Raw genomic sequence first — 57,538 nt, 5'->3', positions numbered from 1 at the left:
GGTGTCGAAAGCCACCGCGGTGTTCGATGCATAGTGCATCGCCATCACGATACCGGTGACGATCTGCAGCACGAGGCAGAGCCCCGCGAGGAAACCGAAGTTCCAGAAATAGTTGAGGTTGCGCGGAACCTCGTAGCCGCTGCCGACAGCGTTATAGACGAGGCGCGGCAGGGGAAGCCGGTCGTCCATCCACTTCATGAAGGGATGGGAAGGCTTGTATTCCTTGGCCCAGGGAAAGCTCATGATCGTGATCCTCTCTCTTGGCCTTAACCGATCTTGACGACGGTATCGGAGGTGAATTCGTACTCCGGAACCTCGAGGTTCTTGGGCGCGGGGCCCTTACGGATGCGGGCGGCAGTGTCGTAGGACGAACCGTGGCAGGGGCAGAAATAACCGCCGAACTCGCCGCGGTTCTCACCCTCGCCGGCACCCAGCGGCACGCAGCCCAGGTGGGTGCAAACGCCCATGGTGATGAGCCAGTTTTCCTTGCCCTCCTTGGTACGCTCTTCAAGCGTCTGCGGATCGCGCAGGGTCGAGACGTCGACCGCGTTCGCTTCCTTGATCTCCTTGGGAGTCAGGTTGCGCACGAAGACCGGCTGCTTGCGGAAAATCGCCTTGATCGCCTGCCCCGGCTGGATCGAGGAGATATCGACTTCGGTCGACGAAGCCGCAAGAACGTCGGCCGATGCCGACATCTGGCTGACCAGGGGAATCACTACCCCAACGCCAGCGACACCCGCCGCGCTTACCGCGGCGATATTGATGAAGTCGCGCCGCCGCACGCCATCTACTTCTGCCATGTTTGCCCTTGCCTTGCTTTCGACAACCCACTGCCGGGGGACCGACAACGAGCCATCAGCTTACCAATGGTACGCTTGGTATCCCCCTTCGACGGCACGCGGTCCGGACGTGCTCCGGGCCGATACCGACTTGGCGGGCCTGATATACACGAAAGTCGACCGTGCCAACCGCCTTTTTGGTCTGGCACAAGGCGCAGGAAAGCTTGGCGCTTTCGACAGGGACCGCCCCGGTCGTCGGGGGTTTGCTGCAGTCAGGCGGGCCGGTTCAGCCCAGGCCGATCAGCGAAAGCTCGCGCCCGTAGGCGGGTTCGCTGCGATGCGTGGCCCGGCGAAACGAAAAGAATCGGTCCGGTTCGGCATAAGTATCGAGACGCAGGCGCTCCACCGCGGCAAGTCCCCCAGCCTCGAGACGGGCCGCGACATAACCTTCAAGATCGAAATGGTGGTGGCTCTTCCGACCCGGCTTGAAGAAGCGGGCGTTGCCGGCATCGTCCTTGCAGAAGCGTTCGAAGAACGCCTCGTCCACTTCGTAGGACGCCTGAGCGATGCAGGGACCGACGGCAGCAACGATCCGGTCGGCCCGCGCGCCCAAGGCTTCCATCGCTTCGATGGTGCGGTCGGTAACGCCACCGATGGCGCCCTTCCAGCCGGCATGGGCAGCGCCGACGACGCCCGCCTCGCGATCGGCAAGCAGCACCGGCGCGCAATCGGCCGTCACGATCCCGAGCAGCAGCCCGGGTCGATCGGTGACTAGGGCATCTGCATGGGGACGTCCTTCGTCCGTCCACACGTCCCCGCCGACTGTGACGCAATCGGGCGAGTGGACCTGGTAGACCGAGACAAGCTGCGCGCCCGGCTGGACGGCGGCGACGGCGCGCGCGCGATTCTCGGCCACATGATCCGCATTGTCGCCCGATCCGAGCCCAACGTTCAGTCCCGCGACCTCGCCCCGACTCACGCCGCCGCGGCGGCCGAGGAAGCCATGCGGCAGTCCTTCGAGCAGCGCGGCCCGGTTGACTTCGACCGCTTCGCCACAGGTCATGTCAGGCGCCATTTCAGCCCTCATCCTCACCCAAGGCTCTTGGTCACCTGTTCGCGCACGTCGCGCGAAAGGTCCGGCGCCGCGGCGATCTTTTCGAGCTCTGCCTTCATCAGGTGGGCACGCTCCGATTCGATTCGCCGCCAGCGGCCCAGCGCGGGAACGAAGCGCGCGGCAGTCTGCGGATTGATCGGGTCGAGCCGGCGAATCAGCTCGCCGATGGTACGGTATCCCTCACCCCCGACATCGTGGAACGCCTTGGGATTGAGCGCGGCGGTCATGTAGAGCGCCCGCACGCGGTTGGGGTTGGACATCGTGAAGTCCGGATGCAGCGCCAGGTCGCGGATGTGGTCGAGCACCAGCGGGTGGGTGGAACCGGCCTGCAGCGCAAACCACTTGTCGATGACCAGCGCGTTGCCCGCATAGCGCTTGTGGAAGTCATCCAGCGCCTGCTGCCGCTCGGCAACGTCCAGCCCGCACAGCACGGACAGCGCGCTCTGGCGATCGGTCATGTTGTCCGCGGCCCAGTACTGGGTATCGGCCCGACGCGCCCCTTCGGCCGGATCGGCTGCAGCAATGTAGATCAGCGCCTGCGCCTTGCACTTGCGCGCACCGCGGGCCCCGGCATCGCGGCTGTAGGGCACCGCGGAAACGCGATCGTGCAGCGTCCGCAGCGAAGCGGACAATTCGCGCCCCAACCAGGCCTTCAGATCCTCGCGCGCCTCGTAAAGGGCGCTCGGGTCGGCGACCAGCAGCTGCTCGGCAAGGTAGGACACCGGCGGCAACATCAGCAGCTCGCCGCGCATCAGGTCGTCGAGCGCCACATCGTCGAGGACCGCGGCGAAGGCGCGCTTCACGGCATTGCGTTCGGCTGCGAGGGATGCCGCGCCCATGTTGCCGGAGACGGCCGCGATCAGGTGGCGCACGACAAGGCTCTGCATCGCCTCGTAACGGGCGAAGGGGTCGTCGTCGTTGGCGGCAAGGAACACGAGGTCATCGACCGGCCGCTCGACATCGAGAGCGATCGGCGCGGAAAAGCCTCGATTGACCGAGAGTACCGGAGCCTTGGCATATCCTTCGAAGCGGAAGCTGTCGCTGGCCTTGTCGAGAACGATGAGCCGCTCGCCGTCGTGGCTGGACGTTTCGCGGTCGAACAGGGCAATCCGCAAGGGAATGGGCATGGGCTGCTTCATCGCCTGCCCCGGGGTGGAAGGAACCGCCTGGCTGGCGGTGAGGGTAACGCCATTGTCTTCATGGACCATGCGCACCTGCACCTGCGGCGTTCCGGCCTGCGAGTACCACAGGCGGAACTGCGCGAGATCCAGCCCGGCGCCTTCCTCGATCGCCTTGATGAAATCCTCGCAGGTCGCCGCTTCGCCGTCGTGCCGCTCGAAATAAAGGTCGGTGCCTTTGCGGAAGCGCTCCGGCCCCGCCATCGTCCGCATCATGCGGATCACTTCGGCACCCTTGTTATAGACCGTCGCGGTGTAGAAGTTCGAGATCTCCTGATAGGAATCGGGCCGGATCGGATGCGCCAGCGGGCCGGAATCCTCGGGGAACTGCGCCGAGCGCAGGACGCGCACGTCCTCGATCCGCTTGACCGGCTCCGACCCCATGTCGGCGCTGAACAGCTGGTCGCGCAGCACCGTGAAGCCTTCCTTGAGCGAGAGCTGGAACCAGTCACGGCAGGTGATCCGGTTGCCGGACCAGTTGTGGAAGTACTCGTGCCCGATCACGCCCTCGATCGCGTCGTAATCGGCATCGGTCGCCGTGTCCGGCTCGGCCAGGACGTAGCGGGTGTTGAAGATGTTGAGGCCCTTGTTCTCCATCGCCCCCATGTTGAAGTCGGAGACGGCAACAACATTGAACAGGTCGAGGTCGTATTCGCGCCCGAAGGCTTCCTCGTCCCACTTCATCGAGGCGATCAGCGAATCGAGCGCGTGCTGGGTACGGCTTTCGTCTCCGGGACGAACCCAGATGTTCAGTGCGACCTTGCGGCCGCTCCGGGTCGTGAAGGCGGCGCTGTTGGCAACAAGGTCGCCGGCGACGAGCGCGAAGAGATAGCTCGGCTTGGGCCAGGGATCCTGCCACTCGGCCCAGTGGGTGCCGTTCTCCCCATCGCCCTGCGCGGTACAGTTGCCGTTCGAGAGCAGGATCGGGAAGGCCGCCTTGTCGCCGGCCATGCGCACCGAATAGACCGAGAGCACGTCCGGCCGGTCGGGGAAGAAGGTAATCCGGCGGAAACCTTCCGCCTCGCACTGCGTGCACAGCATCCCGTTCGATGCGTAGAGGCCCATGAGCTGGCTGTTGGCGATCGGCTTGATCAGCGTCTCGATCTCGATGGCGTGGGCATCGCCGTGCAGTTCGATCAACAGGTCCGGACCGTCGAGCCGCCAGTCATTGATCGCCTCGCCATCGACCCTGACCGCAAGCGGCGCGATCTGGTCGCCATTCAGGCGCAGCACGTCCGAGCCGTTCCCGTCCGGATTGCGCTGCACCGACAGCTTCGAAGTGACGTGCGTCTCATCGACGCCAAGCGCGAAGTCCAGGGCGATCTGCGGCACCAGCCAGGCGGGCGGCAGGTAATCTTCGCGGTGGATGACCGGCGGCGCCTGCGGGGGCGGCGCGGCATCGGCAATCTGCATGTTGGCTTCGGAGTCGGCGGGCGTGCTGGCAATGTCCATGCCCTAGATTTAGAGGCTTACCTTGCGATTGCCAGCCGGTACGGTACGAATTCACCGGCACTCTGGGGGAATGGCGCCGAATGATGCATGGCAAGCGCGCAGCGATGCTGCTGATCGCGGGGACAGCGATCCTCTCGGGCTCCGCACTGGCGGCAAGCGCGCCGCAGGCCGGGTTCGACGTCGACCAGGCGACCCGGCTCTGGCTCGACACCCTGCAGGGCCCGGCCCGCGCCAGGTCCGACGCCTATTTCGAAGGCGGCTACTGGCTACCCCTGTGGGGCACGCTGATCGCGGTACTGATCGACTGCGCCCTGCTGCATTTTCGCCTGTCAGCCCGGTTCCGGGACTGGGGCAGCCGAATCTCGCGGCGCCCCTCGGCCATCGTGGCCGTCACCGCGCTGCTATACCTGTTCGTCGGTTCCCTGCTGACACTGCCCTGGACGATCTACAGCCAGTTCTTCCGCGAGCGCGCCTACGGACTGATGAACCTGTCGTTCGGCGGCTGGCTGGGAGAACAGACCATCGGCCTTGCCTTCAGCCTTGTCGTGGGAACCGTGCTGCTGGTCGCGCTCTATGCCGCGATACGCCGCTTTCCGCGCCGCTGGTGGGTGCTCGGCACCGGTATCGTCGCCGTCTTCGCGCTCGTCGCGCTGCTGCTGGCGCCGGTCTATCTCTCGCCGCTGTTCAACACCTACAGGGAAATGCCGCAGGGCCCGGTCCGCGACCGCATCGTCGCCATGGCAAACAGGTTCGCTGTCCCGGCAGAGCACATCTACGTTTTCGACGCGAGCAAGCAGTCCGACCGGATTTCCGCCAATGTCTCCGGAATCGGCCCGACGATCCGCATCAGCCTCAACGACAATCTGCTCAACCGTTCGACGCCCGAGGAGATCGAGGCCGTGATGGGCCATGAACTGGGGCACTACGTCCTCGGTCATGCCTGGCGCAACATCGCCTTTTTCGTCGTGCTGGCTGCCCTGTGCCTGTTCCTGGTGGCGCGGATCGCCCCGGCACTTATCGCCCGGTATGGCCAGCGCTGGGGTGTTCGGGATCTTTCCGATCCGGCATCGGTTCCGGCGATGATGATCTGCATCTCCGTCCTCTCCCTGCTGGCGACGCCGCTGACCAACAGCCTGATCCGGATCGACGAAAGCGAGGCTGACGTCTTCGGCCTCGATGCCTCGCGCGAGCCGGACGCCTTTGCCGCGATCGCGATGAAGCTGGCCGACTATCGCAAGATCGAGCCTGGCCCGCGCGAGGAAATCCTGTTCTTCGACCATCCATCCGGCGCGACCAGGGTGCGCATGGCGATGCAATGGAAGAAGGACCATGTGCCCGATGCCCGGATGGTTCACCCCGCCCCCCTGCCCCAGCACTTCGGAGAACACCACAAGTGAAGCGCCGCCTGTTCATCTTCGGCCTCGGCTACACAGCCGGTTACATCGCGAACCGGCTCGAACCCGCAGGGTGGGAGGTCGTCTCCACCGGCCGCGACGGTACCCTGTCTTTCGACGACGAGGGCAATGTGCGCATGGCGCTGGCCGACGCCGATCACGTGCTGTCATCGGTTCCACCGGGCAGCGAGGGGCTCGATCCGGTACTGGAACGCTATGGCGACGCGCTTGCCGCCAAGGCGTTGTCGTACCTGTCCTCAACCGGCGTCTATGGCGATGCCGAGGGCGCATGGGTCGATGAGAGCGCGCCGACGGGAACGGGGCGCCGCGTCGCCCGCGCCGACGCCGACGCCGCATGGCTGGGGCGCGGCGCACGCGTCTATCGCCTGCCCGGGATCTACGGTCCGGGCCGCTCGATCTTCGAACGCCTCGCCGAAGGGCGTGCCCATCGCATCGACCTGCCCGGACAGGTGTTCAGCCGCGTCCATGTCGAGGATATCGCGGCAGGCGTCATCGCCGGTCTCGACGCGGCCCCGGGGGCCTACAATCTTGCCGACGACGAGCCCTGCAGCCAGAACCGGCTTGTCGAGGAAGCCTGCGCCCTTCTCGGCATCGCACCGCCGCCGATGCAATCGCTCGAGGCAGCGAACCTGTCGCCGATGGCGCGCTCGTTCTATGCCGAGAACCGCCGCGTCGCCAACGGCAAGGCCAGGCGCGCGCTCGGCTGGCAGCCCCGCTATCCCAGCTTCCGCGAAGGCCTACGCGCGCTTCGCCCGCGCTGACAACGCGACCAGCAGACCGACAAGCGCCAAGAGGGCGCCGCCGCCGGCAAGGCCGGTCCAGCGATAGTTCTCGAAAAAGGTCGAAAGCACCATCGCAACGACGGGAACCGCCACGCCGTTGTAGGCCGCCTTGCCCGCGCCGAGTGTCCGGATCAGCAAAAAGTAGAGCGGGAACGTCACGACCGACCCGAAAATCGCGAGATAACCGATCCCGGCGAGATAGCTCCAGCGCATGTCGATCACCGGAGGGCCAGCGGTAACGATGCTGAACAACGCGTCCGCCAGCGTGCCCCACACCATCGCCCAGGCAAGCAGCGGCACGATGAGCTGACGCCGCCCGGCAGGCGTCGCCTGCAGGACGTTGGCAGAGGACGCACTGAACAGTCCGGCGCAAGTCAGTACGATGCCCAGCGCAATGCGGCTGTCAGGCGGCGCATCGCGGAACTCGTGGATCAGCAGCAGGGCGATCCCGGCAATGGCGATCAGCGAGCCCAAGACGAAGCGCGGCTTCACGGTCTCCTTCAGGAACAGCCGCCCCAACAGCGTGTTGGGGACCATCAGCAGCGCATAGAACACTGCCACCAGCCCGGAAGTCAGGTGCATTTCGGCACGGTAGACGAACTGGAAGTTCAGAAAGAACTGCGAGAGCCCGACGAAGACCGCGAGGATCATCCCTTCGCGCGAAAGCCGCAGCGGATCGCCCCGCAGCTTCGCGAAGATGAACATGCCGACACAGGCGATGGCGAAGCGATAGGTGATCGACCAGCTGGCCGGGACCAATCCGACCTGGTCCTTGATCACCAGCCACGTCGAACCCCATATCGCGGTCACGATCAGGAAGGCGGCGGCGACCTTGGCCTGCGAAGCGACCGGTTCGGCGGCGCCGTCGCTCATAAACCGGCAATCGCCCGGGCCAGCGCCGCGGCCGCCTCGGGCCGGGTATCCCACGCGGTTACCAGCCGCGCCGCATCCGGGCCCCAATCGTAGAATTCGAAGCCCTGCGCGCGCAGTGCCTCCCGCTCGGCGGCGGTGGTGGTGAGAAACACTTCGTTGGCCTCCACCGGGTGGAGCAGGCGCGACCCGGCCGCCGCGGCGATCTCGGCAGCGGCCGCATTGGCCGCGCGCGCATTGTCGAGCCACACATCGTTGTCGAGCATCGCAAGGATCTGCGCCGCAAGATAGCGGCCCTTGGACTGCAGATGCCCTGCCCGCTTGCGCCGGTAGCGGGTCTGGCGCGCGAGTTCGGGATCGAAGAAGACGATCGCCTCGGCGCCCATGCCGCCGTTCTTGACGAACCCGAAGCTGAGCGCGTCGGCGCCCAGCGCCGCCTCTGCCGGGCTGCAGCCCAGAAACGCCACGGCATTGGCGAAGCGCGCACCGTCAATATGCAGCGCCAGCCCGCGTCCCCTGGCATACCCTGCAATCGCCGCGAGTTCTTCGGGACGATAGGCGCAGCCGTATTCGCTGACCTGCGTGACCGAAACCGCGTGGGGCTGGACCTGGTGGACATCGTCGCGGATGGGATCAACGACCGAAGCAATCGCTTCGGGGGTCAGCTTCGCGCTTTCGCCATCTGCCAGCATGAGCTTTGCACCGTGCATGTAGAAGCCCGGCGCGCCGCACTCGTCGACCTCGATATGCGCCTCGCGGTGACAGACCGCACCGCCGTGCGGGGGCACCATGGCCGAGAGGGCAAGGCAGTTCGCCGCCGTGCCCGTGGCCACCCAGAGCGCCGCGCAGTCACGTCCGAACAGCGCCGAAAAGCGCGCGTCCATCTCACGGCTCAACGCGTCGTTGTCATAGGGTGAATCGGCCACGTCCGCAGCCATCATCGCCTTCCAGACCGCGGGATGAACGCTGGCGGCATTGTCGGAGAGGAACTTCATGGCCATATGCCCTGCTTGGGCTTGCGCCCTGCGTCAAGCGCTTGCATGCGCTGCCATTCACGCACCGGAGAATGCCGCATGGTCGGAGTGACCATAACCAAGCACGAGAAGGAAACGCGCGGCGAATATATCGCCCATGTCGCGGACAGCGATGCCGTCGGCCGCCTGACCTGGGTCGAGCGCGACGGGGTCCATTTCGCCGATCACACCCTGGTACCGCCCGAGATCGGCAATCGCGGAGTCGCGATGCGGCTGGTCGAGGCGATGGTGGCCGACGCGCGCGAAAACCAGTTCAAGGTCGCACCGGTCTGCAGCTATGTGGTGGCTGCGTTCAACCGCCACCCGGACTGGAACGACGTGCGGGCCTGAAGACCGCGCCTGCCGGTCCACGGGGCCGCCACTGCAGACACGACAGCGATTGCCGCAAGGTCAATCCGGCTCGCCGTAACCGCCGCCGCCGGGCGTCTCGATCACGATGACGTCTCCGGCCTCGAGGCGCGCCGAGCCGGTTGAACCCAGATCCTCTATGGTACCGTCAGTACGCTCCAGCCGGGTACGACCGGGGGCTGCGTCCTCACCGCCGGCAAGGCCGAAGGGCGCGACCTTGCGTCGCTGGGCGAGGATGCCCGCCTGCATGGGCTCGAGGAAGCGCAACCGGCGGGTGGCCCCGTCGCCGCCCTTGTGCCGTCCCTTCCCGCCCGAACCACGCCGGATCGAGAACTCTTCCAGCAACACCGGGAAGTTCGTCTCGAGCACTTCGGGATCGGTCAGGCGGCTGTTCGTCATGTGGGTCTGGACGACGCTGGTGCCGTCGAAATCCGGGCCCGCCCCCGAACCGCCGGCAATCGTTTCGTAGTACTGGCGCCGCGCGTCGCCGAAGGTGAAATTGTTCATCGTCCCCTGAGACGCCGCCATCGCGCCCAGCGCGGCGAACAGGGCATCGGTGATCGCCTGGCTCGTCTCGACATTGCCGGCGACGACCGCAGCCGGTGCGCGCGGGTGCAGCATCGATCCTTCGGGCACGATAAGCGTGATCGGGCGCAGGCAGCCCTCGTTCATCGGCACCGCATCGTCGATCAGCGTGCGCACGACATAGAGCACTGCCGCGCGCACGACCGGGAGCGGTGCGTTGAAGTTGTCCGCAAGCTGGTCGCTGGTGCCGGTGAAGTCGATCGTCGCGCCGCGCGTCTGGCGATCGATGCTCACCGCCACGCAAATCTGCGCCCCGTTGTCCATCGGCACGCGGAAGGTGCCGTCCGACAGTCTGTCGATCAGCGAACGGACCGCATCTTCGGCATGGGCCTGCGCATGGGCCATGTAGGCATCGACGATCTCGCGTCCCTGCTCGCGGGCGATGCGGCGCAGTTCCGAAGCGCCGCGCGTGCAGGCGGCGACCTGCGCGCGCAGGTCGGCGATGTTCTGGTCTATGGCCCGCGACGGGTACGGCCCCGAAGCCAGCAGTGCGCGCATCGCTCCTTCCTGAATTTCCCCGCGATCGACCAACAGCACGTTGTCGATCAGCACGCCTTCATCGTCCAGCGAACGGCTGCGCGGCGGCATCGATCCCGGGCTGATCCCGCCGACGTCGGCATGGTGCCCGCGCGCCGCGACGAACCACGCCGGTGCGCTATCGTCACCCTCCGCGAAGACCGGCATGACGACGGTGATGTCGGGCAAATGGGTGCCGCCATCGTAAGGCGCATTGAGGACATAGGCATCGCCCGGCAGCAGTCCGCGCCCGTCCTTCGCATCGCCCCGCCGCGCCAGGATCGTGCGCACGCTTTCGCCCATCGAGCCAAGGTGCACCGGCATGTGCGGCGCATTGGCGACGAGACTGCCGTAGCGGTCGAACACGGCGCAGGAGAAATCGAGCCGCTCGCGGATATTGACCGAGCTGGCGCTGAACTGCAGCGCCGCGCCCATCTCCTCGGCGATCGCCATGAACAGCGCGCCCATGATCTCCAGACGCACCGGATCGCACGCCGTGGACTGCGCCTGCGCGACCTGCAGCGCCCGGACCCGGGTGAGCAACAGGTTGCCGAACGGGTCGACGCGCACCCGCCAGCCGGGTTCAACCACCGTCGTGGAGACATCGTCGACCACCAGCAGCGGACCGTCCGCCTCGAAACCTTCGGCCAGATCGGCGCGCAAGTAGAGCGGCACGCGGTGCTCCGCCCCCTCGGTGAAGATGTCGACCTGTTCGGCGGGAGGGCCGGAGCTGTCCGGCAAGGCGAGCGTCGCGCCGCCTGCATCCTGCGCGGCCGATACCGCCTCGACGCGCAGTGTCTCGGCAATCAGATCGCTGCCCGCCCCGAAGCCGAAGCGATGCAGCCAGCCTTCGCGGAAGGCATCGCGCATGGCATCGAGCGTGCCGAAGCCCACCTCGATGGCATTATCGCTGCCCTTGGGCCGTACTGCGAGAGTAGCCTCCATGGCGATGGTATCGACCGCGACACCCTGCGCCGCCAGATCGTCGCGCGCCTGCCCACCCAGCGCCGCAACGGCTTGTCCGATTTCGTCCATGCTGCGCGCCTCGAGCGGCAGTGCGAGCGTCCGCTCGTGCAGCATGCGCCGATCGGCAAGGCCCATGCCATAGGCGGACAGCACGCTTGCCAGCGGATGGCACAGCACCGTCCCGACGCCGAGTGCATCGGCAACCTTGCAGGCATGTTGCCCTCCGGCCCCGCCAAAGGTCACGAGCGCCGCACGCGTCATGTCGTGACCGCGGCGCAGGGACACGGTCTTGATCGCATTTGCCATATTGGCGACCGCGATCTCGAGGAACCCTTCGGCTGCCTCTTCGCGCGACAGGGCCCTGCCGGTTGCGGCACGCACATGCTGCAGCACTTCGTCCATCTTTTGCTGCGCAGCATGGAGTGACAGCCGCTCGTCGCCTCGGGGGCCGAAGACGTGGGGGAAATGCTGCGGGCGAAGCTTGCCGAGCAGGAGGTTGCAGTCGGTCACCGCCAGCGGGCCACTGCGCCGGTAACAGGCCGGGCCCGGTACGGCGCCCGCGCTTTCGGGCCCGACAAGGAAACGCGCCCCGTCGAAATGGCAGATCGACCCGCCGCCCGCGGCAACGGTCTCGATCCGCATCATCGGCGTTCGCACGCGCACCCCGGCGACGCGCGTCTCGCTGTCGCGCTCATACTGCCCGGCAAAATGCGAAACGTCGGTGGAGGTCCCGCCCATGTCGAAGCCGATGACATGATCGAAACCGGCCTCGCGCGCGATCGCCGCCATGCCGACGATGCCGCCTGCCGGGCCGGAGAGGATAGCGTCCTTGCCGCGAAATGCGGCGCCGGTCGCCAGCCCTCCGCTCGACTGCATGTAGAGCGCGGCAACCCGCGAGCCGAGCCCCGCTTCGAGCCCCGCGACATAGCGGTCGAGCACCGGCGAAAGGTAGGCATCGACGACCGAGGTATCGCCGCGCGCGATGAGCTTGATCAGCGGGGCGACCTCGTGACTGACCGATACTTGCGTGAAACCGACCTCGCGCGCGATCCGCGCCAGCGCTGCCTCGTGAGCGACATGGCGATAACCGTGCATGAGCACGATGGCGATGGCACGCAGCCCCCGGTCGAAGAAATGCTGCAATCCATCGCGTGCAGCATCTTCATCGAGCGGGCGGTGGATCGTCCCGTCCGCACCGACACGTTCGTCGATCTCCAGCACCGCGCCGTGAAGCGGTTCAGGCCGTTCGATGTGCCTTGCGAAGATGTCCGGGCGCTCCTGCGTACCGATGCGCAGGGCATCGCCGAAGCCGCGCGTGATGGCGAGCAGCACCGGCTCTCCCTTGCGTTCAAGCAGGGCGTTCGTCGCCACCGTGGTGCCGAGCCGCAGTTGCGCCGGTGGCAGTTCACCCGCGCGCACGCCGGTCAGACGGCGCATCGCCTCGACCGCGGCATCGTCGTAGGAACCGGGACTTTCGGAAAGCAGCTTCAGGCGTTCGAAGCGGCCGTCGGGCGCCTTTGCCACGACATCGGTAAAGGTACCGCCCCGGTCGACCCAGAACAGCCACTGGCCGGTTTCCTCACTGCGATTGGTCATGTGCCTGGTTCCGGTACGGCTCGCCTCAGGCGAACCCGCGATCGAGGTAGTCCCGGGCGAGCCCGGCAAGGTAGGCTGCGCCTTGTGGCATGACGGATTCGTCGACGATCATTCTGGTCGAGTGGATGCCGCAGCAATGCTGCCAGTCCGCCCCTTCATGCGCAACGCCCAGAAAGAACATCGCACCGGGCACTTTCTCCAGCACATAGGCGAAGTCCTCTGCCCCCATGATCGGATCGGGCAGACGCAGGAACGCCTGATCGCCGAACATCCGGCGCGCGACACTTTCGCCAAAGCCGACCGCCCCGTCATGGCAGACGGTGACGGGGAAGCCTTCCACCGTATTCACCTTTGCCGACAAGCCGTGCGCTCTGGCGATGCCGGATGCCAGCACGGCGAGGTCTTGCTTGAGGCGCGCCCGGTTTTCAGCCGAGAGTGTGCGCATCGTGCCGACCATGCGGGCTTGGTCGGCGATGACGTTGTGCGCGGTTCCCGCATCGATCCTGGCGATCGTCACCACCACCGGATCGAACACGTTGAACTTTCGCGCGACCATGGCCTGGATGGCGGTGACGATCTCGCAGGCGACCGGGACCGGGTCGAGCGTCTGATGCGGCATCGAGGCATGGCCGCCGCGCCCGGTCACCACGATCTCGATCTGGTCAGCCGCTGCCAGCAGGGGCCCGGTGCGACCGCCGATCAGGCCATGGGGCGCATTGGGCATGACGTGCAGGGCAAAGGCCGCGTCGGGCAGTGGCCGGTCGAAGCCCTCGCCCCCCAACAGTCCGTCCTCCAGCATGAAGCGCGCGCCGTGATAGCCTTCCTCGCCGGGCTGGAACATGAAACGGACCTCTCCCGCAAGACTGTCGGCCCGGGCGCAGAGGATCTCGACCGCACCGGCCAGCATCGCGACATGGGCATCGTGGCCGCAGGCGTGCATCGTGCCCGGCACTTTGGAGGCAAAGTCCAGGCCGGTTTCCTCCGGCATCGGCAGAGCGTCCATATCGCCGCGCAGCAGGACCGAACGGCCCGGCCCTGCCCCGCCCTTCAGTGTGGCGACGAGGCCCGTCGTCGAAGCGCCTTGCTTCCAGTCGAGCGGCAGGTGCGCCAGCGCCTCGCGGATCTTGTCGCGCGTCCTGGGCGTGTGCAGCCCGATCTCGGGTTCGGCATGAATCGCGCGGCGCAGCGACACAATGCCTTCGGAAATGCGGGCAGCTTCTTCGATCAGGGCACAGGGAGGCATCGCCCCATGATAGACCTGGTCACCCGCCTGTCGACCCGGCTTCCTTGTCGACCAGTTCGATTTCGTGCCGCCGCAACTTCTGAAGGGTGCGCCACGCCATAAGGCCCATGGCAAGGTAGGACATCGCCCCGCCGACCGCCACGGCCCATGCCGCGCCCGCCGGCCCGATGGGGAGCAACAGGTAAAGCCCGATGCCAAGCCCCGCCACGGCGAAAAGCCTTGCCACCAGCGCAAGCCGCGCACGTCCGGTCGAATGCAGGACCGGTTCGAAGGCGACACTGGCAAGATCGAAGCTGGCCGCGATGGCCAGAGGCACGAGAATAGCCGCGCCCTGCTCGAAATCGGGTCCGGCGATCAGCTCCAGCAATTGCCGCCCGATCAACAGCGCGATCGCGACCACCACGAGGCCGGCACCTCCCGCAATGAGGCTGGTCTGCAATGCGAGCTTGCGAAACTCGGCAAATTCGGTCGAGACGCGCACACGGGCCACTTCGGCATAGACCGAGCGTGTCAGCAGCGTCGAAAGCTTGCTCAGGGCCTGCGCCAACTGGGAAGCGAGGCGATAGAGACCGGCCGCGCGCGTACCGACGAAGGCACCCACCGCCAGCAGTGGACCGTTCTTCATGGTCGCCTCGATCGACGACCCGGCATAGGTCACCAGGAAAAAATGGCCCACGCCCTCGTTTTCGGCGAAGGCCTGACGCCACTTGGCAAGGTTTGAAAGGCGCACGGCCTGCGGGCACAGGCGTCGGGCCATGGCCCAGTAAAGGATTGCCTCGACGATATCGATGGCGGCCCAGGCAAAAAGGAACCGTCCCACGCTTGGACCGGTCGCCCAGATCACCAGCGCAGCGATGAGGCGTCCTGTCGGCACGACCGCTTCGACATAGACCGCCATGTCAAAGCGGTGCAGCGCACGCACGATCCCGGTCGGGGCCGAAACCAGCGCCCAAAGCGATCCGCAGGCGAAGTAGAAGGCGATGTCGATATAGGCCGGGTTGAGTTCGAGTACCCCGGAAAAGCCGTAGATCAGGATGGCAGCGAGTCCGCAACCGATGACCGCCCCCACCGCGTCCAGCATCCCGCACAACATGCCCAGACGGCCGAATTTGCCCCAGTCCTCGGCATGGATGTGTTCGCTGCCGTAGCGCACGACGACGCGCCAGGTCTGGAAGCCCGCAATCGCTATCAGCGCCTGCGCCGTTCCGAAGATCAGCGAAAAGTGGCCGAAGTCCTTCAACCCGAGCGTACGCGTCAGGATCGCAAGGTAAGCGAGGCCGCAGACGGCACCGAATCCCTTGCCGCCGAGCAGCCAGGCCGTGTTCTGAAGTATCCGCCGGAGGGGAGAAGCGTTCTCGAGGCGGTCGCGTTTGGCGGACATCACGGGTGCATTTGGACGAGCACCGTTTCACTTGCAAGGTTTCGCGCGATGCAAATCAGGCAGGCCGTGGTGCAGCCGACCCGCATCTTTCTATTTTCGCCCTTTGGGGCTAGAGGGCGCTGCTTGCGCCAGCAAGCCAGGTTGTAACCATGATCGAACACGCCATCCTCCTCAGCGCCGGCCAGGGCTCGCGCCTGCTGCCGCTCACTGCCGAGCGTCCGAAGTGCCTGATCGACTTCTCCGGCAAGTCGCTGATCGAATGGCAGATCGAAATGCTTGCCCGCGGCGGCGTGAAGCGGATCGACGTCGTGACCGGCTTCATGACCGACATGCTCGAAGAGCACCTCATGGCGATCGAAGACCCGCGCGTCGAAATCTCCATCCGGTTCAACCCCTTCTACAAGGTCGCGGACAACCTCGGGTCCTGCTGGATCGCGCGCGAAGCGATGCGCGGCGACTTCCTGATTCTCAACGGCGACACGCTGATCTGCGAAGAGATCGTCCAGCGCGTGCAGCAGGGCGCGACGGACAAGGACGGCAAGACCTGGCCCGTCGCCGTGACCGTCGACGTCAAACCCGATGGCTACGACAGCGACGACATGAAGGTGGAACGCGAAGCCGATGGCCGTCTCATCCATATCGGCAAGACGCTGACCGCCAAGCAGTCCAATTCCGAATCCATCGGCTTCCTCGCCTTCCGCGGCGAAGGCGCCGAGCTGTTCCGCGAGACCGTCCGCCAGGCGATGCGCACCCCAGAGGGCGTGCAGCACTGGTACCTCAAGGTCATCGATTCGATCGCACCGACCGGGAAGGTCGGCACGGTTTCGATCGAAGGCCTGGACTGGGCAGAAGTGGACTTTCTCAACGACATCGAGATCGCGACAAAGCTGACCGACACCTGGGCCTGATCGTTCTGCCCCCCACAGGGCTTAGAAGAAGCCCTTGAGCCAGGTCACCAGCGCGGCGAGATCGTCGCCTTCGAGCGCTACGGCGTGGCCGAGGTCCGGCACTTTCGGCCAGCCGCAGTCGACGAATTCGCGGCCCTGCCATTCACGCGCTCCCTCGTAACGGGGGATCACGTGGAAATGGACATTGGGGTCGACCATCATCAGCATCAGGTAATTGAGCTTGGCATAACCCACCGCCTTGCCCAGCGCCGCCTCGATGGCACCGGTCGCCAGCTTTAGCTCGGCATGCGCCTCGGTCGGCAGGTCGCCGAAGGCGGTGACTTCGGACTTGGCGGCCAGCACCAGCGAACCGAGCGTCGGCTGCGCCGCGCGGGCAAGGACGACCCAGTGGTCGAACTCGGCGACCAGCGTTGCCGGGCAGCCGAATTTCTCCATGGTCACATTCATCGTCAGTCCTCCGAAAGCCAGGAGGTGATCGTACCGCCCCTGGCGCGCACATTCCATGCCTGCACCAGCCTGACCGCGTGAATCAGGCAGGACAGCACCGTCCACCACGCCACGGCCATCAGGCCGAGGTCGGGCCGTGCGAAGAGCATGGAGACGAACAGGATCACCATGTTGGGGTTGCGGCGCGCAGTGATCAGGCGGAACCGGCTGTCGAAACGGCGCCACACGTGGATGTGCATCATGCCGTTCTGGCGCATGAACCCGCCTTCGATCAGGCGCTGGACGACGTAGCCGCCCTGGATCGCGCCCTGCACCCACCAGAAGGTCGCCGTGTCATAGGCAAGGCCCCAAGCGGCAAGGCCGGTAGCCCAGAACCACCACCAGAACGGCGGATGGACGAGGTCCATGCCGTGGTCGAAGATGTTCCCCCAGTAGGAAGAAGTGATCGTACACCGGGCCAGCTTGCCGTCCACGGTATCGAGCACCATGAACACGAGGCCCGTCGCCATGCCCGCCCAGTAATGACCTTGCGCGAACAGGACAGTTGCGATCACGCAGAACACCGCGCCGACAAACGTTACCATGTTCGGGGTTATGTGCAGCCGGGCGCAGATGCGGGTCAGCACCAGTGCCCATTCCGGCCAGAGATACTTGGTCAGCAGGTCGGTCACGCCCTTGTAGGCGCCGAAATAGCTGGCGCGCTCCAACTGACGGACAGTGTCCTTGCGCAGCGGCAGCAGGAACGGCGTCTCGCGCTTGCGAAGCTGCTTGTTCTCGATCGTCGGACCCGTCTCGAAGGCGACGACGGTCATGCCTTCGGTCTGGTCCAATGCCACTCCGGCGGTCATCGCCTCGGCGATTCGGCGCGCCTGGTTCGCATCCGCAGCATGTGCGAGCGCCGGAACGCCTCCCAGGGTAAGCACCATGCCCGGTCGGTTGACGATATGCCGAAACCACGCCGGGTCCCAGGCGAAAGCAGCCGCAGACAGGATCGCCGGTCCATCCGGCACCGTGTCGGCAGGGGTGAACCTGGAGGCCCGTGCGATCCGGGCCACGCGCTCGGAGACGTCCAGCCCCCACAATTTTACGGGATTTTCGCCGATCGTCACGACCGGCACCACTTGCGAATTTTCCACCATGGAGTCCTGCCGTAGTCGAGGCCGCGGGGGCTGGCAATCGCCGGGGTCACCGGCGGAGTTCTTGCATCTGCGCCGATGCACCCGCGCCACAGAAGTGTAACTTTCCTGTGTCAAACCATGTTTCATGGTGATTTTCGGCTCGGGTGTCACTACATAGGCGCCCGTGTACGGATCGATTTACGAGTTTGAATCACTGCCGAGCTTCGGCAAGCGGGGAAGCGAAAGCCTCTCGCGCCCCGGGTCGCGTGTCCGCCGTGGACGCGCCGTTCCGCTGGTCGGGATTGTCCGGAATCCGCGCAGCCACCGCAACAAGGGCATCGCGCCGGAAATGGCCGATTGCTCCAACATCCTCACCGAGACGCCCTGCACCCGCGAGGAGCTTCACCACACCCTGGCCGAATTTGCGCGTCGCGGCGTAGACTATCTTGTGGTCGACGGCGGCGACGGCACGGTGCGTGACGTCCTGACGTGCGGCGCCGACATTTTCGGGAACGACTGGCCGACGCTGATGATTCTGCCGAAAGGCAAGACCAACGCGCTGACCGTCGACCTCGGCCTGCCCAATCACTGGTCGCTGGCCGAAGCACTTGCTGCAGCGCAAAACGGCAATACCGTGACCCGTCGCCCGCTGCGCGTTGCACCGGCCGATGGCTCGGGCGGCTGCATCCAGGGCTTCATCTTCGGTACCGGAACCTTCGCGCTGGCGACCGAAGCCGGGCAGGAAGCGCATCGCCGCGGTGCCTTCAACAGCTTCGCCGTCGGCCTCTCGATCCTCTGGGCGGTCATCCAGTCGCTGTTCGGCGGCGCCGGCAACCCTTGGCGCGCCTGCACCCCGACCCGCCTCGTCGACCGTTTTACCGGACGCCCACTGCCGCGCACGGGCCCGGGCCGCGACGATGAGCGCTTCATGACCTTCGCGACGACCTTCGAGAAGTTCCCGCTCGGCGCGCGCCCCTTCGGCAAAAACGTGCCCCCGGGCTTGAAACTGGCCGTGGTCGACTGGCCGGTACGCTGGGTGATGATGCTGGTCCCGGCAATGCTCTTCGGCTTTTATGGACGCTTCCTCAAGCGCGCAGGCGTGCACCGCTTCTGCGCCAGCGATGTCGGCATCGACCTCGGCGGATCGTTCATCCTCGACGGCGAGGCTTTCCCCGCCGGCCGCTACATCCTCGACGAAGGCCCGCAGCTTACCTTCGTCGTCCCGTGAGCTTCTGAGCCATGAGCGAGGATCTCGCTGGACGCGTGACGGCTGCCCTCAACCGGCCCGTCGAGCCCGAAGTGCGTGCCTTTGCCGAACGTCTTGCGAAAGAAGCCGGCGCGCTGGGTGTACTGTTCTACGGCTCCAACCTCAGGACCGGATCGCTGGAAGGCGTACTCGACTTCTACGTCCTGACGGCAGGAGCGCAGGTCGAGAAGATCTGGCCGCGCGTCAGCTATCACGAATGGGACCACGGTGGCATCACGCTGCGCGCCAAGGTGGCGACGATGGCCCTGGAGACGTTCCGCGCCGCCGCGTCGGGCGAATTGCTCGACACGACGATCTGGGCGCGCTTCGTCCAGCCCAGCGCCCTGGCATGGCAGCGCGATGAAGCCTCCGGCAAGGTCATCGCCGAGGCCATCGCCCGGGCGGCGCAGACCGCTGCGAGGCTCGCAGTTGCCCTCGGCCCTGAAACCGGCACGCCCGAAGACTACTGGCGCGCACTGTTTCGCGCGACTTACGCTGCGGAATTCCGCGTCGAAAAGGCCGGGCGCGAGGATTCCATCCTCTCGGCCAACCGCACCCATTTCGACGGCCTGCTGCCACTGGCTCTCGTGGCCGAGCGGATCGACTTCGCCCGCAGGGCCGACAGCATCATCCGCCCTGAACTGAGCCCGGCGCGGCGCGCGCGCCTGCTCGCCTGGTGGAAAAAACGGCAGCGGCTGGGCAAGCCTTACAACTTCATGCGCCTGCTCAAGGCATCGACCACATTCGACGGCGCGGCGCGCTATGCCGCGTGGAAGATCGAACGACACACCGGCGTGCATGTCGCACTGACTCCCTGGCGTGAGCGTCATCCGGTGCTTGCAGCCCCCGGCGTGCTCTGGCAGGTCTGGCGCGCGAAGAAAGCCGCCAACGCCAAAGAAGCCGCGTGAGCATAACCCAAGCCCCTGTATCAGCCCTGATTCTGGCCGGATCGCGACCCGGCGTGCCAGACCCGGTGGCAAGCGCCGAAGGCGTGAGCCACAAGGCCCTTGTCGAGATCGACGGCAAGCCGATGCTCGCCCATGTCGTCTCCGCGCTGCGGGGTGCGGGCATCGCGCGCCTGGCCGTGGCGACGAACGATGCGCAGGTAATCGCGCTTGCCTCCGAACTGGGCTGTGAGGCGGTTCCTGCCGCTGCCGGACCGAGCGCCAGCGTCGAAGCCGGTTTCGCGCAGCTGGGCGCGCCCATGCTGGTCACGACATCCGATCATGCCCTGCTGCGCGCGGAGTGGGTTTCGGATTTCCTCGCCGACACGCCCGGCAATGCCGACGTCGCCATCCTGCTGGCCCGGCGCGAGGCGATCGAGCGGGCCATGCCCGGCAGCAAGCGCACCTACTTGCGCTTTGCCGATGGCTGGTGGTCGGGTTGCAATCTGTTCCTGCTCGCCCACGACAAGGCCAGCGCCGCGATCCGGACCTGGAAGATGGTGGAGGCGGATCGCAAGCGGCCATGGCGGATCGCCGCGAAGCTGGGCATCGCAATGCTCGTGAATTATGCGCTGGGGCGGCTGACGCTGGCGGCGGCCATTGCGCGAATGGGCCGCCGGGTCGGCATCGAGGCCCGGCTCGTTGCCGCGCGCGACGGACTGGCCGCGGTCGACGTCGACAAGCCGGCCGACCTCGCGGATGCCAGGGCAATCATGGCTTCGCGGATGGTGGAGCGATAAGCTTGGAAGTCCTCCCCGTTCCGTCGTGCGGATCAGGGAGGGCTCTGAGAGACTGCGGCAACGCAGCCACGTCGATCACATGTATTTCATCTCGATCCGGATCGACTTCACATTGTCGCCGACGGGAACGCCGACCTTGGTGTAGCTCGGCTTGCCGAGGTTGAAGATGTTGATCGACGGGTTGTTCGACATGCCGCCGCCATCGCTCATGATGTCGGTCTTGCCGTTGCCGTTAAGGTCGTGGCGCACGGCAATGCCGTAAGTGCCCGCGTCCGGCACGGGCAGGCAGAAGGTCATCGTCCCCGCCTTGGCCGGAACTTCTATGCGCGAAAGCCACTTGCCCTTCGCCAGCCATTCCGACGAATTGGCCCGGTAGCTCTGGATGCGCAACTTGCCCTGCGACGCCTTGACGCCATCGACGGTTACCATGACCGCCGGGCCGGAGCCGACAGTACAACGGCTCATGTCGTTGTGAATTTCACTGCGATATTGCGCGATGGCGGGCGAAGCCGTCGCCAGCCCGATCGCAGCGAGAGCGCCGAATCCGGCAGTCAGTCGTTTCTTCATTCCGATCGATCCCTTCGGGAAGGTCGTGTTCATTTCCGCTTCCATGTAGTGGACTGATTTCGCTCCATTCGCGGTGGTATTGCCGCAAGAGCAAGGCGATGTCATCTCCACCTTTTCTTGGGGCCAATTTGGCCTAACCGCCGTGAATGCGAACTGAATTGTCCTGCAAGCCCCCAGACAGGCGGCAGTTTCTTTCAGGACGCTTCGCGAAGAAAAATCCGCCTTGCAGCGCGAAGTTCCCATTTCGCATCGCGGCAACTGTCCCTATTCGGGCCTTGACCCAATATCGCGTGTGGAAAACGGGCTTCCTCGTCCTTGTCCGCACAATATCTGGTGCTTTATTCCTCGTTAGCTAAGGAGCCTCGATTTCCCCCATGACTGCCCCCCTGATCTCGCCCTCGATCCTGTCCGCAGACTTTTCGCGCCTGGGCGAGGAAGTGCGCGCCATTGACGAAGCGGGTGCCGACTGGATCCACGTCGACGTGATGGACGGCCACTTCGTGCCCAACATCACCATCGGTCCGGCCGTGGTGAAGGCGCTTCGCCCGCACACCGCCAAGACCTTCGACGTCCACCTGATGATCTCGCCGGTGGACAGCTACCTCGAGGCCTTCGCCGATGCCGGCGCGGACATCATCACCGTCCACCCCGAGGCAGGCCCTCACGTCCACCGCACGGTGCAGACGATCAAGAACCTCGGCAAGAAAGCCGGCATCTCGCTCAACCCGGCAACGCCGGCCAAGATGCTCGACTACCTGATCGACGAGATCGACCTCGTCCTGGTGATGAGCGTCAATCCCGGATTCGGTGGCCAGAGCTTCATCTCCAGCCAGCTTCGCAAGATCGAGGCGGTGCGCAAGATGATCGACAAGTCGGGCCGCGACATCCGTCTCGAAGTCGATGGCGGGGTCGATGCGAAAACGGCCCCGCTGTGCGTCTCGGCAGGCGCCGACGTGCTGGTAGCGGGTTCCGCCACCTTCCGCGGCGGGCCCGCGCAATATGCGTCCAACATCCGGACGCTGAAGGGGCTCGCCCCGGACAACACGGACTGACACGGTGACACTGGACACGCACAACGGTTCGCAAACCTGGAACCCGGACGAAGACCGGGCCATTCCACTGGCTGAAGCAACCGAAGTGCGTGTCGAGGACAAGACGGTGGACACAACGCCTGCCCCCCAGCTGCGCGAGGAAGCGCCCGTGGCGACCGGCGAGCAGATCGAGCCGGGGCGCGCCCTCGCGCTCGTCGACTTCTCGCCGCCGGCCGTGGGGGCGGGTGAACGCCTGATCCGCTTCGCCTATCGCCTCGGCGTACCCGGCACGATGCTGACCGCGCCGATGGGCAAGAAGTCGAAGACGCGCCTGCTGGCTACCGTAAACAATACCGTACCGGGCAGCCGCGTCGCCGGCACGGCCCTGCGCGCGGGGCATTTCCTCGTCCACGGAGCCAAGACGCCGATCGCGCAAGTCGATTTCCATGGCGCCGCGCGGGTCTCCCCGCCGCTGGAAGCGGTGGTTCACAGCTTTTCGTGGCTGACCGATCTCGAAGCCTGCGCGCCGCGCGAACAGGGCGTTCCGGTAGCCGAGCGGATCCTGACGTCATGGCTCCAGGCCAACCCCAAGCCACCGGCCAAGCCCGGCAAGGGGCCTGCGTGGAATGTCGGCCATACCGGCATGCGGCTGATGAACTGGCTGGTTCATGCGCCGCTGATCCTCTCGGGCGAGAAGGCCCTGCGCCTGCGTACCCTGCGCCACATCAACGAGACCGCGCGCTGGCTCGACCGGCAGGTCCACCACGCCGAGGACGGCCTTGCCGAAGTGGCCGGCTGGTGCGCAGTGATCGCCGCCGGTCTGCTCCTCCCGGACGGGCGTCCGCGTCGCCTCTATGGCGAAGCCGGCCTGATCCGTGCGCTGGGCGAACTGATGGGCGACGATGGCGGCGTGCTTTCACGCAGCCCGCTGGCGCAGATGGAAGCGATCGCGCTGCTGGTGCGCCTGCGCAATTGCTATCAGGCCACCCGACGCGATCCGCCCGAGGCGATCGAGCGGGTGATCGAAATGCTCGTGCCTCCGTTGCTCGCGCTGACCCATGGCGACGGTTCGCTGGGAAGCTGGCAGGGGGCCTGGGCGATCAACGGCGATGACGTCAGCGCTCTGGTCGCCGCCAGCGGCGTAAGGACCCGTCCTTTGCGCGACGTGCGCCAGTGGGGCTACCAGCGCGCCGTCGCGCAGAAGACCATCCTGTTGTTCGACACCGCGCCACCGCCGATGCCGAGCCACGCCCGCTACGGCTGCGCCTCGACCCTCGCTTTCGAAATGTCGCACGGCGGCCACCGCCTGATCGTCAACTGCGGCGGCGCTGCCAGCGGTGGCGGGCTGGTGCCGGTCCGGCTCGAACAGGGCCTGCGCGCGACGGCAGCGCATTCGACCCTGACCATCGACGACGCCAATTCCACCGCGATCCTGATCAACGGCATGATCGGATCGGGCGTCAGCCAGGTCGATATCGACCGCAAGACACTGCAGAACGAGAACGGCTCCAACGCCACCCGGCTCGAAGCCAGCCACAACGGCTATGCCGCGCGCTATGGCCTGACTCACCGCCGCATCCTGATCCTGCGCGACGACGGGACGGAACTGCGCGGCGAAGACCTGCTCCTGCCCTCGGGTCGCAAGGGAAAGCGGGGCAAGGTCGGCTACGCACTGCGCTTCCATCTCGGCCACGAGGTCGACGTTGCCCTCACCGAGGACGGACAGGGCGCGGGTCTCGCGCTGCCCGACGGCAGCTACTGGCAGTTCCGCAGCGGCGGCGGCGATGTCTCGATCGAGGATTCGCTGTGGGTCGACGGCCACGGTCGCCCGCAGGCGACCCAGCAGCTCGTCGTGCAGGGCCTCGTATCGCGCGGCGGCGGCAATTTCGGGTGGCTGCTCAAGAAGATGGGTTGATGCTGCGCCCGCGGCACGCAAGCCCCTACTCTTCCAGTTCGATGTCCCAGTAGAGCCAGTCCCGCCAGGTTTCGTGCAGGTAATTGGGCGGGAAGCCCTTGCCCCGTTCCTGCAACTGCCAGCTCGTCGGCCGGATCGGCTGGACCAGCGGCGGCATGTTCGCCTGCTTGGGGGTGCGACCGCCCTTCTTGAGGTTGCACGGCGCGCAGGCGGTGAGGATGTTTTCCCAGCTTGTCCGGCCGCCCAGCCGGCGCGGGATCACGTGATCGAAAGTCAGGTTGTGCGGACTGCCGCAATACTGACAGCTGAAACGATCGCGCAGAAACAGGTTGAATCGGGTGAAGGCCGGAAACTCCGAAGGCTTCACATATTGCCGCAGCGCGATCACCGAGGGGATCTGCATCGTCCAGCTCGGACTGTGCACCGCGCGGTCGTAACTGCTGACGATATCGACCCTTTCCAGCACGACCGCCTTGATCGCGGTCTGCCAGGGCCAGAGGCTCAGGGGGTAGTAGGAGAGCGGAGTGTAATCCGCATTGAGGACCAGCGCAGGGCAGTCTGAAAGACTTCGGGAGGGATCTTCCTCCGCGCTGCGGAACCGGGCCGCGCGCTCGATCAGCTCCGACTTGAGCATGGCCTCCTGTCGCAGGCCGTCATTACGGTTTGATGGCAGCGCATGCCGGTAATCCAGCATTTGCGCGAGTCGCCGTCAAGCCTGCGTGCACTGCAGTATAATCGACAATCCACAGCTTGCGAACGCACCTTGTCGCGCACGCCAATCCGGCTAGGACATCCTGCGCAATGGTCCGCACGCGCTTTGCCCCCAGTCCCAACGGCCCACTCCATCTGGGCCACGCCTTTGCCGCCGTGGTCGCCCATGACCTTGCGCGCGAAAGGGGCGGCGAATTCCTGCTGCGGATCGAAGACATCGACGGAGCCCGCAGCCGCCCCGAGTTCGTCGACGAGTTCTTCCGCGACCTCGAATGGCTCGGGCTGCCGTGGGACGGCGAGGTCGTGTACCAGTCCCGTCGACTCGATCGCTATTCTGAGGCCGGCGAGGCGCTCAGGCGCATGGGCCTGCTCTATCCGTGCCGCTGCACCCGGGCCGAGATCGCAGCCGCCGCCACGGATGTTGGGCCGGACGGCCCGATCTATCCCGGGACCTGCCGTTCCCGCGCGGTGGATCCGCACGGCGCGGCCTGGCGGATCGACATGGCCCGGGCCAGCGCGTTGGCCGGCCCGCTCACCTGGATCGACGAACCGGCGGGCGCGCAGGAAGCGCGGCCCGAAAGGTTCGGCGACGTCGTCCTGCTGCGCAAGGACCTGCCCGCGAGCTATCACCTCGCCGCCACGCTCGACGATGCGGCGGACGGCATCACGCTCGTCACGCGCGGCGCGGACCTGTTCGCGGCGAGCCACGTCCACCGCTTGCTGCAGGCGCTGCTGGGACTGAAGGTTCCGTCCTGGCACCACCATGCCCTGCTGGTCGAGCCCGACGGCAGGAAGCTTGCCAAGCGGCGCGGATCGCCGTCGCTGGGCGACCGCCGACGGGCGGGCGAAGATGGCCGCGCCCTGGCCGATGCCTTGCGCGCCCACAGGTTCCCTGCTGGTATTTCGCTCTCCGCAGGCCTAGATAGCGAGTCATGAGCTATATTCTTGTCCCCATCATCATCGTGCTGATGATCATGGTCGTCGTCAGCCTGGTGCGCGGCATCGTCGCGTTCATCAACAGCACGAAGGAAGACCTCAACCGCGACCCGGACGCGGTCGGAGCGACACCGAACCAGCTGTTGCAGAACAAGATGATGTTCAACCGCATCAAGTACCAGGCGGCCGCGGTCCTCGTCTGCGCCCTGCTGCTGGCGATGGCGCGCTAAGAACCGTCCGAAGACCTTGGTCAGGCTCAACCGCATCTACACCCGCACCGGCGATGACGGCACTACCGGCCTCGTCGACGGGTCGCGGCTGCCCAAGCATGCGGCGCGCATGGAAGCGATCGGCGCGGTGGACGAAGCCAACTGCGCCATCGGCCTTGCCGTATGCGCCCTGGGCGATACGCCGCATGCCTCGGTTCTGACCCGGATCCAGAACGACCTGTTCGACCTGGGCGCCGACCTTGCCACCCCCGGGGAAGACTTCACCCCCAACGAGATGACGCTGCGCATCGTGCCTTCGCAAGTCGAATGGCTCGAACGGCAGATCGACGCCATCAACGAAAATATCGCTCCGCTGAAGAGCTTCATCCTGCCCGGCGGCAGCGAAGCCGCAGCGCGGGTCCACATCGCGCGTGCATCGGCCAGAGCGGCAGAGCGCCGGGCCACCGCGCTCGCATCGGCGCAGCCTGCCAACCCCGCGGCACTGGCCTATATCAACCGGTTGAGCGACTATCTCTTCGTCCTTGCCCGGGCAGTGAACGCCAACGGCGCCGACGACGTGCTGTGGGTTCCCGGCCAGAACCGCTAGGCGCGGCTAATCCCAAGACTAGGTTCCTTCTGAGCGACAATCCCGCTAGGCAACCGCCAAATTGGGATCATCAGAGGAGACATGCGGTGCAGTCAGTCGGTATCATCGGTGCAGGTATCATGGGTTCGGGCATCGCCCAGACCGTTGCGAGCAAGGGCATGGACGTCATCCTTGCCGACATTTCGCTCGAAAATGCCGAGAAGGGCAAGGCGGGCATCGCCAAGGGCCTGTCCCGGCTCGTCGCCAAGGAGAAGATGACGCAGGCAGACGCCGACGCCCTGCTGGCGCGCATCACCCCGGTTGCCGACTATGCCGCGATGTCGGACTGCGACCTCATCATCGAGGCCGCGACCGAGCGCGAAGACATCAAGGCCAAGATCTTCGAAGCCGCCGGCAAGGTGCTGAAGGACGGCGCGATCATGGCCTCCAACACCAGTTCGATCCCGATCACCCGCATGGCGGCGCAGTCGCCGGACCCGACCCGCTTCTGCGGCCTGCACTTCTTCAACCCGGTCCCGGTCATGGGTCTCGTCGAGGTGATCCCCGGCCTTGCCACCTCGCAGGACACCACCGATCGCATGCAGGCTTTCGGCGAGAAACTGGGCAAGACCGTGGTTCTTGCCGGCGACGCGCCGGGCTTCGTCGTCAACCGCATCCTGTGCCCCATGATCAATGAGGCGATCTTCGTGCTCGGAGAGGGCCTCGGCTCGGTCGAGGACATCGACGCGGGCTGCAGGATCGGCCTCAACCATCCCATGGGTCCGCTGACTCTCGCCGACTTCGTCGGTCTCGACACGCTCTACGAGATCATGAAGGTGTTCCACGCGACCACCGGCGATCCCAAGTACCGCCCTGCCCCGCTGCTGCAGAAATACGTCGAGGCAGGCTGGTACGGCCGCAAGTCCGGCAAGGGCTTCTATGACTATTCGGGCGAGAAGCCGGTGGCCTCGCGCTGATCGCGCGCCGGATACGCCATTCGATAACGCCCCCGTCTCTCCCGAGGCGGGGGCGTTTTTCGTGGAACGCTCCCCCCGCCCCGGCCGTTACTCCGGAGAAGGAGATTTCACGATGACCCAACGTCCCGACGATCTCGCCCCCGAGACGATCAATGCCGAACAGGCCGACGCCGAGACCCAGGCGCAGTCGGTAGCCGAAGAAGCGATGAACCGTTCGCTTCCGGTACTTGGCCTCGGCCAGAGCGAAAAGCTGTCCAACAGCCTCAACCCTGCCGACATGCCCGACCTTGTCGACCACATGAAGCAGATGGACACCAGCGGGACCATCGACATGTCTGCCTATCGCGGCGAGGAGACGATGGACGACCTGGAGAACCGGTATGGCCGTGCAGGCGTGGCCGACGCGGAATTCGGCAACGACGACAGCTGAGCAACGAGCCGCAGGCTCCATCCTCCGGGCAGGCCCGGGACGATCATGACGCCTGCAGGCGGCCTCACTGCGCGGCAGTCGTATCCTTGGCCCAGGGATTGCGATGTTCGGCCTTGCTCGCGGCGACCTTGGCCTTTTCGCTTTGCGCTGCCTGGTCGGCCGCGGGCACCGTGCAATAGGCAGTCGCCAGAATTCCAGCCGCCCAGAACAGCGCGTTCCAGCGGCTCCTGAAGACGGTGGAGATTTTCGGCCCGAACATCATGGCGACAGCATAGGCCGCCGAAGTTAAGTTTCGGTGCCCGCCTCGCGCTTCAGGTCGTAGAGCACCTCCAGCGCATCGCGCGGGCTCAGGGCATCCACGTCCATATCGCGCAGCTTGTCGCGCAAGGTATCGCACTGTTCTTCACGGTGATCCTGCGCGGCTGCGAAGAGCGGCAGTTCGCCCAGACCTGCTGCCAGCCCGCCGGTCTCGGCCCGCCCTTTCTCCAGCTTCTCGAGAACCGACTTGGCGCGGCTGATGACCTTGGGCGGCACCCCGGCCAGACGCGCCACGGCAAGGCCGTAGCTGCGGTCGGCAGGACCGTCGGCCAGTTCGTGAAGCAGGACGAGGTCGCCCTTCCATTCGCGCGCGCGGACATGGTGAAGCGAAAGCGCCTCGCAGGTCTCCGCCAGTCGCGCCAGCTCATGATAGTGCGTAGCGAAAAGGCAGCGGCAGCGGTTGGTTTCGTGAACGGCCTCGGCCACCGCCCAGGCCAATGCGAGGCCGTCATAGGTGGAAGTCCCGCGCCCCACTTCGTCGAGGATAACGAAGCTGCGGTCGGTCGCCTGTGCGAGAATCGCGGCAGTCTCGACCATCTCGACCATGAAGGTCGAGCGGCCGCGTGCGAGGTTGTCCGAAGCACCGACCCGGCTGAACAGGCGATCGACCATGCCGATCCGGGCCGCGGCAGCGGGAACGAAGCCGCCCGCCTGCGCCAGCAGGACGATCAGCGCGTTCTGGCGCAGGAACGTCGACTTACCGCCCATGTTGGGGCCACCGATCAACCACAGGCGGTCATGCGTGCCCAGCCGGCAGTCGTTCGCCACGAAGCGTTCGCCCTGCATCGCCAACGCCGCCTCGACCACCGGATGGCGGCCGCCCTCGATCTCGAGGCAGGTCGCGTCGACCACTTCCGGACGGGCCCAGCCGCCCTCGGCCGCACGTTCGGCCTGCCCCGCCGCAACGTCGATGCGGGCCAGCGCGGCAGCGGTTTTCGCGATCCGGTGCCGCGCCGACACAGCCGTGGCGACCAGTTCCTCGAAATGGGCTTCCTCGGCCGCGAGGGCATGGGCGCCCGCCTCGGTGATACGGCTCGCTTCCTCATGCAGCGCGAGGGCATTGAAGCGCATCGCCCCGGCCATAGTCTGGCGGTGCGAGAAGCCGCTGTCCGCCTCCATCAGCTTGTCCGCGTGGCGTGCAGGCACTTCGATGAAGTAGCCCAGCACGTTGTTGTGCTTGATCTTGAGCGCGGCGACGCCGGTTTCGTCCCGGTACTTCGCCTCGAGCGCGGCGATCGCGCGCCGGGCATTGCCCGAGGTCACGCGCAATTCATCGAGCGCGGCGTCGTAACCTTCGGCGATGTAGCCGCCCTGACCGCGTTCGGTCGGCGGCGAGGCGACGAGCGCTCGAGCAAAATGGTCGACCAGTTCCCCATGCCCGCCAAGGTCAGGCAACAGGCGTTCGAGCAGGCCGGGAAGCGCGTCGCGCTCGCCCAGTCGCGCACCGATTGCACGTGCACCGGACAAACCGTCGCGCAGCTGTCCCAGGTCTCGCGGGCTACCGCGCCCGGCAACCACGCGCCCGAGTGCGCGGCCGACATCGGGCAACGCGCGCAGGGCGGAGCGCAGGTCCTCGCGCAGCATGGCATCGTCGTGCAGCCATTCGACCAGTTCGAGCCGCTCGGCAATGGCATGGCGATCGGTCAGCGGGGCGGACAGGTCGTCGGCAAGCTGGCGCGCACCGGCACCGGTCACGCAGCGGTCGACGGCGTCGATCAGGCTGCCCTTGCGCCCACCCTGCGTCGATTCGAGGATTTCGAGGCTCGCCCGCGTCGCCTCGTCCATGGCCAGCGCCGCTTCGCCCGAGCGCGCCTCGGGCGGCAACAGCAGCGGCAGCGCGCCGCGCCCGACATGATCGAGGTAGGCGATGAGCCCGCCTGCCGCAGCCAGCATGGGCCGCGTGAAGCTGCCGAAGCCATCCAGCGTGGCAACGCCGTGGATGATCTTGAGCCGCTCTTCCCCACCTTCGGAGGAGAACTCGTGGCCCGAGCGGGCAATGGCTTCGTCGGGCGCCAGTTCCCAACCGTCGGGCACCACCAGTTCGCTTGCGCCCAGCCGCGCCAGTGCGGCACCGAGACGCTCGGGCGCGCACTCTTCCAGTTCCATGCGGCCGGTGGAAATGTCACAGGCGGCGATGCCCACCGTACCGCGCACCTCGCAGGCCGCCGCCAGCACGTTGGCGCGCCGCGGTTCGAGCAGGGCTTCCTCGGTCAGGGTGCCGGCGGTGACGAAGCGGACGATATCGCGGGCCACCAGTGCCTTCGATCCGCCACGCTTCTTGGCCTCGGCGGGCGTCTCGGTCTGCTCGGCGATGGCGACGCGGCAGCCGGCCTTGATCAGGCGGGCGAGGTAGCTCTCGGCCGAATGGACCGGTACGCCGCACATCGGGATCGGCGCGCCGTGGTGCTCACCGCGCGTCGTCAGCGCGATATCGAGTATCTGCGAGGCCTTCTTGGCATCCTCGAAGAACAGTTCGAAGAAGTCCCCCATGCGATAGAACAACAGGCAATCGCCCGCGACCTCGCGCAAGGTGAGATACTGGGCCATCATTGGGGTTGCGCCGGAACTCATGGCCAAAAGCGTTAGCGCCCTGCTTCGGTGGTTGTGAAGCGTGACCAGGGCTGCTTTCCCCTATCGCGTGACGGAAACATCCGTTAGGGGTCCGGGCGAAAGCTGGAGGTGCGCTTTGTCTGAAAAAAGCAGGGTTCAATTCACCGAGCGCGAGGCGCTCTTCTATCACCAGACGATCCGTCCGGGTAAGATCGAGATCATCGCCTCGAAACCGATGGCGACGCAGCGCGACCTGAGTCTCGCCTACTCCCCCGGCGTCGCCGTACCGGTGCAGGCCATCGCCGACGACCCGCAGACCGCATACGATTATACCGCGAAGGGCAACCTGGTTGCCGTCATTTCCAACGGCACCGCGATCCTGGGGATGGGCAACCTGGGCGCGCTGGCATCGAAGCCGGTGATGGAAGGCAAGGCCGTCCTCTTCAAGCGCTTCGCCGACGTCGATTCCATCGACATCGAGCTCAACAGCGAAGATCCAGAAGCGCTGATCGAAGCCATCGCGATGATGGAGCCGAGCTTCGGCGGCATCAACCTGGAAGACATCAAGGCGCCCGAGTGCTTCCTGATCGAACAGGCCCTGCGCGAGCGCATGAACATCCCGGTCATGCACGACGACCAGCACGGCACCGCGATCATCGCCGCTGCCGGCCTGATCAACGCCTGCCACCTGACCGGTCGCAAGCTCGATGAGATCAAGGTCGTGGTGAACGGCGCCGGCGCTTCGGCGCTGGCCTGCACTTCGCTGATCAAGTCGATGGGCGTGCGCCACGAAAACGTGCTGGTCTGCGATACGCGCGGCGTGATCTATCCCGGCCGCGAGCGGGTCGACCAGTTCAAGTCGGCCCATGCCGTCATGACCGACAAGCGCACGCTGGCCGAAGCCATCGTCGGCGCCGACGTGTTCCTCGGCCTCTCGGCCAAGGGCGCGGTCACGCAGGACATGATCAAGACAATGGCCGATCAGCCGATCATCTTCGCCATGGCCAACCCGGACCCGGAAATCACCCCGCCCGAAGTCAAGGCAGTGCGTCCCGACGCGATCGTCGCGACCGGCCGATCGGACTATCCGAACCAGGTCAACAACGTGCTGGGCTTCCCCTTCATCTTCCGCGGCGCGCTCGATGTCCATGCGACGGCGATCAACGAGGAAATGAAGATCGCCGCGGCCCACGCGATTGCCGAGCTGGCCCGTGAGCAGGTGCCCGAGGAAGTGGCCGCTGCCTACGGCGAAACCCAGCAGTTCGGCCTTGAGTACATCATCCCCGCGCCGTTCGACCCGCGCCTGATGGAAGTCGTTCCCTCGGCCGTTGCCAAGGCGGCGATGGAATCGGGCGTCGCCCGCCGCGACATCGCCGACTTCGACGCCTATCGCCAGGAACTGAAGGGCCGCCTCAACCCGACCACTTCGGTGCTCAGCCAGGTCTATGCTCAGGTCAAGGCGAACCCCAAGCGCATGATCTTCGCCGAGGGCGAGAACGAAGTCGTGCTGCGCGCCGCGATCCAGTACCGCGAATTCGGCTATGGTGAACCGATCCTGGTCGGCCGCACCCAGCACGTGCTCGACAAGATGGCCGAACTCGGCGTTGCCGATCCGGAAAGCTACCAGATCGAGAACTCGATGGTCTCGCAGCATGTCGCGCCGATGGTCGAGATGCTCTACGAGCGCCTCAAGCGTCGCGGCTTCCTGCAGCGCGACGTGCAGCGCATGGTCAACACCGACCGCAACATCTTCTCGGCCTGCCTGCTCAAGCTGGGCATCGGCGATGCGATGATCACCGGCATGACCCGGCCCTTCGCGCAGTCGATGAAGGACGTGCGCCGCGTGCTCGACACGGCCGAGGACAAGCTGCCCTTCGGCATCCACATGATGGTGGGCAAGAACCAGACGCTGTTCCTTGCCGACACGACCATCAACGAGCGCCCGAACGCCGAGGAACTGGCGGTCATCGCCAAGGAAACCGCAGCTGTCGCCCGGCGCCTGGGCCACGAACCGCGCGTTGCCTTCCTCAGCTACTCGACCTTCGGCAACCCCGCCGGTCGCTGGCTCGACACGATCCGCGATGCCGTCCACATCCTCGACCAGGAACAGCCCGGCTTCGAGTATGACGGCGACATGGCCCCCGATGCCGCGCTCAATCCGAAGATCATGGCGCTCTATCCCTTCTGCCGCCTCACCGCGCCGGCGAACGTGCTGATCATGCCGGGACTGCAGTCGGCCAACATCTCGGCCAAGCTGCTGCGCGAGATCGGCGGAACGACCGCCGTGGGTCCGATGCTGCTGGGCATGGAACTGCCCGTCCAGATCGTGCCGATGACCGCTATCGCCCCGGACGTGCTGACGTCGGCGGTTCTGGCGGCGGCCGGCATCGTCGGCTGACGCAGCCGGCGCAGGCCGGACACGAAAAGGCCCCGATGGCGATCGCCGTCGGGGCCTTTTTCGTTTGCGGCGATGGCAACCGGTCGCGAACCGGGCCTACTTGCGGCGGTAGCGGAAGTACCAGACCTCGTGGCCATAGACGTTGCGGGCCTTGGCCTCGTAACGGGTTTCGGGCCAGCCGCCGGGACGGCTCTGGAAGTCGCCGGGCTTGTCGCAAAGCCATTCGAACTGGTCGGTATGGCGCTGCATGACCATCAGCGCATGGCGCAGGTACACGGCATGGTCGGTGCCGAAGCGGAACTCCCCGCCGGGCTTTAGCTTGGCCGCGAACATGTCGACCGGTCCGTCGTTCATCATCCGCCGCTTGGCGTGCCGGGCCTTGGGCCAGGGATCGGGATGCAGCAGGTAGAGGAACGAAAGCGTCCCGTCGGGAATGCGCGAGAGAACCTCCAGCGCATCGCCATGGTGGATGCGCACATTTGGGATCGGGGGATGCGCGCCATTGTCACCGCTGACGTGCAGCAGCGCCTGGGCCACCCCGTTGAGGAACGGTTCGGCACCGATGAAGCCGTGGCCGGGCAGCATGTCGGCGCGATTTGCCATATGTTCGCCGCCGCCGAAACCGATCTCGAAATGGAGCGGGCAGTCTTCTCCGAACAGGCGCTCGGCCGTGACCGGTCCTTCGGCAGGAACCGCGATCTGCGGCAGCAGGTTATCGACCAGCGCCTGTTGCCCCGCACGCAGGGGCTTGCCCTTGGCGCGGCCATAGAGGCGGTTGAGAGTCGTGGGATCGCCGGATTTGTAAGCCGTCATGGCGCGCGCCACTGGCAGGCAAGTGCGCCGCGGTCAATGGAGGCAATCATCGGCACCGTTTCGCGAGCGGTACGGGGAGCGACCAAAAAGGCCATTGCAACGCAGCGCAATGCGCTGTTCTACAGCGCAAACCGCGAAGGACTGCCGCTACCCATGTTGCGCACGATATTCCTGCTGATCGCCTGCCAGCTTCTGGGAGAGATCGTCCACCGCCTGACCGGACTCGCGCTGCCCGGCTCAGTGATCGGCATGATCCTGCTCTTTGCCTGGCTCGCCCTGGTCCCGCGCGAACGTCCGACCCTGACAGTGGTGACCGGCTGGCTGACCGCGCACCTCGCGGTGATGTTCGTGCCCGCTGCGGTCGGACTGATCGACGAAGGCGCTGCCCTCAAGGCGAACGGGGTCGGTCTCGTCGTGGCGACGGTGGTCTCGACCGTCCTGACGATGGCCGTGACGGCGCTCGTCTTTCGCTGGGCGCTGAGCCGCTTCGGCCCCTACGACCCCGTCGATACCGAAGCGGACACCGCCGCATGACCGACTTGCTGACGACATCGCTGTTCTGGCTTGCCGTGACGCTGGGTGTTTTCGAAGCAACCGACACCGTCTCGAAGCGGTCCGGCCGGCACCCGCTGCTCCACCCGGTCCTGTGGTCGACCCCGGTCCTGATCGCGCTGCTGCTGTGGACCGGCACCCCTTACGAGACCTATCAGCAGGCCACCTTCCCGATCAGCTTCCTGCTCGGCCCCGCAGTCGTCGGCCTTGCCGTGCCGATCTGGGCGCAGCGCGCGCGAATCCGCCGTTTGGCCGTGCCGATCGTCCTCGCCCTCGGCGCGGGCGCGATCACCTCCATCGTCAGCGCCGTGGGCATCCTCGCCCTGTTCGGTGCGCCGCGCGAGGTCCTCGCCTCCATCGCTCCGCGCGCGACCACCACACCGGTTGCGATGGCCATAGCCGGGCAATTGGGCGGCGTCCCTGCGCTTGCTGCCGTGATCGTGCTGTTCGCGGGCGTGATCGGCGCGATGTTCGCCACACCGCTGCTCAACCTGCTCAAGGTGCGCGATTACCGGGCACGCGGATTTGCCGTCGGCGTTGCTGCCCATGGCATCGGCGCGGCGCGGGCCTTCCAGGTCGATTCGACTGCAGGCGCGCTGGCCAGCCTCGGCATGGCGCTCAATGCAGCCACGACGGCGGCGCTGCTTTCGATCCTCGCCTTGCTGGTCTGAGCGGGCCCAGCCCGCCTCAGCCGCGGCGCAGAACCGCAGCCCGCCGGGCAGCGACTCGCGACTGGCGCTTCTTCCACCAGACGTAGACCCCGGTCACGCACAGCCCGGCTGTCGCCAATCCGGAAAGGAAGATCAGCAGGATCGTGACATTGCCGCCCACCCGGCCGCTGTGCAGCGGGTAGAGCAGGCGATAGCCCGCGAGCGAACGGTTGCCGTGATAAGGGTCATAGGTCTCGACCACGGCATGACTGGCGCGGTCGAAGTAATAGTAGATCGGGCCGAGACGATGATAGTTGACGGTGCCGTCATCGGTCATCGTCACGCCGATCGTGCCCTCTTCCGGTTTTGCAAGGACGCTGGCGGGCTGCCAGTCGATCCCCTCGCGCATCGCGTGGGCGCGCGCGGCGGCGACGGCCCCGACAAAATCGAGCGGCGCATCCCTTCTCTCGCCCGGCGGGGCGACATGGTCGTCATCGCCGAAAGCCGCCTCGATCATCGGCGCATAGGCTTCTTCGAAGAAATTGAGCGCCACCGACGTCAGCGCAAGCGCGGTCAGCGGAACGAAAAGCCAGAGCGCACTCGCCTTGTGCCAATCGAGCATGAACTTTGCGAACATCGAACGGAAGCTGACTCTCCAGTTGCGCTTCCATCCCTTCCAGAACGGGCGCTTGAGCGGGAAAGTCAGATAGAAGCCGATGCCGTGGCCGATCAGCCAGAGCACCGCGACCGTACCCATGATCCAGCGCCCCCAGCGCCCGGCAAGCAGGTGGGCATGCAGTTCCATGACCTGCTCCATCGCCCCACGCCGGTTCCACGCGGCCTGCGAGGACCGGGACCCTGCCGGTTCTCCGCTGAAGCGATCGAGGAAGACCTGATCCACCGGCGGCCCGGAGAAGCCCGCGGCGCGATCGACATCGACCGCAATCCGCCGGGTATCCGCCACGGCAAGAGGAAAGCCGCGCACGACCCATTCCGGGTGACGGGCGGCGAAGCGATCGACCAGCGGCGCCACCTCCGGCGCGGGCGCCCCCACTGTGCCAGAGGCCGGCTGCACGAAGAGGTCCGCGTTGATCCAGGTGTCGATGGGCCGCATGAAGCTGAGCACGCAACCGGTCAGCGCCGCAAGCAGCAGGAGCGGAATGGCTACAAGGCCAAGGTAGCGATGCAGCGTGATCCAGGGCGAACGCGGAACGGGTTTCAAGACGGTCGGCTCTCGACAGCAGCGGACTGGAATGGTCCCTTAATTGCGCACAATCGCGCATTGCCAAAGGTCCAATTCGCACGGCCGGACCGGGCCATCCTTACCCGCCACATACGAAAACGGCCCGCCCTAAGGGGCAGGCCGTTCGATTCATCATTAAGCGAAACGCTGGGATCAGGCCGCTTCGGCCTGCTCGTCCGGATCGCGCAGCACGTAGCCGCGGCCCCAGACCGTCTCGATGTAGTTGGCACCGCCGCAGGCGTGGCTGAGCTTCTTGCGCAGCTTGCAGATGAAGACGTCGATGATCTTCAGCTCCGGCTCATCCATGCCGCCGTAAAGGTGGTTGAGGAACATTTCCTTGGTCAGCGTCGTGCCCTTGCGCAGCGAAAGCAGCTCGAGCATCGCGTATTCCTTGCCGGTCAGGTGCACGCGGGCGCCGTCGACCTCAACCGTCTTGGCGTCGAGGTTGACGATCAGCTTGCCGGTGCGGATGACCGACTGCGAATGGCCCTTCGAGCGGCGTACGACCGCATGGATGCGGGCGATCAGCTCTTCGCGATGGAACGGCTTGGTCACGTAGTCGTCCGCGCCGAAGCCGAACGAACGGACCTTGGAGTCCATCTCGGAAATGCCGGAAAGGATCAGGACGGGCGTCTGCACCTTGGCGACGCGCAGCTTCTTGAGGACGTCATAGCCGTGCATATCCGGCAGGTTCAGGTCCAGAAGAATGATGTCGTAATCGTAGAGCTTGCCCAGATCGAGGCCTTCTTCGCCGAGATCCGTCGAGTAAACATTGAAGCCTTCGGCCGACAGCATGAGCTCGATCGCCCGGGCCGTGGTCGGTTCGTCCTCGATCAACAGCACTCGCATGAGGTAACCCCCTTTTTCCCCATAGTCCGCTTACGCTAACCCTGCATAAACGGACATTGCCGTGAATTAACCATATGAGCAATGAAGGTTAAAGGTAAATTTGCCGTTAATGCAAAATCGGGATTCCTTCTGAAATCATGCGATTTGTCGCAGACGACCGCGATTACCCCCTCTGGAATTGCCCGAAAGGGTTAGAATTCGCTCAGGCCGGCTGCATCGTGCGCACGGCCTTGCGGCGCGATTCGCCCTGCCCGATCTTGGCCGGATGGCCGATGCGCTTGAGGTAGCTCCAGAATCCGCATTGCAGGCCGACCAGCATGAGGATGAAGGGCTGGAAGGCGATGCCCACGAAGAGCGATCCGATCATGTAGACCACGTGCGCGAGCTGCAATGCGTTCGCGAGCGGTGCAACCCATGCCTCGTCAGCCTCGGTGCGCCCTTTCCAGCGCCGCCGGATAATTTCCATCTGAAGAATGCCGAGGCCCTGGATCAGCAGCCACAGCAACAACCCCGGGAAACCCTGTTCGCCCAGCATTTCGAAATAGCTCGAATGGAAGGCACGGCCCTTCTCGACCACTCTTTCCCGCTCGATCACGACATTGCTGCCATCCGAGTCGCGGGCAACCGTATCGTATTGCACCTCGCTCGACAGGTAGACCTCGAAGCCGCCGCCCAGCGGATGCTCCCTGGCATAGTCCCAGGTCCACTTCCAAACGCCGAGCCGGGTGCTGGCGGACTGGTCGGACTGGTGGTTCTCGATCGTGCTCATGCGCGCGAGGAACGATTGCGGCAAGAACGGTACGGCGGCGAGGAGTGCGACGGCCATGCCGCCGGCGATCAGCACGCGGTGCTTCGCGGTGCGCAGGTACAGGACGCAGAGCACGGCAAGGCACATCAGGCCGGTGCGCGCCTGGGTGCCGACCGGGATCAGCGCGCAGGCGAAGATGAGCGCGCAGGCGAAGGTCGAGACCCGCCAGTCGGACGGGAAGATCGTGCCGTAGCGTGCCAGCCAGATCACCACCGGGATGATCGAGATGGCGACGCAGGACAGGATCGAGCCTTCGAACAGGCCGGCATTGTTGTCGACGAAGATCCGCAGCGTGCCGTAGCCGCCACCGCCCATCACCGTCTTGATGCCACCATCGATGATCAGGGCGCTTGCCGCCAGGACCATGACCAGCGCCACGGCCTCGATTCGCAGGCGCGTGCGCACCGTCAGCGGCAGAAAGATCGCGAAGACCAGTGCCTTCCAGACCCAGGCCCATTTCTCCAGCGCTTCCGCCGGATAATCGGCGGTCAACGTGGTCATCGCGCAATAGGCGAGCAGCATCGCAAGCAGGGCCTGCCGCAGCGTGAAGCGCGAATCGCGCTTGTCTTCGAGCAGAAGCCAGCCGCCGAAGGCCGCGGCGAAGGTAATCAGCGATACCGGAACGCTGGACAGGATGCCCCAGGAAATGACCTGGGGCGAAACGATGTCGACGTAGAGATAGCACAGCACCCACAGGAACGGGCGCTTGAAGCCCATGACCAGGAAACAGGCGAGGAATGCCGTCAGGCCAAGGTCAAGCATCGGGCAGCACGCCTTCGCCTTGCGTCGGCACGCGCATCTTGCGCTTCTGAGCCAGCCGGGCCTTGAGACCGCCGCCTGCATCATCGCGTCCCTCCTCGTCGAGGTCCGGGCGCGCCAGCAGGCGCAGCGCAGCCAGCGCGAGCAGTCCGTGAGACAGGGCAAGGGCGAGAATATCGACCATGCCAAGGGCGATATCAGCCTCGGGTTGACGGCGCGTTAAGCCTTACAAGCTAGGGATTTGCAGGTCATGACACGCATCCTCCACGTCCTCGATCATTCGTTGCCGATGCAAAGCGGCTATACCTTCCGCACCCGGGCGATCCTCAAGGCACAGGCCGCGATGGGCTACGAAGTGCGCGGCGTCACCGGCCTGCGGCACACGGCCGAAGGGCCGGTAGCCGAGGAAGCCGACGGCCTGCTCTTCCATCGCACGGTCGGCGCGGCAAGCGGCCCTGTCGGCCTGCGCGAGTGGCGCGAAATCTCGCTTTTCGCGCAGGGCATCGAAGCGGTCGTGCGCGAATGGCGGCCCGACGTGATCCACGCCCATTCCCCGGCCCTGTGCGGTCAGGCCGCCCTGCGTATCGCCCGCCGCCACGGCATTCCGCTGGTCTATGAAATCCGCGCGTTCTGGGAGGACGCCGCAGTCGGCAACGGCACCGGCAGCGAAGGTTCGCTCAAGTACCGGCTGACCCGCAAGCTGGAGAGCCACGTCGTCTCGCGCGCCGATGCCGTGGTGACGATCTGCGAAGGCCTCAAGGCCGATCTCGTCGGGCGCGGCACGCCGCCGGAGCGAATCACCGTCATGCCCAACGGCGTCGACCTCACCCTCTTCGGCGAGCCGGCGAAGCGCGACGCCGCATTGGCCCGTGCCCTGGGTTTCGAGGTGGACGGCGCGCCCTGCCCGGTGATCGGCTTCATCGGCAGCTTCTATGACTACGAAGGCATCGACGTACTGATCGAGGCCATGGACCATCTCGTCCAGCGCCGGAGCGACGCGCGCCTGCTGCTCGTTGGCGGCGGGCCTTGTGAGGCGGCCCTGCGCGCGCAGGCGGCGGCATCGCCCGCGGCGCAGGCCATTCGCTTCGTCGGCCGCGTGCCGCACCATGAGGTCGAACGCTATTACGCTCTGGCCGACATCATGGCCTATCCGCGCAAGCGCAGCCGACTGACCGATCTCGTCACCCCGCTCAAGCCGCTCGAGGCGATGGCGCAGGACAAACTGGTCGCCGCCAGCGATGTCGGCGGGCATCGCGAACTCGTCACGCATGGCCGGACGGGCGTGCTGTTCACGCCGGACGATCCCCGGGCCTGCGCCAACGCCCTTGCCGGGCTGCTGGAGGATCGCGGGCACTGGCCTGCCTACCGCAAGGCTGGCCGCGAACATGTCGAAACCCGGCACGATTGGGCCGTGAACGCGGCTCGTTATCAAGACGTTTACCAAATGCTGGCACCCCTGAAGGCTGAAAACACGGGCAGTGTCGCTGCATGACATCGCCTCGCGCAATTTGAGAACGGGATGGAAAACGTGGCCCACAACACACGCAGGAAAGCCGGAGGAAAGCAGCCGATCAGCCGCCATCCGCTGTTCCCGGCCATCGTGGCCCTCTGGTTCGGCGCCCTCTTCGGTCTGGCCAGCATTGCCATCAAGCCGGCCATTTTCGAACAGCTGGTCGCGACCACGCATATCGATTCGCTGGTCCCCATGGCGGCCCCGCCACTCGGTGCGACCGCACGCATCCTGATAGCGCTGGCCATGACCGGGCTTGGCGGCATCGTCGGTGCCGTGGTTGCCCGCCGAATCGCCCGCCCCGCTGCAGGCGAAGTCACGAGGCGGCGCCGCATGCAGCCGGCTGCCGATCTCGCCACGCCCGCTTTCGTCGCCCACGAGATGCCCGCGCAGGCCGAAGTCGCCGCAGCGCCGGTCGAGGACGCGGAGACGCTCGAGACGGCAGACGCCCGAATCGCCGAAACCGCCGATCTCGATCTGGAAGACTTCCCGGAAGAAGCCGAGGCGCCGGTCGCATCGTTCGCCCCTGCCGCATTCGAAGCGGATGAAATCGAGGTCGAGGACGCCGAACTCGCCGTCGTCGAGGACGGCGAAGCGCTTGAGGCCGAACCTTGCGAGGCTGAAGCGACAGATGTCGAAACCGCCGAATTCGAGGTCATCGAGGACGAAGCGCCTTCGTTCACGGCCAAGGCCCCGGTCAGCAACCACCTGTTCGACAGCTACTCGCGCGATCTTTCCAGCAGGCCGGCCGCGCCGGTCGAACAGGCGACGCGCCGCGACGAACGGGCGATCCTCTCGATCGCCGATCTCGATGCCGAGCCGGGCATCGACGCCGAGCCGGCCCCCGGTGCCCACGCCCCCTTCTACCAGGCGCCCTACGACCGCTCGACGCCGTTTGCGGTGCTGACCAGGGCGATCATCGATTCGCTGGAAAAGCAGCCCGAAGCGCACGACGAAGGCGATCGGGGCCAAGCCCGCGAATCTCAGGCCGACCGCGCCCCGGCACCGAGCGGACACACTGCCGCGGACCGTATCGCCTCGGCCGATCTCGAAGCGCTTTCGCATGTCGAACTGCTCGAGCGCCTCGCCCTCGCCATGGCCAAGCGCCGTGAGGAGATCGCCGCGCAGAATGCGGTCGACCTCGGCGAAGCACGCGAGACTTTCGCACCGGTCGCTCCGGAAGCGGCGAAAGTCGCGCCGCTCGCCTTCAAGCCGCTCCAGTTCGAGCGCCCTCAGGTTCAGCCGACTCCGATCGAGCCTGTCGCATTCAACGAAACCCTGCCCGCCGAGCCGGAAGCCCCCGAAGCCACACCGTTCGAACTGGCTGACGAGAACGTCGTCGAAGCCGGGATAGAGACGGCAGACTTCGAAGAGGCCGAAACCGAAGACGCTGCAATCGACGACACCGAATTCGCTGACACTGAAGAAGCGAGCGAGGAAAACGGCGATCCCGTCGACTGGGACCAGGTCGACCACGCAGGTTTCGAGGCTCCCGCAGCGGAGATCGAAACCTCCCTTGTCGAACTGGCGCAGCCCCTTGAGGACGCCGAACCCGCAACCGAACTCGAACAGCAAATCGAAGCTCTCGCCCAGAGCTGGAACGAAGAGCCTGTTGCAGCGCAGCAAGTCCCGGCCGCGCTGCGCCCCGTGGGACTGGATTCGTTCGACGAGGGCGAGGCCCTTCCCGGATACATTCCGCCGCGCCACATCGGCGAACTTCTCAAGACCAAGCCCGCTGCGCCTTCCGCGCCGGTCATGGATTACGACGATGAAGCCGAGGCCGATGGCGAGTTCGCCGAGGACTATGCCGACGCGCAATACGCAGACTACGCCGAGGCCGAGGACGAAGCGGAAGACGAGGAAGAAGTGATCGACGAGGGCTATTCCTCGCTTCTCAACATGTCTCGCGCCGTACCGCGCCAGCCGTTCGTGCGCATCGGCGAGCCGGAAACCGACGAAGGCATCCAGCCCATGGTCATCTTTCCCGGCGATGAGCCCGCCCGAACCGAATACCGCTTCGACGGTACGCAGGCACAGCACGAGGCCACGGAACAGCCTTCCATGCCCAGCGAGTTCCAGGCCCGTCGCCCGTTCGACGCTCCCGGACGGCAGGACACGGACCAGACCGAGCGCGCCCTGCGCGAGGCCCTGGCCACCCTGCAGCGCATGAGCGGCGCCGCCTGACCGGCTCCTGACACCCGGTTACCTGCCCGATCGGGCGGGAATCGGGCCCCGCAGTTCCACGCTGCAACGGCGAATCGCTGAATCCCCGAGCCCCGTTCCGGCCCAGCCGGGGCGGGGCTTCGATAATAAAATGCCCCTTTTTCCAGCATAGTCGGCACCATTACTGCGCCGAAATGCGCCTTCGCGGTTGCAAAACCGGCGTTCAATCGTCATGGGGATCGTGGGGTCACTATGCCGCGTGCTGGATAGTGCGCGATTCGCGTGCGCTGGTCGTGCGCGGCTGTGCAGGCCCCGGCAAAAATGACAGGATGGATTAATATCGATGGGATTTCCTAAGCCCCAGGGCCTTTACGATGCGCGAAACGAACACGACTCCTGCGGTGTGGGCTTCGTCGCCCATATTAAAGGACAGAAAAGCCACGCAATCATTACCCAGGCGCTTGAAATCCTGAAAAACATCGACCACCGCGGTGCGGTGGGCGCGGATCCGCTCCTGGGCGACGGCGCGGGCATTCTGACCCAGCTGCCCGACCAGCTGTTCCGCAAGTGGGCCAAGGGCGCGGGCGTCGAACTGCCCGAAGCCGGCGACTATGCGGTTGCCATGTGCTTCCTTCCGCAGGACGAAGCCTCGCGCGATTTCGTCGTCTCCACCTTCGAGAAGTTCATCAAGAAGGAAGGCCAGACCCTGATCGGCTGGCGCGACGTCCCGGTTTCGCTGGACGGCCTCGGCAAGACGGTCATCGAATCGATGCCGGTGATCCGCCAGTGCTTCGTCGGCCGCGGCGAGAACTGCGCCGACCAGGACGCCTTCGAGCGCAAGCTGCTCGCGATCCGCAAGCAGACCCAGAACCCGCTCGCGGCGCTGGCCGAAAAGCATGACCTGCCCGGCCTGACCGAGCTTTACATGCCTAGCTTCTCGAGCCGCACGATCGTCTACAAGGGCCTGCTGCTCGCGACCCAGGTCGGCTCGTTCTACGACGACCTGCGCGATCCGGACTTCGTCTCCGCGCTCGGCCTCGTGCACCAGCGCTTCTCGACCAACACCTTCCCGAGCTGGAAGCTGGCGCACCCGTTCCGCTTCATGGCGCACAACGGCGAGATCAACACCGTTCGCGGCAACGTGAACTGGATGAACGCCCGCCGCCGCACCATGGAATCCGAGCTGCTCGGCGCCGACCTCGACAAGATGTGGCCGCTGATCCCGCACGGCCAGTCGGACACCGCGTGCCTCGACAACGCCTTCGAACTGCTGCTCGCCGGCGGTTACTCGCTCAGCCACGCGATGATGATGCTCATCCCCGAGGCATGGGCCGGCAACCCGCTGATGGACGGCGAACGCCGCGCGTTCTACGAATATCACGCCGCGCTGATGGAGCCCTGGGACGGCCCGGCAGCCGTGGCCTTTACCGATGGCCGCCAGATCGGCGCCACGCTCGACCGTAACGGCCTGCGCCCGGCGCGCTTCCTGGTCACCGACGACGACCTGTGCGTCATGGCTTCGGAAAGCGGCGTGCTTCCGATCAAGGAAGACAACATCGTGCGCAAGTGGCGTCTCCAGCCCGGCAGGATGCTCCTCATCGACTTCGAAGAGGGCCGCATCATCGAGGACGAGGAAATCAAGACGCAGCTGGCCAACGAAGAGCCCTACCAGAAGTGGCTCGACCAGGCGCAGTACATGCTCAAGGACCTCGACGTGATCGAGGAAGAGCTGGACCCGCTGCCGGCTCCGGACACCACGCTGCTCGATCGCCAGCAGTCCTTCGGCTACACCCAGGAAGACACCAACCGCTTCCTCGAGCCGATGGCCGTCAATGCCGACGATCCGATCGGTTCGATGGGCACCGACACGCCGATCCCGGTGCTGTCGAACAAGTCGCGCCTGCTCTACGACTACTTCAAGCAGAACTTCGCGCAGGTCACCAACCCGCCGATCGACCCGATCCGCGAGGAACTGGTGATGAGCCTGGTCTCGATGATCGGCCCGCGCCCGAACTTGCTCGGTCATGACGCCGGCACGCACAAGCGCCTGGAAGTCAGCCAGCCGATCCTGACCGACGTGGACATCGCCAAGATCCGCTCGGTCGAGGCCGCGCTGGACGGCGCCTTCCGCACCGCCACCATCGACATGACCTGGGACGCCGAGGCCGGCGCCGCGGGTCTCGAGATGGCGATCAAGGAAATGTGCTGGGCCGCGACCGAAGCGGTGCTGGCGGACAAGAACATCCTGATCCTGTCCGACCGCGCCCAGGGCCCCGACCGCATTCCGATGCCGGCCCTGCTGGCGACCGCTGCCGTCCACCATCACCTCGTCCGCCAGGGCCTGCGCATGCAGACCGGCCTGGTCGTCGAGACCGGTGAAGCACGCGAAGTGCACCACTTCTGCGTCCTTGCCGGCTACGGCGCCGAGGCGATCAACCCCTACGTCGCGTTCGAAACGATCGAGGACATCCGCGTTCGCAAGAACCTGCCGGTTTCCGCCGAGGAAGCGCGCAAGAACTACATCAAGGCCATCGGCAAGGGCATCCGCAAGGTCATGTCCAAGATGGGCATCTCGACCTACCAGTCGTACTGCGGCGCGCAGATCTTCGACGCCGTCGGCCTGTCGACCGAATTCGTCGAGAAGTACTTCACCGGTACTGCCACCACCATCGAGGGCGCGGGCCTGCTCGAAATCGCGGAAGAGGCGGTTCGCCGTCATGCCGCGGCCTTCGGCGAGAACCCGATCTACGCCAACATGCTCGACGTCGGCGGCATCTACGGTTCGCGCATCCGTGGCGAGGAACACGCCTGGACCTCGACCAACATCGGTTCGCTGCAGCACGCCGTGCGCGGCAACGTGCCGGAAAAGTACAAGGAATTCGCGCAGAGCATCAACGACCAGTCGACCCGGATGCTCACCATCCGCGGCCTGATGGAGTTCGTGCCCGCCGAAACCCCGATCTCGATCGACGAGGTCGAACCGGCCAGCGAAATCGTCAAGCGTTTCGCCACCGGCGCTATGAGCTACGGCTCGATCTCGTGGGAGGCGCACACCACGCTGGCGCTCGCCATGAACCGCATCGGCGCGAAGTCGAACACCGGTGAAGGCGGCGAGGATCCCAAGCGCTTCAAGCCCCTGCCCAACGGCGACACCATGCGTTCGTCGATCAAGCAGGTCGCATCGGGCCGCTTCGGCGTCACCACCGAGTATCTCGTCAACGCCGACGACATCCAGATCAAGATGGCCCAGGGCGCCAAGCCCGGCGAGGGCGGCCAGCTGCCCGGCCACAAGGTCGACAAGGTCATCGGCAAGACCCGTCACTCGACTCCGGGCGTCGGCCTCATCTCGCCGCCGCCGCACCACGACATCTACTCGATCGAAGACCTCGCGCAGCTCATTCACGATCTAAAGAACGTGAACCCGACTTCGCGCGTTTCGGTCAAGCTGGTGTCCGAAGTGGGCGTCGGCACGGTGGCAGCGGGCGTTTCCAAGGCGCGCGCAGATCACGTGACCATCTCGGGCTACGAGGGCGGCACCGGCGCTTCGCCGCTGACGTCTCTTACCCATGCGGGTTCGCCCTGGGAAATCGGCCTTGCAGAAACCCAGCAGACCCTGCTGCTCAACAACCTGCGCAGCCGCATCGCGGTGCAGGCCGACGGCGGCCTGCGCACCGGTCGTGACGTTGCCGTCGCCGCCCTGCTCGGCGCCGACGAGTTCGGCTTCGCCACCGCACCGCTGATCGCGGCCGGCTGCATCATGATGCGCAAGTGCCACCTCAACACCTGCCCGGTCGGCGTCGCCACCCAGGACCCGGTCCTGCGCGCCCGCTTCACCGGCCAGCCCGAGCACGTGGTCAACTACTTCTTCTTCGTTGCCGAGGAGCTGCGCGCGATCATGGCCGAACTGGGCTTCCGCACGGTTGCCGAAATGGTCGGCCGCGTCGACAAGCTCAACATGAAGAAGGCCATCTCGCACTGGAAGGCCAAGGGCGTCGACCTCAGCCGCATTCTCTACCAGGCCCCGCTGGGCGACAGCCCCTCGCTCAACTGGAGCGAGACGCAGGACCACGGGCTCGAGAACGCGCTGGACAACGTCCTCATCGAAGCTTCGGCCGATGCACTCGAGAAGCGCGAAGCCGTCCGCATCGAAAAGCCGATCATCAACGTCAACCGCACGGTCGGCGCGATGCTCTCGGGCGAAGTGGCCAAGCGCTACGGCCATGAAGGCCTGCCCGACAACACGATCAACGTGAAGCTCACCGGCGTTGCCGGCCAGAGCTTCGGCGCCTGGCTTGCCCACGGCGTCACGCTCGACCTGACCGGCGATGCCAACGACTACGTCGGCAAGGGCCTGTCGGGCGGCCGCGTGATCGTGCGTCAGCCCTCCCACGTCGATCGCGATCCGCTGAACAACATCATCGTCGGCAATACCGTGCTCTACGGCGCGATTTCCGGCGAGGCGTTCTTCAACGGCGTCGGCGGCGAACGTTTCGCAGTCCGCAACTCGGGCGCGATCGCGGTCGTCGAAGGCTGCGGCGACCACGGCTGCGAGTACATGACCGGCGGCGTCGTGATGGTTCTCGGCAAGACCGGCCGCAACTTCGCGGCGGGCATGTCGGGCGGCATCGCCTATGTCTTCGACGAGGACGGCATGTTCGACAAGCTGTGCAACACGGCGATGGTCGACCTGCAGAAGATCTCTGCGGACGCTGACGAGGAAGAAGGCACCGGCCGTCCGCAACAGCGCACCAACGGCGTCAACGACCTCGGCATGGGCGACATGCTGCGCCACGACGCCGAACGCATCCGCGTCCTGCTTGAACGTCACCACCTGCACACCGGCTCGAAGCGGGCCCGTGCGCTGCTCGACGACTGGGCCAACACGCTTGGCAAGTTCGTCAAGGTGATGCCGCGCGACTATGCGCGTGCACTCAAGCAACTCGAGGCCGAGCGGCAGGAAGCCGCTTCGGTTGCCGCGGAATAATTCACGAGGATATTGCGAAAATGGGTAAGGAAACCGGCTTCCTCGAGCTCGACCGTCAGGATCGCACTTACGGCGATGCTTCGGAGCGACTGAAGAACTACAAGGAATTCGTCATTCCGCTTCCGGCGGAAACCCTCAAGGCACAGGCGTCGCGCTGCATGAACTGCGGCATCCCGCACTGCCACACGGGTTGTCCCGTCAACAACATCATCCCGGACTGGAACCACCTGGTCTACGAGGACGACTACCGCAACGCGCTGGAAGTCCTCCACTCGACCAACAACTTTCCGGAATTCACCGGCCGCATCTGCCCCGCTCCGTGCGAGGCAGCCTGCACGCTGAACATCGTCGACCAGCCGGTCACCATCAAGTCGATCGAATGCGCGATCGTCGACAAGGGCTGGGCCGAAGGCTGGATCACGCCGAAGATCCCGGCGAAGCGCACCGGCAAGTCGATTGCGGTCGTCGGTTCGGGCCCGGCGGGTCTGGCCTGCGCGCAGCAGCTGGCCCGCGCCGGCCACTCGGTCACCGTGTTCGAGAAGAACGACCGCGTCGGCGGGCTGATGCGTTACGGCATCCCCGACTTCAAGATGGAGAAGCACCTCATCAATCGCCGCGCGGCGCAGATGGAAGCCGAAGGCGTGGAGTTCAAGACTTCCGTCGAGGTGGGTGTCTCGGTCTCGGTAAACTCGCTCAAGGAAAACTACGACGCCGTCGTCTTCGCGGGCGGCGCCGAAGAAGCACGCCGTCTCGACATTCCGGGTTCGGAACTGCCGAGCGTGCGCCTGGCCATGGAATTCCTGACCCAGCAGAACAAGCGCAATGCCGGTGACGACGAACTTCGCGCCGCACCGCGCGGCTCGCTGACGGCGACCGGCAAGCACGTCATCGTCATCGGCGGCGGCGACACCGGCTCCGACTGCGTGGGCACCTCGAACCGCCAGGGCGCCCTTTCGGTCACCCAGCTCGAGATCATGCCCAAGCCGCCGGTCCATGAGGACAAGGCGATGAGCTGGCCGAACTGGCCGCTCAAGCTGCGCACCTCCTCGAGCCACGAGGAAGGCTGCGAGCGCGACTGGGCCGTGCTGACCAAGCGCGTCATCGGCGACAACGACGTCAATGCGCTCGAATGCGTCCGCGTCGAGTGGAAGGACGGCAAGATGCACGAGGTGCCGGGCAGCGAGTTCACGCTCAAGGCCGACCTCATCCTGCTGGCCATGGGCTTCACCGGCCCGCGCAAGGCCGGCATGCTGGATCAGGCCGCCGTCGAGCTCGACCCGCGCGGCAACGTCAAGGCCGACACCGAGAAGTACCAGACCAGCGACGAGAAGATCTTCACCTGCGGCGACATGCGCCGTGGCCAGTCTCTTGTGGTCTGGGCGATCCGCGAGGGCCGCCAGTGCGCCCGCTCGGTCGACGAAATGCTGATGGGCGCGAGCGAACTGCCGCGCTGATCCTGACCGGACCGAAAACAAGAAAGGGGCGTGCCGTAAGGCGCGCCCCTTTTCCGTTGGCTCTACAGGCCACGCCATCCACCGACAGGCTCAGGCGAGCGAAACGAATGGCAATAGCGGGTCGGACGCGGAAGCTTAACGCCTACCAGTCGATCGTCCCGCGGCCGTTCCCGGCCAGGAAGGCATTGGCGCGGCTGAAGTGACGGCAGCCGAAGAACCCGGAATGGGCCGACAGCGGGCTGGGATGCGGCGCCGTCAGGACGAGATGATGGCTCGAAGCCAGCCCGGGAACCCGCATCGCCTTTTTCTGCGCGTGATTGCCCCAGAGCAGGAAGACGCAAGGATCGCTCTTGGCGGCAACGGCGGCAACGGCGGCATCGGTGATCGCTTCCCAGCCCTTTTTGTGGTGCGATCCGGCCTGCCCTTCCTGCACGGTCAGCGCGTTGTTGAGCAGCAGCACGCCCTGGCGGGCCCAATGCTCCAGATTGCCGTGCCCGGGCGCCGTGACGCCGCAGTCGGCCGCCAGTTCCTTGTAGATGTTGACCAGCGAAGGCGGCACCCGCACGCCCTCGGGCACCGAGAAAGCCAGGCCATGGGCCTGACCCGCGCCGTGATAGGGGTCCTGGCCGAGGATCACGACCTTCACCTCGTCCAGCGGCGTCAGTTCGAGCGCCCGCAGGCGATGATCGCGCGGGGGATAGATTCGCTTGCCCGCCTCTTCCTCGGCTCTCAGCCACTCAGCCAACTGTCTGGATTCGCGCGATTCGAGCAATTCGCCCAGTGCCGGCTGCCATGCCGGGGGCACCGACTGCGCGGCTGCTGTTGCATTCATGCCCGTTCGTCCTCCGAAAGCGCCACGGAGCCGCCCTTCGCGAACAGCGCCCATTGCGAAACACCGGCCCAGTCCCTAAGCATTTTCGGACCATGGCTGTCTATCTCCACGAAGAAGATCTCCCCGAAGGCGTCCTCGCCCCGGGCTCCGTCGCCGTCGATACCGAGACGATGGGCCTCATAACCCCGCGCGACCGCCTCTGCGTGGTCCAGATCTCCGATGGCAAGGGCGACGAGCATCTCGTCCGCTTCGGCCCCGGCAGCTCATTCGACGCGCCCAACCTCAAGGCTGTCCTTGCCGATCCGGCGCGACTCAAGCTCTACCATTTCGCGCGCTTCGACCTTGCCGCAATCGAACATTACCTGGGCGTGATGGCCGCGCCGGTGTTCTGCACCAAGATCGCCAGCAAACTGGTCCGCACCTACACCGATCGCCATGGCCTCAAGGACCTCGTGCGCGAACTGCTGGGCAAGGAAGTGTCGAAGCAGCAGCAGTCGAGCGACTGGGGGGCGCCCGAGTTGAGCGACGCGCAGAAGGACTATGCGGCTTCGGACGTGCGCTACCTGCACGCCATGCACGAAATTCTCGTCGAGCGCCTTGCCCGCGAGAAGCGGACCGAAATCGCGCAGGCCTGTTTCGACTTCCTGCCGGCGCGCGCGCGCCTCGACCTTGCCGGCTGGCCCGACCACGACATCTTCAGCCACCAGGCCGCCTGATCGACCATGTCGGTCGAAGCCACCCAGATCCGCAACCGACGACGGCACTTCGCTGCGCCGGGCGGTTCGCATGACCGGCTGGTCGGCTTCCTCGCCAAGGCCCTGCCGGCAGGGATCGGCGTGGTTGCCGCCATCATGATTCTCATGCCCCTGTCGCCGCGCGGCGAGATCAGCTTCCTGCTCGACCGCAACAAGGTGGCCGTGACCAAGGAGCGTATCCGCGTGGCCGACGCGGCCTATCGCGGCCTCGACGATCGCGGCCGGGCTTTCGTGGTCACTGCCGGAAGCGCGGTGCAGAAGTCGGCGAGCGTGCCGGTCGTGCAGATGCTGGACCTCGTGGCACAGCTCAATCTCAGCGACGGCCCGGGCAAGATCGATGCACCGCGCGGCGCGTACGATTACGATACCGAGACGATCAACGTCGAGGGACCGGTCAATTTCGCCGCGGCGGACGGCTATCGCATGGTGACGAACAACGTCGCCATCGACGTCAAGGACCGCAAGGCCATCGGCACGGGCGGCGTCGAAGGTAAAGTGCCCACTGGCACTTTCTCGGCGCAGACGATGAAGGCCGATTTCAACGAACGTACAGTCACGCTTGAAGGCAATGCCCGGCTGCGGATGACGCCCGGCAAGCTTAGGATACCGCAATGAACCGTCGCAGCCTGCGCCCTTTCACCACCCGCATGGCGATGCGCGCCGCGATCGCCCTGCCCCTGCTGGCAGGCACGAGCCTGATCGCCACGCAGCAGCTTGGCGCGCAAGTCTTCCCCGGACACGACACCAATGCGCCGGTCGACTATGCCGCTGACCGCATCGAGCTGCAGGACAAGCAGAACCGCGTCGTGCTGACCGGCAATGTCGACATCAAGCAGACCGACCTGCGTCTGCGCGCCGCACGCACCGTCGTCAATTTCACCAATGCCGATGAGCTCAAGCTGCAGCGGATCACCGCCAGCGGCGGAGTGACCGTGACACGCGGCAACGAAGTGGCGACCGGCGACACTGCAATCTACGACTTCAACAAGCGCATCATCACGATGATCGGCAATGCCTCGCTCAAGCGCGATTCCGACACCCTGCGCGGCGGACGCTTCGTGATCGACCTGAAGAGCGGGGTATCCTCGGCTTCCGGCGGCCGCGTCTCGGGCACTTTCAGCGTTCCCAAGCAGAACTGACGGACTTCGGGGGCGAACAGGCTCCGTAACGCCGTACTACAGGATCGTCATACCTTGGCCGCAATGGATGCGCCGAGTCGCGTTCCCAGGCGCTCAGAACGCGCGGTCGTGTACCAGGACGCGCAGGGTCAGGAACAGGATCTTGATGTCGCGACCGATGGTCCAGCCCTCGAGATACTCGAGGTCGGACTGGAGGCGCTTCACGAGGTCGTTCTCATGATCGGTAGCCCCACGATAGCCGCGCACCTGCGCCAGGCCGCTGAGACCGGGCTTGAGGCTGTGACGCTGCCAGTAACGGCGATCCACTTCCCAGAACAGTTTCTGGCCTGCCAGCGAGCCGGTGGCGTGCGGACGCGGCCCGACGAGGCTCATGTCGCCGAGCAGCACGTTGAACAGCTGCGGCAGCTCATCGAGGCTGGTGGAACGAATGAACTTGCCGACCGGGGTGATCCGTTTGTCGTCACGGGAGGCCGAGACATTGCCGTCGCTGTCGCACAACGCCGTCGTCATGCTGCGGAACTTGTACATGTTGAAGAAGCAGTTGCCCCGCCCCATCCGCTTCTGGATGAACAGAATCGGGCCACCGTCCTGCAGCTTTATGGCCAGCGCGATGACGATAAGCAGCGGCGATAGAGCGAGGATCGCCGCACCGGCAAAGGCCATGTCGAACAGGCGCTTGATCGCACGCTGGCGCAGGCCGAGCGGCCCCGCCGAGACCATGAGCAACCCATGTTTGCCGATCGTCCGGGCGCCCTGGGCACCGAGCCGGGCGACCTGATCGTCCAGCACTTCACCTTCCACATTGGCGCCCTTGAGGATCATCGCCCAGTCGAGGCGGCGGTCCGAAGGACAACTCACGACCACCCGGTCGATGTTGCGCAGGACCAGGCCGACGCGATCGAGATCGTGCGGATCGTTGAGATTGGGACGCAGGCCCATGCCAGCCGCGGAAATGCGGATCGCATTGCGCATCTGCACCTGCGGTCCGCCATCATCGATGATCAGTTCGTTGATCACGCTGGGACCGCAGCGCCACGCCACGAAACTGCGCATCTGCAGACGCAGCCACGCAATCAGCGCCATGGCCAGGATCGCGCCGCCATTGAACGTCACGCGAGAGAAATCGGCCGTCGAACTTGTCAGGAACTGTACGAAGACCACGACGGCAACGGCGATGACGAATGCCAGCTCCGTCCGCATGATTCCCGACCAGCCGGAGCGCAGTGCGTCGATCGAATATGCACCGTTGTAGAATGCAATCGTCAGGAAAATAGGGAAGATCAGGGACCCATATAGGAACGAGTCCTCCAAGCCCTTCGTCGCCATGTACAACTGGCCTGCGATGGCGAAGCCCAGAAAAACGGCGATCACGTCGCTGATGAGAAGGGCCAGATAACATTGAAGTCGGCGACGGACGAGCGACGGCGCGACGAGGAGCTCGTCAAATTCCTGGCCTTTAATGAACTCGCCCGTCGTGAACGGCGCATTCATCTGTTCCGCACTCCTCGAATCCAACTGCACAATGCCTGCTTTCCTCACAGGTCGCGGGCATCGATTGCGGTCGACGCGATGCTGCACTGCAAAAGGTATAGGAGCTTAAAAACGAGGCATGCAATTGGAAAAGCGGATTAAGTCCAAACGTTCCCTATGTCCGCTGCTTTACTGTCAGACAGGCAATTCTAGCTATTTCGAGTAGTCCCTCAGCCAAAAGGAGTTCCGCATCCTGGCTGTTCGCCAACAGGGACTGATGCATTGCAACAAGCTTGGCGGCCAGCCGCTCGATTCGCGGACCGCGCCAGATGCGCAATTGCTCGTTGAGCGCGGGCTGATCCTTCCAGAAGATCCGGCGCGCGCCCGCTTCGGCCTTGAGCAGTCCGGCAACGTCGCCGCCGCGACCCAGCTTCGCGTTCAGCGCGGCCAGCTGCGCGGTCCGGCGCTCGAAGGCAAGCAGCAGGCCGACCGGGTTCATCCCCAGTTCGCGCATCCGCTTCAGTTCGCTGGCAACCGCATTGCGGCGCCCGCCGAGAACCGTATCGACCAGCGGCGAAAAGTCGTCATCCTCGGTCTGCGCGCCCACCGCGTCGAGGTCGGCGGCGGAAACCGGCCGCGGCGTCTCCGGCGAGGCATCGAGATAGAGAGCCAGCTTCTCCACTTCGGACCGGGCGATCCGGCTGTCGAGGCCGGCACCGCGGGCGATCCGCTCGGCCAGTTCGCCACCCATCTTGAGGCCGGCACCATTGGCCATCGTGCGCACCGCGCTCGTGATCGCCCCCAGATCGGGCGGATAGAACATCGCCACAAGGGCATCGTCGCGGTTGATCAGGAGCTTGGCGGTGCGCGACTTGTCGGTCGCCCCGGTGGCGACGATCACGACCGGGCAGGACTCGATGTCGTCCTCGATAAGGTTGCGCACGGCGTCATGGGCCTCGTCGCCCTGGGCGCGCACCCAGATGTGACGGGTTCCACCGAACAGCGAATTGGAGCGGGCTTCGTCGCCCAATCGCACCGGGTCCCTGCGCAGTTCGGCGCCCGGAAGCTCGATCCGCTCACCCGGATCCGCCAGTAGCGAAACCAGCTTGTGCGCCGCGTCGAGCGCGCCGGATTCGTCCGGGCCGCAGAAGAAGGAAACGCGCGCATCGCGAGCCGCGCGTGAGGCGATCCCGGCGAAGTCTTTCTGCGTTGCCTTCACTGGCTCGTATCGCCGCGCAGACGCAGCGCGACATTGGTGACGATCCGGTTGGCGACATCCTTGGCGAGGTTCTCCAGCGCCGCCTGCTCGGCCGCGATCGTCGCATAGTCCGACGAGACTACGTCGATACCCGCATCCGAACCGGCGGTCGCGTCGAGAACGATCTCGTCGCTGTTCAGGTCGACGAGCTGGTAGCGGGCCCGCAGCGTGCGACGTTCGCGCCCGACGGTATCGTCGGACAGCAGCGCGAAGCCTTCCAGCTTGTCATCGAGCCGGACATCGAGGCGATAGCGCGGCGTCGTGCCGGCCTGCCCCTTGCCCAGCTGGTCGACGAGAGCATTGCGCACGAGCCAACCCGCGCGCCCCTCTATCGCGGCCACCTGGATATCGGACAGGCCGCGCGCCACCGCGCCGCTGCCGCCACCGGCGTACATCGGCTGAAGGCCGCAGCCGGCGAGCATCAGCGCTCCGAAAAGGGCCAGGGCGCGCTTCACGCGACGAGGTTCACCAGTCGGTCGGGCACGACGATCACTTTCCTCACCTCGGCACCATCGAGGGCACGCTGCACTTTCTCGCTGGCGAGAGCAAGCGCCTCGAGTTCTTCCTTCGCGGTGCCCTTGGCGACGGTGATGGTGTCGCGCAGCTTGCCCTTTACCTGGATCGCGACGGTCACTTCGTCCTCGACCAGCAGCGCCGGATCGACTTCAGGCCAGTCGGCTTCGGCCACGAGACCCTGACCGAAGGCGGCGTAAGCTTCTTCGGCAAGGTGCGGCATCATCGGTGCAACGAGCAGCAGGACCTTGCGGATCGCTTCCGAGCGGCTGGCGGAGGGCTTTGCCTTCTCGATTACGCCGGTCAGTTCGTAGATGCGCGCGACGGCCTTGTTGAAGCCGAGCGATTCGATGTCCTGCGCGACGGCGGCAACGGTCTGGTGCGCCTTGCGGTCGACCGCCTTGTCCTCGCCCTCGGCCGAAGCGTCGTACTGGCCGAACAGACGCCACAGGCGCTGCACGAAGCGCGCGCAGCCCTCGATGCCCGCTTCCGACCAGGGAAGGTCGCGTTCGGGCGGGCTGTCGGACAGCATGAACCAGCGGATCGCGTCGGCGCCGTAAGTCGCGACGATCTCATCGGGATCGACGACGTTCTTCTTCGACTTCGACATCTTGATGACGCGGCCGATCTCCACCGGCGCGCCATCGGCCTTGAGCGTCGCGCCCTCGGCGGTGCGTTCAACCTCGCCGGGGGCGAAGTAGATCGGCTGGCCGTTTTCCGGGTTCTTGCGCTCGTAGGTCTCATGCGTGACCATGCCCTGCGTGAACAGGCTGGCGAAGGGCTCCGTCACCTCGACCTTGCCGATGCGGGCCAGTGCGCGGGTCCAGAAGCGGGCATAGAGCAAGTGCAGGATCGCATGCTCGATGCCGCCGATGTACTGCTCGACCGGCAGCCATTCGGCGATCTTCGCCGGATCGAACGGCCTGTCGCCGGGCTGGCTGGCGAAGCGCAGGAAGTACCAGGAGCTGTCGACGAACGTGTCGAGGGTGTCGGTCTCGCGCCGGGCAGGCTTGCCGCACTGCGGGCAGTCGACATGCTTCCAGGTCGGATGACGGACCAGCGGATTGCCCGGGGTCGAAAAGTCGACATCCTCGGGCAGGGTCACCGGCAGGTGCTTCTTGGGCACCGGAACGACGCCGCAGACTTCGCAGTGAATGAACGGGATCGGCGTGCCCCAGTAGCGCTGGCGCGAAACGCCCCAGTCGCGCAGACGCCAGACCGTCTTGCCTTCGCCCCAGCCGCCGCTTTCGGCGCGGGCGATGACGTCCGCCTTGGCCGCGGCAACGCTCATGCCATTAAGGAAGTCGGAATTGACGATGACGCCGTCGCCGCTCTCGGCTTCGCCGTCGAAGGGCCTGTCGGCCTCTTCCAGGCTCGCCGCAACGACGCGCGGGATCGGCAGGCCGTACTTGGTCGCGAACTCGAAGTCGCGCTGGTCGTGCCCCGGCACGGCCATGACCGCGCCGGTGCCGTAATCCATCAGCACGAAGTTGGCGATGAACACCGGAAGCTCCGCGCCCGTGAACGGGTGCCTTGCCGTGATGCCGGTATCGAAACCCAGCTTTTCGGCGGTCTCCAGTTCGGCTGCGGTCGTCCCGCCCTGCTTGCACAGGGCGATGAAGTCCTGGACTTCCTGGTTGCCTGCAGCGACGCCCTGCGCGATCGGGTGATCGGCGGCGACCGCGACGAAGCTGGCACCGAAAATGGTATCGGGGCGGGTCGAATAGACTTCGACCGTGCCACCGTCGGACAGCTCGAAGCGGAACTGCAGGCCCTGGCTTTTGCCGATCCAGTTTTCCTGCATCGTGCGGACCTTTTCGGGCCACTTGTCGAGGCTGGAGAGCCCTTCGAGCAGTTCGTCGGCGAAGTCGGTGATCTTGAGGAACCACTGGTTGAGCTTGCGCTTCTCGACCAGCGCGCCCGAACGCCAGCCGCGCCCGTCGATGACCTGCTCGTTGGCGAGCACGGTCTGGTCGACCGGATCCCAGTTCACCGCCGATTCCTTGCGGTAGACGAGGCCGTGTTCGTACAGGTCGAGGAACAGCGCCTGCTCATGGCCGTAGTATTCCGGCTCGCAGGTGGCGATCTCGCGGCTCCAGTCGAGCGCGAAGCCCAGCCGCTTGAGCTGCGCCTTCATGTTGGCGATGTTCTCGCGCGTCCAGCCGCCGGGATGCAAGCCTTTTTCCATGGCTGCATTCTCGGCCGGCATCCCGAAGGCATCCCAGCCCATCGGGTGCAGCACTTCGTGCCCGGTCATCCGCTTGTAGCGCGCCAGCACGTCGCCCATCGTGTAGTTGCGCACGTGGCCGATGTGGATGCGTCCCGAGGGATAGGGGAACATCTCAAGGACGTAGCTGCGGGGCTTGGACGAGGTGTCGTCCGCCCTGAAACACTGGGCTTCGTCCCACGCAGCCTGCCAGCGGGTATCCGCCTGAGCCGGATCGAACCGCTCACTCATGTCTGTCTAGTCTCCTGCGGGCCAGTCGGCCCGCGGAA

General features: G+C 65.7%; 49 protein-coding genes (1 of these 49 cut by a window edge). 24 read left to right on the top strand and 25 right to left on the bottom strand.

Going from position 1 to position 57,538, the window contains the following annotated elements:
• From SPHV1_RS13575 to pepN, 4 genes are all read right to left on the bottom strand, one after another.
• Positions 1 to 243: the 5' end (the start) of a cytochrome b/b6 gene (locus SPHV1_RS13575; protein ID WP_054946569.1), read on the bottom strand. Its footprint begins 1,041 nt before the window's first position; the window shows 243 of its 1,284 coding nt (coding positions 1-243); it begins with the start codon at positions 241 to 243; the stop codon falls past the left edge of the window.
• Between the two features lie 23 nt (positions 244 to 266).
• The gene (petA, locus tag SPHV1_RS13570) at positions 267 to 800 is read right to left on the bottom strand and encodes a ubiquinol-cytochrome c reductase iron-sulfur subunit (RefSeq protein WP_054946568.1); all 534 of its coding nucleotides are present in this window, start codon (positions 798 to 800) and stop codon (positions 267 to 269) included.
• A gap of 265 nt (positions 801 to 1,065) precedes the next feature.
• A complete protein-coding gene (gene pgeF, locus SPHV1_RS13565; protein WP_054946567.1) occupies positions 1,066 to 1,842 on the bottom strand; it encodes a peptidoglycan editing factor PgeF in 777 nt (258 codons plus the stop codon).
• Between the two features lie 26 nt (positions 1,843 to 1,868).
• On the bottom strand, positions 1,869 to 4,523 hold the full coding sequence (gene pepN, locus SPHV1_RS13560; protein ID WP_054946566.1) for an aminopeptidase N: 2,655 nt from the start codon (positions 4,521 to 4,523) through the stop codon (positions 1,869 to 1,871).
• 80 nt (positions 4,524 to 4,603) lie between these two features.
• On the opposite strand from pepN, the gene SPHV1_RS13555 reads away from it, so the two are divergent.
• A complete protein-coding gene (locus SPHV1_RS13555; RefSeq protein ID WP_231634678.1) occupies positions 4,604 to 5,920 on the top strand; it encodes a M48 family metallopeptidase in 1,317 nt (438 codons plus the stop codon).
• Positions 5,917 to 6,699: an epimerase gene (locus tag SPHV1_RS13550; protein ID WP_054946565.1), complete on the top strand. Its 783-nt coding sequence runs from the start codon at positions 5,917 to 5,919 to the stop codon at positions 6,697 to 6,699. The genes SPHV1_RS13555 and SPHV1_RS13550 overlap by 4 nt, the downstream gene beginning before the upstream one ends.
• On the opposite strand, the gene SPHV1_RS13545 is transcribed toward SPHV1_RS13550, so the two are convergent.
• A complete protein-coding gene (locus SPHV1_RS13545) occupies positions 6,676 to 7,593 on the bottom strand; it encodes a DMT family transporter (protein ID WP_054946564.1) in 918 nt (305 codons plus the stop codon). The genes SPHV1_RS13550 and SPHV1_RS13545 overlap by 24 nt on opposite strands.
• Positions 7,590 to 8,585, bottom strand: coding sequence for a low specificity L-threonine aldolase (locus SPHV1_RS13540; RefSeq protein ID WP_054946678.1), 996 nt, complete (start codon positions 8,583 to 8,585; stop codon positions 7,590 to 7,592). Before SPHV1_RS13540 ends, SPHV1_RS13545 begins: the two co-directional genes overlap by 4 nt.
• A gap of 78 nt (positions 8,586 to 8,663) precedes the next feature.
• Between SPHV1_RS13540 and SPHV1_RS13535 the strand changes: the two genes are divergently transcribed.
• Positions 8,664 to 8,954 carry a GNAT family N-acetyltransferase gene (locus tag SPHV1_RS13535; protein WP_054946563.1) on the top strand — a complete coding sequence of 97 codons (291 nt, stop codon included), beginning with the start codon at positions 8,664 to 8,666 and terminating at the stop codon, positions 8,952 to 8,954.
• 60 nt (positions 8,955 to 9,014) lie between these two features.
• Here SPHV1_RS13535 and SPHV1_RS13530 read toward each other — a convergent pair whose 3' ends face one another.
• Genes SPHV1_RS13530 through SPHV1_RS13520 form a run of 3 tightly spaced genes read right to left on the bottom strand, consistent with a single transcriptional unit; the run spans position 9,015 to position 15,259 of the window.
• On the bottom strand, positions 9,015 to 12,635 hold the full coding sequence (locus tag SPHV1_RS13530) for a hydantoinase B/oxoprolinase family protein (protein WP_054946562.1): 3,621 nt from the start codon (positions 12,633 to 12,635) through the stop codon (positions 9,015 to 9,017).
• 25 nt (positions 12,636 to 12,660) lie between these two features.
• Positions 12,661 to 13,878 carry a M20 family metallopeptidase gene (locus tag SPHV1_RS13525; protein WP_054946561.1) on the bottom strand — a complete coding sequence of 406 codons (1,218 nt, stop codon included), beginning with the start codon at positions 13,876 to 13,878 and terminating at the stop codon, positions 12,661 to 12,663.
• Positions 13,879 to 13,897: 19 nt separating this feature from the next.
• Complete coding sequence (locus SPHV1_RS13520) at positions 13,898 to 15,259, bottom strand: lipopolysaccharide biosynthesis protein (RefSeq protein WP_054946560.1); 1,362 nt, start codon at positions 15,257 to 15,259, stop codon at positions 13,898 to 13,900.
• Between the two features lie 149 nt (positions 15,260 to 15,408).
• Here SPHV1_RS13520 and SPHV1_RS13515 point away from each other — a divergent pair, with 149 nt between their 5' ends.
• Positions 15,409 to 16,167, top strand: coding sequence for a sugar phosphate nucleotidyltransferase (locus tag SPHV1_RS13515; protein ID WP_054946559.1), 759 nt, complete (start codon positions 15,409 to 15,411; stop codon positions 16,165 to 16,167).
• Between the two features lie 21 nt (positions 16,168 to 16,188).
• On the opposite strand, the gene SPHV1_RS13510 is transcribed toward SPHV1_RS13515, so the two are convergent.
• Positions 16,189 to 16,614: an HIT family protein gene (locus SPHV1_RS13510; RefSeq protein ID WP_054946558.1), complete on the bottom strand. Its 426-nt coding sequence runs from the start codon at positions 16,612 to 16,614 to the stop codon at positions 16,189 to 16,191.
• 2 nt (positions 16,615 to 16,616) lie between these two features.
• The gene (locus SPHV1_RS13505; protein ID WP_054946557.1) at positions 16,617 to 17,753 is read right to left on the bottom strand and encodes a CDP-alcohol phosphatidyltransferase family protein; all 1,137 of its coding nucleotides are present in this window, start codon (positions 17,751 to 17,753) and stop codon (positions 16,617 to 16,619) included.
• A 163-nt stretch (positions 17,754 to 17,916) separates the two neighbouring features.
• Between SPHV1_RS13505 and SPHV1_RS13500 the strand changes: the two genes are divergently transcribed.
• From SPHV1_RS13500 to SPHV1_RS13490, 3 genes are read left to right on the top strand one after another with little or no spacing between them, the layout of a single operon-like run.
• Positions 17,917 to 18,960 carry a diacylglycerol kinase family protein gene (locus SPHV1_RS13500; protein WP_054946556.1) on the top strand — a complete coding sequence of 348 codons (1,044 nt, stop codon included), beginning with the start codon at positions 17,917 to 17,919 and terminating at the stop codon, positions 18,958 to 18,960.
• Between the two features lie 11 nt (positions 18,961 to 18,971).
• Entirely contained in the window at positions 18,972 to 19,886 is a 915-nt protein-coding gene (locus SPHV1_RS13495) for a hypothetical protein (protein ID WP_054946555.1), read from the top strand.
• Positions 19,883 to 20,662, top strand: coding sequence for a nucleotidyltransferase family protein (locus tag SPHV1_RS13490; RefSeq protein ID WP_054946554.1), 780 nt, complete (start codon positions 19,883 to 19,885; stop codon positions 20,660 to 20,662). Before SPHV1_RS13495 ends, SPHV1_RS13490 begins: the two co-directional genes overlap by 4 nt.
• A gap of 75 nt (positions 20,663 to 20,737) precedes the next feature.
• Here the strand turns inward: SPHV1_RS13490 and SPHV1_RS13485 are convergent, their stop codons facing one another.
• Positions 20,738 to 21,262, bottom strand: coding sequence for a DUF2141 domain-containing protein (locus tag SPHV1_RS13485; RefSeq protein WP_369817913.1), 525 nt, complete (start codon positions 21,260 to 21,262; stop codon positions 20,738 to 20,740).
• A gap of 341 nt (positions 21,263 to 21,603) precedes the next feature.
• Here SPHV1_RS13485 and rpe point away from each other — a divergent pair, with 341 nt between their 5' ends.
• Positions 21,604 to 22,281, top strand: coding sequence for a ribulose-phosphate 3-epimerase (gene rpe / locus SPHV1_RS13480; protein ID WP_054946553.1), 678 nt, complete (start codon positions 21,604 to 21,606; stop codon positions 22,279 to 22,281).
• 4 nt (positions 22,282 to 22,285) lie between these two features.
• Positions 22,286 to 24,175 (top strand): heparinase II/III family protein, encoded by a 1,890-nt coding sequence (locus SPHV1_RS13475; RefSeq protein ID WP_054946552.1) that lies wholly within the window; start codon positions 22,286 to 22,288, stop codon positions 24,173 to 24,175.
• A gap of 25 nt (positions 24,176 to 24,200) precedes the next feature.
• On the opposite strand, the gene SPHV1_RS13470 is transcribed toward SPHV1_RS13475, so the two are convergent.
• Entirely contained in the window at positions 24,201 to 24,809 is a 609-nt protein-coding gene (locus tag SPHV1_RS13470) for an HNH endonuclease (RefSeq protein WP_054946676.1), read from the bottom strand.
• A 167-nt stretch (positions 24,810 to 24,976) separates the two neighbouring features.
• Between SPHV1_RS13470 and gluQRS the strand changes: the two genes are divergently transcribed.
• The 5 genes from gluQRS (at position 24,977) to SPHV1_RS13445 (ending at position 28,024) form a co-directional block, all read left to right on the top strand.
• Positions 24,977 to 25,822: a tRNA glutamyl-Q(34) synthetase GluQRS gene (gene gluQRS, locus SPHV1_RS13465; protein WP_054946551.1), complete on the top strand. Its 846-nt coding sequence runs from the start codon at positions 24,977 to 24,979 to the stop codon at positions 25,820 to 25,822.
• Positions 25,819 to 26,052: an HIG1 domain-containing protein gene (locus SPHV1_RS13460; protein WP_041558645.1), complete on the top strand. Its 234-nt coding sequence runs from the start codon at positions 25,819 to 25,821 to the stop codon at positions 26,050 to 26,052. The genes gluQRS and SPHV1_RS13460 overlap by 4 nt, the downstream gene beginning before the upstream one ends.
• Before the next feature lie 16 nt (positions 26,053 to 26,068).
• Positions 26,069 to 26,638 (top strand): cob(I)yrinic acid a,c-diamide adenosyltransferase, encoded by a 570-nt coding sequence (locus tag SPHV1_RS13455; RefSeq protein WP_054946550.1) that lies wholly within the window; start codon positions 26,069 to 26,071, stop codon positions 26,636 to 26,638.
• Between the two features lie 86 nt (positions 26,639 to 26,724).
• Positions 26,725 to 27,594 (top strand): 3-hydroxyacyl-CoA dehydrogenase family protein, encoded by an 870-nt coding sequence (locus SPHV1_RS13450; RefSeq protein ID WP_082431010.1) that lies wholly within the window; start codon positions 26,725 to 26,727, stop codon positions 27,592 to 27,594.
• Between the two features lie 112 nt (positions 27,595 to 27,706).
• Entirely contained in the window at positions 27,707 to 28,024 is a 318-nt protein-coding gene (locus tag SPHV1_RS13445; RefSeq protein WP_054946548.1) for a hypothetical protein, read from the top strand.
• 64 nt (positions 28,025 to 28,088) lie between these two features.
• Here SPHV1_RS13445 and SPHV1_RS13440 read toward each other — a convergent pair whose 3' ends face one another.
• Together SPHV1_RS13440 and mutS are read right to left on the bottom strand one after the other, a co-directional pair.
• Positions 28,089 to 28,283, bottom strand: a complete 195-nt coding sequence (locus SPHV1_RS13440; protein ID WP_231634677.1) for a hypothetical protein — start codon at positions 28,281 to 28,283, stop codon at positions 28,089 to 28,091.
• Positions 28,284 to 28,309: 26 nt separating this feature from the next.
• Positions 28,310 to 30,892: a DNA mismatch repair protein MutS gene (mutS, locus tag SPHV1_RS13435; protein WP_054946546.1), complete on the bottom strand. Its 2,583-nt coding sequence runs from the start codon at positions 30,890 to 30,892 to the stop codon at positions 28,310 to 28,312.
• A 136-nt stretch (positions 30,893 to 31,028) separates the two neighbouring features.
• Here mutS and SPHV1_RS13430 point away from each other — a divergent pair, with 136 nt between their 5' ends.
• Positions 31,029 to 33,290, top strand: coding sequence for an NADP-dependent malic enzyme (locus SPHV1_RS13430; RefSeq protein WP_054946545.1), 2,262 nt, complete (start codon positions 31,029 to 31,031; stop codon positions 33,288 to 33,290).
• Positions 33,291 to 33,386: 96 nt separating this feature from the next.
• Here the strand turns inward: SPHV1_RS13430 and SPHV1_RS13425 are convergent, their stop codons facing one another.
• Positions 33,387 to 34,103: a tRNA (guanosine(46)-N(7))-methyltransferase TrmB gene (locus tag SPHV1_RS13425; protein WP_054946675.1), complete on the bottom strand. Its 717-nt coding sequence runs from the start codon at positions 34,101 to 34,103 to the stop codon at positions 33,387 to 33,389.
• Positions 34,104 to 34,139: 36 nt separating this feature from the next.
• On the opposite strand from SPHV1_RS13425, the gene SPHV1_RS13420 reads away from it, so the two are divergent.
• Positions 34,140 to 34,637, top strand: coding sequence for a CidA/LrgA family protein (locus SPHV1_RS13420; RefSeq protein WP_231634676.1), 498 nt, complete (start codon positions 34,140 to 34,142; stop codon positions 34,635 to 34,637).
• On the top strand, positions 34,634 to 35,326 hold the full coding sequence (locus SPHV1_RS13415) for an LrgB family protein (RefSeq protein WP_054946544.1): 693 nt from the start codon (positions 34,634 to 34,636) through the stop codon (positions 35,324 to 35,326). Before SPHV1_RS13420 ends, SPHV1_RS13415 begins: the two co-directional genes overlap by 4 nt.
• 16 nt (positions 35,327 to 35,342) lie before the next feature.
• Here the strand turns inward: SPHV1_RS13415 and SPHV1_RS13410 are convergent, their stop codons facing one another.
• The 4 genes from SPHV1_RS13410 to SPHV1_RS13395 all read right to left on the bottom strand — a co-directional run bounded on the left by SPHV1_RS13410 (position 35,343) and on the right by SPHV1_RS13395 (position 39,148).
• Positions 35,343 to 36,527, bottom strand: coding sequence for a PepSY domain-containing protein (locus SPHV1_RS13410; RefSeq protein ID WP_231634675.1), 1,185 nt, complete (start codon positions 36,525 to 36,527; stop codon positions 35,343 to 35,345).
• Between the two features lie 174 nt (positions 36,528 to 36,701).
• Positions 36,702 to 37,397, bottom strand: coding sequence for a response regulator transcription factor CtrA (gene ctrA, locus SPHV1_RS13405; protein WP_038576013.1), 696 nt, complete (start codon positions 37,395 to 37,397; stop codon positions 36,702 to 36,704).
• Between the two features lie 202 nt (positions 37,398 to 37,599).
• A complete protein-coding gene (locus SPHV1_RS13400) occupies positions 37,600 to 38,967 on the bottom strand; it encodes a putative O-glycosylation ligase, exosortase A system-associated (RefSeq protein WP_054946543.1) in 1,368 nt (455 codons plus the stop codon).
• The gene (locus SPHV1_RS13395) at positions 38,960 to 39,148 is read right to left on the bottom strand and encodes a hypothetical protein (protein ID WP_054946542.1); all 189 of its coding nucleotides are present in this window, start codon (positions 39,146 to 39,148) and stop codon (positions 38,960 to 38,962) included. Before SPHV1_RS13395 ends, SPHV1_RS13400 begins: the two co-directional genes overlap by 8 nt.
• Positions 39,149 to 39,214: 66 nt before the next feature.
• Between SPHV1_RS13395 and SPHV1_RS13390 the strand changes: the two genes are divergently transcribed.
• The 4 genes from SPHV1_RS13390 (at position 39,215) to SPHV1_RS13375 (ending at position 49,075) form a co-directional block, all read left to right on the top strand.
• Positions 39,215 to 40,456, top strand: a complete 1,242-nt coding sequence (locus SPHV1_RS13390; RefSeq protein ID WP_054946541.1) for a TIGR04063 family PEP-CTERM/XrtA system glycosyltransferase — start codon at positions 39,215 to 39,217, stop codon at positions 40,454 to 40,456.
• A 27-nt stretch (positions 40,457 to 40,483) separates the two neighbouring features.
• Positions 40,484 to 42,658 carry a hypothetical protein gene (locus tag SPHV1_RS13385; RefSeq protein ID WP_054946540.1) on the top strand — a complete coding sequence of 725 codons (2,175 nt, stop codon included), beginning with the start codon at positions 40,484 to 40,486 and terminating at the stop codon, positions 42,656 to 42,658.
• Positions 42,659 to 42,980: 322 nt separating this feature from the next.
• On the top strand, positions 42,981 to 47,621 hold the full coding sequence (gltB, locus tag SPHV1_RS13380; protein WP_054946539.1) for a glutamate synthase large subunit: 4,641 nt from the start codon (positions 42,981 to 42,983) through the stop codon (positions 47,619 to 47,621).
• A 20-nt stretch (positions 47,622 to 47,641) separates the two neighbouring features.
• Complete coding sequence (locus SPHV1_RS13375) at positions 47,642 to 49,075, top strand: glutamate synthase subunit beta (RefSeq protein WP_054946538.1); 1,434 nt, start codon at positions 47,642 to 47,644, stop codon at positions 49,073 to 49,075.
• 142 nt (positions 49,076 to 49,217) lie between these two features.
• Here SPHV1_RS13375 and SPHV1_RS13370 read toward each other — a convergent pair whose 3' ends face one another.
• Positions 49,218 to 49,907, bottom strand: a complete 690-nt coding sequence (locus tag SPHV1_RS13370; RefSeq protein ID WP_054946537.1) for a uracil-DNA glycosylase — start codon at positions 49,905 to 49,907, stop codon at positions 49,218 to 49,220.
• A gap of 92 nt (positions 49,908 to 49,999) precedes the next feature.
• Between SPHV1_RS13370 and SPHV1_RS13365 the strand changes: the two genes are divergently transcribed.
• Genes SPHV1_RS13365 through SPHV1_RS13355 form a run of 3 tightly spaced genes read left to right on the top strand, consistent with a single transcriptional unit; the run spans position 50,000 to position 51,801 of the window.
• A complete protein-coding gene (locus SPHV1_RS13365; RefSeq protein ID WP_054946536.1) occupies positions 50,000 to 50,623 on the top strand; it encodes a ribonuclease D in 624 nt (207 codons plus the stop codon).
• Positions 50,624 to 50,629: 6 nt separating this feature from the next.
• Entirely contained in the window at positions 50,630 to 51,277 is a 648-nt protein-coding gene (lptC, locus tag SPHV1_RS13360; protein ID WP_054946535.1) for an LPS export ABC transporter periplasmic protein LptC, read from the top strand.
• Positions 51,274 to 51,801 carry an LptA/OstA family protein gene (locus SPHV1_RS13355; protein ID WP_054946534.1) on the top strand — a complete coding sequence of 176 codons (528 nt, stop codon included), beginning with the start codon at positions 51,274 to 51,276 and terminating at the stop codon, positions 51,799 to 51,801. Before lptC ends, SPHV1_RS13355 begins: the two co-directional genes overlap by 4 nt.
• Before the next feature lie 93 nt (positions 51,802 to 51,894).
• Here the strand turns inward: SPHV1_RS13355 and SPHV1_RS13350 are convergent, their stop codons facing one another.
• The 4 genes from SPHV1_RS13350 to leuS all read right to left on the bottom strand — a co-directional run bounded on the left by SPHV1_RS13350 (position 51,895) and on the right by leuS (position 57,500).
• Positions 51,895 to 53,292 (bottom strand): sugar transferase, encoded by a 1,398-nt coding sequence (locus tag SPHV1_RS13350; protein WP_054946533.1) that lies wholly within the window; start codon positions 53,290 to 53,292, stop codon positions 51,895 to 51,897.
• Positions 53,293 to 53,446: 154 nt separating this feature from the next.
• Entirely contained in the window at positions 53,447 to 54,490 is a 1,044-nt protein-coding gene (holA, locus tag SPHV1_RS13345; protein ID WP_054946532.1) for a DNA polymerase III subunit delta, read from the bottom strand.
• Positions 54,487 to 54,984, bottom strand: a complete 498-nt coding sequence (lptE, locus tag SPHV1_RS13340) for an LPS assembly lipoprotein LptE (protein ID WP_054946531.1) — start codon at positions 54,982 to 54,984, stop codon at positions 54,487 to 54,489. The genes holA and lptE overlap by 4 nt, the downstream gene beginning before the upstream one ends.
• Positions 54,981 to 57,500 (bottom strand): leucine--tRNA ligase, encoded by a 2,520-nt coding sequence (leuS, locus tag SPHV1_RS13335; protein WP_054946530.1) that lies wholly within the window; start codon positions 57,498 to 57,500, stop codon positions 54,981 to 54,983. The genes lptE and leuS overlap by 4 nt, the downstream gene beginning before the upstream one ends.
• Positions 57,501 to 57,538 lie beyond the last annotated feature (38 nt).

The sequence above is a fragment of the Novosphingobium sp. KN65.2 genome (assembly GCF_001368935.1).
GTDB lineage: Bacteria > Pseudomonadota > Alphaproteobacteria > Sphingomonadales > Sphingomonadaceae > Novosphingobium > Novosphingobium mathurense.
The sequence above is the reverse complement of the archived record's forward strand: the minus strand, read 5'-3'. Positions and strand labels throughout refer to the sequence as shown.

Coding starts and splice junctions, on each gene's coding strand:
- petA (WP_054946568.1), bottom strand. CDS start 800: ATGGCAGAAGTAGATGGCGTGCGGCGGCGCGACTTCATCAATATCGCC.
- pgeF (WP_054946567.1), bottom strand. CDS start 1,842: ATGACCTGTGGCGAAGCGGTCGAAGTCAACCGGGCCGCGCTGCTCGAA.
- pepN (WP_054946566.1), bottom strand. CDS start 4,523: ATGGACATTGCCAGCACGCCCGCCGACTCCGAAGCCAACATGCAGATT.
- SPHV1_RS13555 (WP_231634678.1), top strand. CDS start 4,604: ATGATGCATGGCAAGCGCGCAGCGATGCTGCTGATCGCGGGGACAGCG.
- SPHV1_RS13545 (WP_054946564.1), bottom strand. CDS start 7,593: ATGAGCGACGGCGCCGCCGAACCGGTCGCTTCGCAGGCCAAGGTCGCC.
- SPHV1_RS13540 (WP_054946678.1), bottom strand. CDS start 8,585: ATGAAGTTCCTCTCCGACAATGCCGCCAGCGTTCATCCCGCGGTCTGG.
- SPHV1_RS13535 (WP_054946563.1), top strand. CDS start 8,664: ATGGTCGGAGTGACCATAACCAAGCACGAGAAGGAAACGCGCGGCGAA.
- SPHV1_RS13530 (WP_054946562.1), bottom strand. CDS start 12,635: ATGACCAATCGCAGTGAGGAAACCGGCCAGTGGCTGTTCTGGGTCGAC.
- SPHV1_RS13525 (WP_054946561.1), bottom strand. CDS start 13,878: ATGCCTCCCTGTGCCCTGATCGAAGAAGCTGCCCGCATTTCCGAAGGC.
- SPHV1_RS13520 (WP_054946560.1), bottom strand. CDS start 15,259: ATGTCCGCCAAACGCGACCGCCTCGAGAACGCTTCTCCCCTCCGGCGG.
- SPHV1_RS13515 (WP_054946559.1), top strand. CDS start 15,409: ATGATCGAACACGCCATCCTCCTCAGCGCCGGCCAGGGCTCGCGCCTG.
- SPHV1_RS13510 (WP_054946558.1), bottom strand. CDS start 16,614: ATGAATGTGACCATGGAGAAATTCGGCTGCCCGGCAACGCTGGTCGCC.
- SPHV1_RS13505 (WP_054946557.1), bottom strand. CDS start 17,753: ATGGTGGAAAATTCGCAAGTGGTGCCGGTCGTGACGATCGGCGAAAAT.
- SPHV1_RS13495 (WP_054946555.1), top strand. CDS start 18,972: ATGAGCGAGGATCTCGCTGGACGCGTGACGGCTGCCCTCAACCGGCCC.
- SPHV1_RS13485 (WP_369817913.1), bottom strand. CDS start 21,262: ATGAACACGACCTTCCCGAAGGGATCGATCGGAATGAAGAAACGACTG.
- rpe (WP_054946553.1), top strand. CDS start 21,604: ATGACTGCCCCCCTGATCTCGCCCTCGATCCTGTCCGCAGACTTTTCG.
- SPHV1_RS13470 (WP_054946676.1), bottom strand. CDS start 24,809: ATGCTCAAGTCGGAGCTGATCGAGCGCGCGGCCCGGTTCCGCAGCGCG.
- gluQRS (WP_054946551.1), top strand. CDS start 24,977: ATGGTCCGCACGCGCTTTGCCCCCAGTCCCAACGGCCCACTCCATCTG.
- SPHV1_RS13460 (WP_041558645.1), top strand. CDS start 25,819: ATGAGCTATATTCTTGTCCCCATCATCATCGTGCTGATGATCATGGTC.
- SPHV1_RS13445 (WP_054946548.1), top strand. CDS start 27,707: ATGACCCAACGTCCCGACGATCTCGCCCCCGAGACGATCAATGCCGAA.
- SPHV1_RS13440 (WP_231634677.1), bottom strand. CDS start 28,283: ATGTTCGGGCCGAAAATCTCCACCGTCTTCAGGAGCCGCTGGAACGCG.
- mutS (WP_054946546.1), bottom strand. CDS start 30,892: ATGATGGCCCAGTATCTCACCTTGCGCGAGGTCGCGGGCGATTGCCTG.
- SPHV1_RS13425 (WP_054946675.1), bottom strand. CDS start 34,103: ATGACGGCTTACAAATCCGGCGATCCCACGACTCTCAACCGCCTCTAT.
- SPHV1_RS13420 (WP_231634676.1), top strand. CDS start 34,140: ATGGAGGCAATCATCGGCACCGTTTCGCGAGCGGTACGGGGAGCGACC.
- SPHV1_RS13415 (WP_054946544.1), top strand. CDS start 34,634: ATGACCGACTTGCTGACGACATCGCTGTTCTGGCTTGCCGTGACGCTG.
- ctrA (WP_038576013.1), bottom strand. CDS start 37,397: ATGCGAGTGCTGTTGATCGAGGACGAACCGACCACGGCCCGGGCGATC.
- SPHV1_RS13400 (WP_054946543.1), bottom strand. CDS start 38,967: ATGCTTGACCTTGGCCTGACGGCATTCCTCGCCTGTTTCCTGGTCATG.
- SPHV1_RS13395 (WP_054946542.1), bottom strand. CDS start 39,148: ATGGTCGATATTCTCGCCCTTGCCCTGTCTCACGGACTGCTCGCGCTG.
- SPHV1_RS13390 (WP_054946541.1), top strand. CDS start 39,215: ATGACACGCATCCTCCACGTCCTCGATCATTCGTTGCCGATGCAAAGC.
- SPHV1_RS13385 (WP_054946540.1), top strand. CDS start 40,484: ATGGAAAACGTGGCCCACAACACACGCAGGAAAGCCGGAGGAAAGCAG.
- gltB (WP_054946539.1), top strand. CDS start 42,981: ATGGGATTTCCTAAGCCCCAGGGCCTTTACGATGCGCGAAACGAACAC.
- SPHV1_RS13375 (WP_054946538.1), top strand. CDS start 47,642: ATGGGTAAGGAAACCGGCTTCCTCGAGCTCGACCGTCAGGATCGCACT.
- SPHV1_RS13370 (WP_054946537.1), bottom strand. CDS start 49,907: ATGAATGCAACAGCAGCCGCGCAGTCGGTGCCCCCGGCATGGCAGCCG.
- SPHV1_RS13365 (WP_054946536.1), top strand. CDS start 50,000: ATGGCTGTCTATCTCCACGAAGAAGATCTCCCCGAAGGCGTCCTCGCC.
- lptC (WP_054946535.1), top strand. CDS start 50,630: ATGTCGGTCGAAGCCACCCAGATCCGCAACCGACGACGGCACTTCGCT.
- SPHV1_RS13355 (WP_054946534.1), top strand. CDS start 51,274: ATGAACCGTCGCAGCCTGCGCCCTTTCACCACCCGCATGGCGATGCGC.
- SPHV1_RS13350 (WP_054946533.1), bottom strand. CDS start 53,292: ATGAATGCGCCGTTCACGACGGGCGAGTTCATTAAAGGCCAGGAATTT.
- leuS (WP_054946530.1), bottom strand. CDS start 57,500: ATGAGTGAGCGGTTCGATCCGGCTCAGGCGGATACCCGCTGGCAGGCT.